This window comes from Enterococcus sp. DIV2384, from assembly GCF_050534975.1.
Classification (GTDB): Bacteria; Bacillota; Bacilli; order Lactobacillales; family Enterococcaceae; genus Enterococcus; species Enterococcus faecalis.
The window spans coordinates 2206446-2264116 of record NZ_CP172905.1 but is presented as its reverse complement, the minus strand read 5'-3'; the positions used below and the strand labels follow the sequence as shown (position 1 = coordinate 2264116).

Sequence of the window (57671 nt, the reverse complement as noted above, 5' to 3'; positions counted from 1 at the left end):
GTATATTTATAATGAGAAAGTACTCGTTGAATCTCAACAGTCAAAACAATTAGCTACTGTTGCTATTCCTAAAAAAACAGTCGATTCAGACGATTTACCAGAGGACCTAAAACCCATTTTAAATAAAGCAACAGCCAATGATTTAGAAAAAGAACAAAAAAATTTGGCTGATGCAGAAGCTGCCAAAAGCATTGCCAATGAAAAAATTCGAGCTCATGACTTAAAAATGAAATTAGTGCGAGTAGAATATACCTTCGATCGTAGCAAAATGATTTTTTACTTTACGGCAGATGGGCGAATTGATTTTCGTGAATTAGTCAAAGACTTAGCGGCTATTTTCCGGACGCGAATTGAGTTACGTCAAATTGGTGTCCGAGATGAAGCGAAAATATTAGGTGGCATTGGCCCTTGTGGCAGACAACTATGTTGCTCAACATTTCTAGGAGATTTTATGCCAGTTTCAATCAAAATGGCTAAAGATCAAGGGCTATCTTTAAATCCTGTTAAAATTTCGGGATTATGTGGCCGCTTAATGTGTTGTTTGAAATACGAAAACGACGAATATGAAGCCGCTAAAAAAGAATTACCAGATTATGGAAAAGAAGTAATAACACCAGATGGCAAAGGTAAAGTCGTCGGGTTGAATCTATTAAGTCGGATTGTCAAAGTTCGTCTGCATGGTCGTGAAATCGCAGCGGATTATGATTACGAAGAAATCAAAGAAGCTACTGCGAAAGTTGCTGCTGAAAAAGGTGATCAAAATGGATAAACGTTCGCTCTATGATGGATTAAATTCGTTGGAAACTGATTTAGACAGTTCAGTGACACAATTAAGAGAAATTAAAGCAGCACTCCATGAGTTGGTAGAAAAAAATACCACGTTGGAAATCGAAAACCAACGCTTACGGGAGCATCTCCAAGAACTGAATAAGTTAGCAGGAAATACAACTGAAACTGAAAAACAAGAGCTATCAAAATCACGTATGAATTTGGAAAAACTTTATGAAGAGGGCTTCCATGTCTGCAATATTTTATATGGTTCAAGACGTGAAAATGATGAAGAATGTGCCTTTTGTCTTGATGTTATTTATGGGGAACGTACGCGTTAAGTCTAGTGGACACTGCAAATAAAAAGGAAAGGTTTGGTTTGACAGTCAATCGATTGTCAAATCAAACCTTTATCTATTTATAGAACGAAAAAGGAAAATGAGGGATGCGCTATGCAAAAACAGAAAAGTTTTGATAAGCAAACAACAAAAGGAAAATTGTATCTTGTCCCAACACCGATCGGCAATTTAGAAGATATGAGTATTCGTTGTTTAAACATATTGAAAGAAGCAACGGTGATTGCTAGTGAGGACACAAGAAACACACAAAAATTGCTAAATCATTTTGAGATTACAACACCACAAATTAGTTTACACGAACATAATTACAAAGAGCGAATTCCTCAACTGATTACACGATTGCTGAGTGGTGAAACGATTGCCCAAGTTAGCGATGCAGGTATGCCTTCAATTAGTGATCCTGGTCATGAATTGGTTACAGCATGTCTTGAAGAAGAACTGGCAGTGATTGCCTTGCCAGGACCTACGGCAGGAATGACCGCCTTGATTGCCTCGGGTCTTTTACCACAGCCATTTACGTTTTATGGTTTTTTACCAAGAAAGAAAAAAGAACAGAAAGACGTGTTATCAGCATTAAAAGAAGAACGGCCGACACAGATTTTTTATGAGTCCCCCTATCGGATTGCTAAAACGGTCGCAACGTTTGCTGAAGTCTATGGTCAAGAACGCCCCGCTGTGATTTGTCGAGAATTAACGAAACTTCATGAAGAGTATTTGCGTGGTACCTTAGGAGAACTAACAGAATATTTAGCAGAAAATACGCTAAAAGGCGAGTGTTGTTTATTAGTTAGCGGATTTACTGGTGAGAAAGAGACAATAGCAGCAATGCCAGCTATTTCCCTCAAGGAACATGTGCAAGTTTTAATGGAGGAAGAGGGACGGAGTTCAAAAGAGGCAATCAAAGAAGTGGCTAAATTGAGAAATGTAAAAAAACAAGAAGTATATAAAGAATATCATTCCATTTAAAAAAGGAGAGAAACATGAGTAATTTATTGCGAGCAGAAGGCGTGTCTTATCAAGTAAATGGTCGTAGCATTCTTTCTGATATTGATTTGTCATTTGAAACAGGCAGCAATACAACAATTGTTGGTCCTTCAGGTAGCGGGAAAAGTACATTTTTAAAAATTTTATCTTCATTATTAAGTCCTACAGAAGGCGAAATTTTTTATCAAGAAGCGCCAATTACTACAATGCCAATCGAAACATACCGCCAAAAGGTTTCTTATTGTTTTCAGCAGCCAACTTTATTTGGTGAAACCGTGTATGATAATTTATTATTTCCATTTACCGTCAGACAAGAAGCGTTTAATCAGGAAAAAGTCGTGGCATTGCTCCAACAAGTGAAATTGCCCGCTGCTTATCTTGAAAAGAAAATAGCCGAACTCTCTGGTGGTGAGCGACAACGGGTTGCTTTGCTACGAAACATTATTTTTGTACCAGATGTTTTATTATTAGACGAAGTTACAACGGGATTAGATGAAGAAAGCAAACAAATTGTCAATCAATTGTTAAACCAATTAAACAAAGAGCAAGGAGTCACGCTGGTTCGTATCACGCATGATACCGAAGAAATTCAGCAAGCACAGCAAGTGATTCGTATTGTAGCAGGAAAGGTGGCGCCGACAGATGGATTTAGCAGTTAATAATTTATCCTTATTTTTTTCAGCCATGCTAGTAGTGGTCGCATTAATTATTAGTACTAAAGAAAAATTAGGTTTTACCAAAGATATTATTATTAGTGTGATTCGAGCAGTCATTCAATTAGTCGCAGTCGGCTATTTATTAAAATATGTTTTTCAAGTCAATAACCTGATTTTAACGCTCATCATGGTTTTGGTGATTGTTTCCAACGCAGCCTTTAATGCAAAAAAACGCAGCCAGCAATTACAAAAGGGCTTTTTGATTTCTTTCATTGCAATTGGTTGTAGTACAGGAATTACCATTGGTATTTTGATTTTTTCTGGTTCTATCAAATTTATTCCTTCTCAAATCATTCCTATCAGTGGGATGATTGCCAGCAATTCGATGGTGGCAATTGGTTTATGCTATCGCAATTTAGATACTCTTTTTCAAAACCAACGGCAAGCGGTAATGGAGAAACTAGCATTAGGTGCAACTATCAAACTCGCCTCTTTACCAATTATCCAACAAAGTGTGAAAACCGGGATGGCGCCGACGATTGATTCTGCCAAAACTGTCGGAATTGTTAGTTTACCTGGGATGATGTCAGGCTTGATTTTTGCGGGCGTTGATCCTGTCCATGCGATAAAATATCAGATTATGGTGACTTTTATGTTGTTATCAGCAACAAGTATTGGTTCAGTGATTGCAACTTATCTTGCCTATAAAGGCTACTATAATCAACAAAAACAATTGGTTGTTTAATTAAAAAGCTGGAAATCTGTGTTTATAACTTCACGGATTTTCAGCTTTTTCTGGTTGAAATAAAGAAGTTTCAATTTGAAAAAGAACGGACGTTCGTATATAATAGAAGGAGGAGGCGAATCAAAATGATGAGCGAATTACGTTTTCCCTTAAAAAAAGATACGTCGAGAAAAATTATACATATAGATATGGACGCGTTTTTTGCTTCAGTTGAAGAACGAGATCATCCAGAGTTAGTAGGACATCCGTTAGTTATTGCGCGCCATCCAAGTGATACTGGGGGCAAAGGAGTGGTGACTACAGCGAATTATATTGCTCGACAGTACGGTATTCACTCGGCTATGAGTGCTCAAAAGGCGTATGAACTATGTCCAAGTGCCATTTTTAAGCCAGGTAATTATCAGAAATATAGTGAAATTTCTCAAGAAATCCGTGAAATTTTTCGCCGCTATACAGATGTGATTGAACCGGTATCTATTGACGAAGCGTATTTAGATGTAACTGAAAATAAGGTCAACAGTAAGTCGGCTATTAAAATTGCGAAAATGATCCAATATGATATTTGGCATGAATTGCAGTTAACTTGCTCGGCAGGTGTTAGTTACAATAAGTTTTTAGCCAAGTTAGCATCAGATTTTCAGAAACCAAAGGGCCTGACGGTTGTCTTACCAGAAGAGGCCGAAGATTTTTTGAAAGCATTACCGATTGAAGATTTCCACGGAATCGGGAAAAAAACAGTGCCTAAAATGCATGAACTAGGGATTTTTACTGGAGCAGATTTATACAAGCAAGATGAGATGACGTTGATTCGGTTATTCGGTAAAATGGGTTATTCATTGTATCGTAAAGTCCGCGGTATCCATGATGCGCCAGTTCAAGTGACTAGAGATCGTAAGTCGGTAGGTAAGGAACATACTTACGGCACCCCTTTAACGACGGAAGAGCAGGTTACGGCTCAATTGAGACAATTAGCAGCAGGGGTTGAGCGTGCATTGCAACGAGTGCAAAAACATGGCAAAACAGTAGTCCTAAAAGTTCGTTATACTGACTATACGACGATTACGAAACGTGTGACATTACCTGAATATATTTCTAAAAAAGAAGAACTTTTCTATCAAGCGAATTTAATTTGGGAAGATATTTTAGGTTTAGAACAGGGAATCCGTTTATTAGGCATTACTTTAACGAATTTAGATCCACTAGCGTATGAAAACATTGTTTTACCTTTATGGGAAAAAAGTTAGCCCTTTAGACACATCCTCAAGAGATGGCTAAAGGGCTAACTTTTTTAAATTGATTTTTTGATTTGTTCATAAGACGTTTCGGCGTCATGACATTTTTCCCAAATAACAGCTTTGCCAGCAGCAAGTGATTTGGGTACATCAATAATCCGTTGATTACTACTGCCACGAAATTGTAAATTTAAATTACGTTTTGCCAGTTCAAAGCGCCCATCAACTAAAATGTCAATTGAATGGAGTAGTTCAAGCTTATCAGGCGTTTCTAAAAGTAGTTCTTCAAAGGTATACCCAGACCAAGACCAGATATCTTTGGCTGAGCCAAATGTTTCCCGCACACGTTTGACTACACTAAGACAAACATCTGTATTCAGAAAAGGTTCACCACCCAAAAGAGTCAAACCTTGGACATAGTCATGGGACAAATCTTCAATAATTTGATTCATTAAAGATTCTGTAAACGGCGTACCGTAATTGAAATTTTGGACAGCTTTGTTAAAACAACCTTCACAAGCAAAGAGACAGCCGCTCACATATAAACTATTGCGTACACCTTCGCCATCAACAAAGTTGAACGCTTTGTAATCGGCAATCTTTTTTTGGCTGTAGTCTTCGGTTTTCCATTCTTGTGGTTTCGGATTACGCATCAGCAAAACTTCTTTCTATAGAATAATCGAGTTTAATTTTTTAAATGTTTCACACGAGAGGAAATTTCTTTGTGACGACCATGTACCATTGGACGAGCTTGCGGGTTACCTAAATAACCACAAGTCCGTTTAACGACATCACAAGTCTTAGGATCATGATTGCCACATTCTGGACATTCAAAGCCACGTTCAGTTGGATGGAAGTCCCCTTCAAAACCACAGGCATAACAATGATCAATTGGCGTATTGGTTCCTAAATAGCCAACTTTGTCATAAGCGTAATCCCAGACAGCTTCAAGTGCTTTGGGATTTTGCTGTAACATGGGGTATTCACAGTAGTGGATAAAACCACCAGAACAGTATTTTGGATAATCCTTTTCAAAATCAAGTTTTTCAAAAGGCGTTGGATTTTTGCGTACATCATAATGGAAACTATTTGTGTAATATTCTTTATCTGTAATATTTTCGACGATGCCAAATTTTTCAGTATCTAAACGGCAAAAACGGTCAGTCAAGCTTTCGCTCGGTGTAGAGTAGACACTAAAATGATAGCCGTATTCGTTGCCCCAGTTGTCGGCATTTTTTTTCAGTTCTTTTAAAATATCCAGTGTAAAGTTTTTGGCCTCTTGATTGTCCTCCCAAGCACCGCCGTAAAAGGCAGAAGCCACTTCATACAAGCCAATATAGCCAAGCGAAACCGTGGCACGTTTGTTTTTAAACAGTTCATCTACGGCATCCTGTGTAGCTAAACGTTTTCCAAATGCACCATACATGTATAAAATCGGTGCATTCGCTGGTTTAGCTTCTTTAACACGTTCAACACGATAAACCAAAGCATCTTTAACGATCGCCAAACGTTCATTTAAAATTTGCCAGAACTTTTCTTGACTTCCTTGCGCTTCTAAAGCGATTCTTGGTAAGTTCAAGGTCACAACGCCTAAATTCATTCGGCCAACATTTACTTCTTCACCTTGTTCGTCTTTCCAGCCTTGTAAAAAGGAACGACAGCCCATTGGTACCTTAAAACTACCTGTTAGTTCAACGATTTTATCATAGTTTAAAACATCAGGATACATGCGTTTCGTTGCGCATTCCAGTGCCAGTTGTTTAATATCGTAGTTTGGATCAGTAGGTTGCGCATTGACGCCTCGTTTAATTGTGAAAATCAGTTTTGGGAAAATAGCTGTTCGTTTTTCAATCCCTAAACCATTAATTCGGATTTGTAAAATCGCCCGTTGAATTTCTCGCTCAAACCAGTTGGTACCTAAACCAAATCCCAGAGAAGTAAAAGGGGTTTGTCCATTGGAAGTAAATAAGGTATTAATTTCATACTCAAGACTTTGCATGGCATCAAAAATATCTTTTTTCGTTTTCTTCCGAGCGAATGCTTTTTGGCGTTCTTCTCCTTCAATCCATTCTTGCGCATCTGCTAAATGTTTTTCATAATTACGTTCCGCAAAAGGCGCTAATAATTCATCAATCCGATCGGCAGAGCAACCACCATATTGACTGGAAGCTACATTGGCAATAATTTGAGAAATTTGTGCAGTGGCCGTTTGAATTGATTTTGGTGATTCGACATCAGCGTTCCCAATTTTAAAGCCATTGTTTAGCATGCCTTTAAAATCAATTAAACAGCAGTTTGTCATGGGAGTATATGGATGATAATCTAAATCGTGGTAATGAATGTCGCCTTTTTGATGGGCATTAGCCACGTGTGAAGGCAACATCTTTAAACCAATTGATTTTCCAACAATCCCGGCGGTTAGGTCACGTTGCGTATTAAAAACGTCACTGTCTTTGTTGGCATTTTCGTTCACGACAGTCTGATCTTTATTAATTAATTTGCCGATAGATACATTAATATCAGTCGCTTTACTACGCTCAAAATCACGTTGGGTTCTGTAATGAATGTATTCTTCGGCTAAGGCATATTCGTTGTTGGATAGCAGAGTATGTTCCACAATATTTTGAATTTCATAAATTTTTACGTTATTGGTAAAACGTTCGGCAATTTCTCGATTGACATCGGCAACAATCGATTGGACTTTTTGATGTGTCAAAGGAGTGACTTGGTCATGTATTTTTTGTTCAGCTTTGATCAAAGCATCGTATATTTTTTGATCATCGAAAGTCACTAAACGACCATCCCGTTTGACGACTTTAATTGTTGAGAGATTAACATCCTCGGCTTTTTCATCAGTAATCTTCATCATTTTATCCAGCTCCTTATATCTCGTTAGTAACTATCCTAATACAAAGGTCGGCTAAATTCAATCGATATATTGCGTATTTTTAGTAAAATATCACTAGACAAACACTATATATTGTGCTTGCGCTGTTTTGAAAAAATATGAAAACAAATGAAGAAAAGGATTGAGCAAATTTTTTTGTGTGAAAAAAATTCTTTGTCCAAATTAAAAAACAGCAAAGAGTTTTTTGCCAAATTGCTAAAAGCAACACTAAAAAATAACAATTATTAAATAATAATTGTTTGCGGATTTATTCACGAAATGCCAATTATTCTTTGACTACCGAACGATATTGTAAGATAAAACGATGTTCATTCAGATTTTTTCTTGGTAAAATAAGAGTAATAACAAAACGTTGGAGCGAGAAAAATGAAAAAAATTGTAGAAGTAAACCATGTCAGCAAGACATATGGTCGTTTAAATAATAAAACAGAAGTATTAGATAATATTTCGTTTACCGTTGATGAAGGCGAATTTGTGGGGATTATGGGTCCCAGCGGTGCTGGGAAATCGACACTGTTGAATGTCTTATCCTCGATTATTTTGCCAACCGCAGGAATCGTGCGCATCGCCGGACAAGATATTTTAAAAATGCGAGATAATCAATTAAGTGATTTTCGAAGAAACGAAATGGGGTTTATTTTTCAATCGTTTAACCTAATTGATACGTTAAATGTGAAGGACAATATTCTGTTGCCTTTAGCTGTAGAAAAAGTTTCATTAGAAGAAATGGATAAACGTTTGTTACATGTGACTTCGATTTTGGGGATTCAGGAGCTTTTATCTGCTTATCCACCAGAGATATCTGTGGGACAAAAACAACGGGTAGCAGCTGCTCGTGCTTTGATTACGAACCCTAAAATTATTTTTGCAGATGAACCAACTGGCTCACTGGATTCAAAATCAGCAACAGAATTGTTGAAATATTTAGCTGAAATTAATCTACATGATGATGCCACAATTTTGATGGTGACACATGACCCGTACACGGCCAGTTTTTGCAATCGCATCTTGTTCATTAAAGACGGTGCGATTTTCTCAGAAGTTGTTCGTCAAGGATCACGTAAGGAATTTTTTAATCGTGTGATAGATATGCAAGCAACGATTGGTGGAGGCGGGCGCGCAAATGATTTTTAAACTATCATTAAAAAATTTAAAAGCTCATGTACCTAACTATCTGGTTTATTACATTAGTATGACTTTTGCAGCGGTCGTTTATTATTGTTTCCGTGCGATCGCTTACAACCAGCCTCTTGTCGCAGGTGCAGGCCGTGATATCGAAATTAAGCGATCTTTAGGACTCGGTAGTACCTTAGTCACCATTATTATTTTGGGCTTTATGTTGGCGGCAAATCGTTTTTTTATAGGAAAACGTAGCCAAGAAATTGGCTTGTATCGATTAATTGGCTTGAGAAAGAGCCAAGTTTCACTAATTTTTTTAGTAGAAAATTTAGTTTTAGGCTTTGTTTCACTAATTAATGGGATTATTTTAGGAGTGATTTTCACCAAGTTGTTTTCAATGATTTTAGCCAAAGTTATGTTTTTAGAAGTCCCCAGTTTCTTCTATATTTCTTGGCGTTCCGTTATTGAAACCGGTGTAGCTTTTGCATTTATGATTTTGATTGTCTGCTTAAGAAGTATTTGGATGATTTATCGTTATCCATTGTCGCAGCTTATGCACCAAGAAAAAATTGGTCAAATTAATTATAGTCGTTTAACGAAACGGCGGCAGTTTCTAGGTATTTTAGGACCTATTTGTTTACTGGCTGGTTATTTTATTGCGTTTGATTTTCGGAATTTAGCGACAGGTATTGTGTATAAACAATTAAATGATTCATTGGATATCTCGATTCCGATGATTATTACATTGACGCCTTTTATCATTTTGGGTCTATGTGTGGTGGGAACTTATTTATTTTTCCGTTATACCATGTATTTTATCATTCGCTTATTTAATCATAGAAAAAAATGGTATTACCAAGATTTACGCATGATTACTTTAGGCAATGCCAAACGCTACTTATTTAAAAGTAGCAAAACACTCACTGGTTTGACCTTGTTAATTGCGACAGCCTTGAGTGGGATTGGCGTGATGGTTTTTGTGTATACGATTAGTATGCACACTGTCAACAGTGATGGCCCCGTGGACTTTTTAGTTTCACAGGAAAGCTATCCTAAATTGAAGAAAGTTCTCGATGAAGCGAAGGACACCAAAATAAAAAATGAAGTGACACTTTCTTATAAAATTACTGGAATTGAACGCAGTTTGCGAATTGGTCAAGCGCAAGAGGAACAAGAAACGATTGAAGCAGTTAATGTTTTATCTTTCTCCAACTACCGCAACTATCAAAAAATTAATCCTTATTTAAACGATTTACATTTAAAAAATGACCAAAGTGTTATCTATATGGATAGCTTTACCAATATTTTAAGTGGTATGTCTCGTTATGAATCGAAACTGCAATTTGTTGAAGGGGAGAAGGCACAACTACAACAAGTGCTGCCTAACTATCTAGGCAATTTTTTATTACAATATTCCTTACCAACGATTGTCGTTTCCGATGCCCTTTATCAGAAAGTGACAAAAAATTCCATTCAGTATCAGATTAACGCCGTAAATGTTGACACGAAAAGCCGTGAAAAACTTTATGAAGCCGTAAATAAACAGATTGCCACAGAATGGCAAGCGCCAATTTTGTATAAGTATGAAAAAAATAACCAGCAGTTGAGTGGTTTTGCCAAACAAATGCCTAACGAAGAGGCAAAGAATACGCAAGATGATGTCACCGAAACTTGGCGGCTAAATATGAATGATCGCTACGCCTCTTTACGCTATGAACGAAAAATTAACGGCTTGACTTTATATGTCTCCATGTTTGTGGCAATTTTAGCGTTGTTTATTACGGGCAGTATTTTGATGTTACGACAACTCTTTTCAGCTGTAAGTGAGCGTCAAGATTACGTGACTTTAAAACGGATGGGTGTTTCTAGTAAAGCGATAACTAAGCAAATTTATCGACAGAATAGTTTGATTTTCTTTCCGCCGATGGTCATTGGGATTTTGCATACTACCTTTGCCATTTATTTGTTAAGCCAATTTATTAAGAGTCCAGGATATTTGTTAGTATATCTTTCTTGTGGAATCTTAATAATTGTTTATCTAATTTTTTATATTTTAACGTCTGCCATTTATGCGCGGATGATTCGACACATCCATTTTTAAAAAACTGTAAAAGCCGTTGTGAAGCGGTTTTTACAGTTTCTTTATGCGAAAAAATTATGAGAGTTCCGTTTATGAAAATCATGAAAATTTAAGAAGTGACGAAATTGTTAGTTTTTTTATTAAATTGTAAGAAATTTCAATGGACTTTGCTGAAATATAGCATAAAATAATGGATAGCGATTAACCTTAGGAGGTGAATGATAATGAAAACAACTTTTCAGAAAATTCTCAATAACGAAAGTCTTAAATTCATCGGTAAAACGTTATTTTATTCTTTCATTGTCATTGCATTAATTTATCTTTATCATTACAAGAATATCAATGGAGGAACCTTCATTTATAACGAGTTTTAAGGAGGCGGCTATACATGGAAAAAGTAATTAATATGATTCAAACGATTGATGAATGGGCACGTAAAGAACCCCAACGTCCTGTTTATTTAACCGAAGAAAAAGTCTCTACGTATGGAGAGTTAAAAGAAAAGTCAGACAATCTAGCCGCTTATTTAGCTGAGCTGAAAACGGACAAGTCAGCGATTGTCGTATACGGAGAATTAGATTTTGAAATGATTGTGAGTTTTCTAGGCGCATCGAAAGCTGGTTTTAGCTATATCCCCATTGATGCACATACACCAAAAGAACGCATTGAACTAATTCTAAACGTAGCCAAACCAACCGCAGTGATTGCTGTGCATGAATGGCCTGAGTTAGCCACCGAAGTGCCAGTAATTACGGCGGAAGAATTAACAGAAATGATGATGCATGCACCTCGACATGCGCCTGCGTTGACGCCTGTCACAGGAGCAAGTAATTACTATATCATTTTCACTTCAGGGACAACTGGCGTACCAAAGGGTGTGCAAATCAGCCATGATAATTTAGTTAGCTTTACGAATTGGTTGTTGCAAGATTTTGGTTTAGAAGAAGGGGCCCGCTTTTTAGCACAGGCACCTTATTCGTTTGATTTATCGGTGATGTCTATTTATCCCGCATTGGCGTTAGGCGGCTCATTAACTCCGTTACCCAATGAAATCATTAACGATTTTAAACAATTATTTACGCGTTTGCCACAATTAACAATCGACGTCTGGGTTTCAACACCGTCATTTATTGAATTGTGTCTAATGGAACCAAGCTTCGATGGTGAACATCTACCAGCACTGCGCACGTTTTTATTCTGTGGAGAAGAATTACCAAAACCAACGGCTGAGAAATTAGCCGCTCGTTTCCCAACTGCGCATATTTATAATACGTATGGGCCGACAGAAGCGACTGTAGCGATTAGTGCCATTGAAATCACTCAAGAAGTTTTAAAAAGTGTCCAACGTTTACCAATTGGGTATGTGAAAGAGGATACGCAAATTTATATTATGGAAGGCATGTCAAAATTACCTGCAGGTGAAATTGGTGAAATCGTCATTGCTGGACCAAGTGTTTCCAAAGGCTATCTAAATAATCCTGCGAAAACAGCTGAAGCTTTTTTCCAATTAGATGGCGTACCAGCTTATCGCACAGGCGATGCTGGAAAGTTAGTCGATAACCTATTGCAGTATGAGGGACGCTTAGATTTTCAAATTAAATTGCATGGCTACCGCATTGAGTTAGAAGAAGTAGATCATCACTTAACGAATGTTTCCTACGTGAAACAAGCAGTCGTTGTGCCGAAATATCAAGGAAATAAAGTCCAACAATTAATTGCCTATGTCGTTCCGCAAGCACATGAATTTTCAAGTGATTTTCAATTAACTAAGGCAATTAAACAAGAATTAGCCACGTTGACAATGGACTATATGATTCCGCAAAAATTTGTATATGTTGAACAATTACCTTTGACAAGTAATGGCAAAATTGATCGGAAAGGGTTGATGAATGAGGTGAATGCCACATGATGAATTTTCCTCATATGATTCCCTATAATGCACCGTATTACTTTGTTCTGCTAATTGCAGCCTTGTTGCCGATGATTTTAACTTTAGCCATTAAAGGGACACGTTGGCCTTGGTACCAAACACTCGTGACACTGGTCTTTCTATATATCAGTTTTGGTGGCGAATTTTGGCAACAAGGAGTCGCTCTGATTGTATATGTTATTTATCAAACATTACTAACGTGGGGCTATGCGGCTTATCGAAAAAATAAAAATGCAGGTTGGGTCTTTTATCTGGCTGTCTTTTTAGCTATATTACCGCTTGTTTGGGTGAAAGTTTCTCCCTTCATGACAGGCAAAACAACTTTACTTGGCTTTTTAGGGATTTCTTATTTAACCTTTAAAGCGGTCCAAGTGGTCATGGATTTACGGGATGGCGTAATGAAGGAATATCATCCGTTTCGTTACATTCAGTTTCTCTTGTTTTTCCCGACTATTTCTTCAGGACCCATCGATCGTTATCGGCGCTTTGAGAAAGATTTGAAAAACCCGCCGAGTGCGGAGAAATATTTAGACTTTTTAGAAAAAGGAATTTTCTATTTATTTCTAGGATTTTTATATAAGTTTATTATCAGTCATTATCTTGGTGGTGTCTTTTTACCACATGTGGAAAAAATGGCCTTGGCACAAGGTGGTTTATCCTGGTGGACAGTCGGCTATATGTATAATTACAGTTTGTATCTATTCTTTGATTTCGCAGGCTATAGTTTACTGGCCGTTGGCACAAGTTATTTAATGGGCTATGATACACCAATGAACTTTAACAAACCGTTCCTAAGTTGGAATATTAAAGAATTCTGGAATCGTTGGCACATGACCTTATCTTTTTGGTTCCGTGATTACATTTACATGCGCTTAATGTTTTTCTTAATGAAAAAGAAAGTCTTTAAAAGTCGGATTGTGACTTCTAATATTGGTTACTTTGCGTTGTTCTTAATCATGGGCATTTGGCATGGATTAACGTGGTTCTACATCGCTTATGGGCTCTACCATGCAACACTAATTTGTGTGACAGATGCTTGGCTACGTTTTAAGAAAAAACATAAAGACAAGATACCATCAAACAAATTTACACATGCATTTGCAGTCTTTTTAACTTTCCAAGCGGTTTGTGTCAGCTTCCTGATTTTCTCAGGATTTTTAGACAAACTATGGTTTAAATAAACAAAAATAAAAATATAAAGGGGCAATTTACAATGAACATTCAAGAAACAGTATTAAACATTTTAGAAGATATTACAGGAACAGACGAAGTTGTGAACAATCAAGACATTCAATTATTTGAAGAAGGATTATTGGACTCTTTAGCAACGGTTCAATTATTAGTAGAAATTGAAGGACAACTAGGAATCCAAGTTCCTGTATCAGACTTTGACCGTGAAGTATGGGGAACACCAAAACAAATCATTCAACAAGTGGAAGCTTTACAATAATGTCTAGAAATAAACGACTAATCAGAATCTTAGGTCCAGTGCTTTGTTCAGCGGTCTTGGTTGCAGTGTTCTTTTTTGCACCGTTCAGAATCAATTTAACTTCCGAAAAAACGTTGAAGGAAGCATCAACGTCAATGGCACCGAACGTTTTAAAAGGCAATGTGATTAAAAACAAAGCAGTGGCTTCTGGTAAATATGTTCCTTTTTTTGGCTCTTCTGAATTAAGTCGATTTAGTGCTTTCCACCCTAGTGTGCTCTCTGAAAAGTATCAACGGAACTACCGACCGTTTTTACTAGGAGAAGCGGGCACACAGTCATTAACCCAAGCGATGGTCATTCATTCGATGGGCGATGCGATTGCCAATAAAAAAGCGGTCTTTATTTTATCTCCGCAATGGTTTGTCAAAAAGGGTGTACCTAATGATAGTTTTGGTGCACACTATTCACAATTACAAACCTATCAATGGTTAGCTAATTTAACCGAATTAACCAGTGGTGATCAATATCTAGCACAACGTTTGACCAAATTTCCAGTTGTTCAAAAAGACAAAGTCTTAATGGAAACTTTGGCAAATCTGCAGGCAGGGCAACTTCCCCAACGCTCTCAACGAGATTATTTTATAATGAATCTCCGTTTCTTGAATCGTGAGGATGAATTGTTTAGCCAAATTGGCATGGTTAGCAGAGAACCAATTGTTGAAAAAGATATGAAACAATTACCCGCTACGTATAATTTTAATGAATTAGATCAGCTAGCTGGAAAAATTGCGGCAAAAGCCATTAATAATAATAAATTTGAAATTAGTAACGGTTTTTATCGCCAACGGATTAAACCAGTTTTACCGAAATTAGCTCATTCACAAAAGAAATGGGATTATCGTTTTTCTCCAGAATATGGTGATTTCCAAGCTGCGTTAGAACAGTTAGCAGAAAAAAATGTCGATGTTTTATTTGTAATCCCACCTGTTAACAAACGTTGGTCGGACTATACGGGCTTGTCACAAGATATGTTGCAACAAGTAGCACGCAAGCTGAAATATCAACTTCAAGAGCAAGGGTTTACTAACATTGCTGACTTCTCAACATGTAGTAATGAACGCTACTTTATGGCGGACACGATTCATTTAGGTTGGCGTGGTTGGCTCGCTGTTGATCGTCAAGTAGATGAATTTATGAAACAACCTGCGTCTAAAAAGTTAGCGTATAAAATTGATGATCGTTTTTATCAGACAGATTGGCAACAACAAAATCCATTGGTCTTACCTCAATTTTAAGAAGGCAAGATGGATCAAGTACCAATTATCTGAAGCGGACTAGAAACGCTTCGTAACAATGAAAATAGCCTGTACCTGCCGTTGAATAACGAGCGTGCAGGCTGTTTTTTCGTTTACTTTTAGTGGAGAACGTTGCTCAATTTATTTTTTGTAAGTATTTTTTTAGTTCGTGGTATAATGGATAAAATTGGTTTTTGAGGGGAGTTATTTTTATGGATGCAAAAGAAGAAAAAATGTTAATTGATTTAACAAGTGCTAAAGGGATTGCTGGGAATGAAGACGAAGTACGTTCGTTATTTAAAAAGTATGCAGCACCGTATGCGGATAAATTTTTATATGATGGTCTTGGCAGTATTATTGCAAAAAATGTTGGTGATAAAGAAGGACCAAAAGTCTACATTTCTGGGCATATGGATGAAGTCGGTTTCATGGTTACCCAAATCACAGAAAAAGGCTTTTTAAAATTTCAAACCGTTGGCGGTTGGTGGGGGCAAGTGATGTTGGCCCAACAAGTTCAGATTAAAACCACGACTGGTAAGGTTTACCATGGTGTCATTGGGTCTAAACCACCGCATGTGTTAACAGCGGAAGTTCGTAACAAACCCTATGAGATTGCAGATATGTTTATTGATATTGGTGCAAGTAGCGATCAACAAGTTGCAGAATGGGGGATTCATCCAGGAGATATGGTGACACCATATATTGACTATCGTCGCATGAATGATACAAAATTTTTATTGGCAAAAGCGTGGGATAACCGAATTGGTACGGCCGTTTCATTAAAAGTTTTAGAAAATTTAGCGACAGAAGGGCACCCCAATATTTTATTTGCAGGCAGTGATGTGCAAGAAGAAGTGGGGCTACGGGGTGCGCAAACAAGTACGCATCTTGTGAATCCAGACATAGCGTTTGCTTTAGACACAGGAACAGCTGGTGACACACCAGGAATGACACCTAAAGAAGCCGACTCTGTTTTAGGTGAAGGGCCACAAATTTTGATTTATGATGCATCGATGATTCCGCATAAAAAATTACGTGATTTTGTTATTCAAGTGGCGGAAGAAAATAACATTCCCTTCCAATATACAGTGATTACAGGGGGAGGTACGGATGCTGGCCGCATGCATTTAACGCGCAACGGGATTCCATCATTAGCCATCACGGTGCCTGTTAGATATCTGCATTCACATACCTCAGTTATTCATGAAGATGATTATTTCAACACAGTCAAATTAGTCACAGAAGTGGTGAAACGTCTAGATAAAGAAACAGTCGCTAAATTGACTAGTTATTAGTTTCAGAAAGGATGGAATGAATGAAAAGTTTAGTAACAAATTCGCAACATCGTGCCAATGCTCGCAGAGCTCTTGATGGGCAATGGGGGATCATGGCTTGGTTAACTTTCTTAGGAGTGGTTTTACAGAGCTTCTTAACATCGATTGTGCAAAATTTATTTTCTGGTGAAAATCAAGTTTTTCAAAGTAGTTTTGCCGCAGTATTACTGCAAATTTTTGTTTTATTCGCGTTAAGTTATGCGCTATATTACGCAGCCTTGAAGGTGTTGCGTGGTGAAAAGGTGCGGGTCAATATTTTAATGAGTGTTTTTCAAGGAAAATATTATGGTCCGCTATTTGTGGTCAACCTACTTCAAAAAGTACTTGAACGTGTAATTGGTTTGTTATTTTTGTTACCAATTTTATTTGGAGCAGGGACAACCTTGTATTTCAAATTGATGTTTAATACAGTTACACCAGAGGAAATTCAGACCTTTTTCTTAAATGATTTTTCCTTTTTCCTAGCGTTTGGTGTTGCCACTATCTTGATCTTTTTAATTGGTTTATTTGTGAGTGGCGTTTTTCAATTTGCTGTGTGGCTACGTTTTGATAATCCAGAACTGCCAATTATGATGGCGTTGAAACAGGCGTTATATTTAATGAAAAATCGTTTTTGGCAATATTTATGTTTACAATTTTCTTTTATTGGTTGGTATATTGTGGGCTTTTTAGCTATTGGTATCGGTCTATTATGGGTGATTCCTTATAACTATGTAGCGTTAGCTAGTTTTTATCAAACTGCCTTAGAAGAAAAAGGTTTAGCCGAAGAATAAAAAAGAAGCTTGAATCCTTCGTTATCTCGACAAAGGGTTCAGGTTTTTTCTTTGGTCTTTTTGTGAAAATTTAAGCGTTTTAACCTCGTTTTTCCGTTATTTTATGGTAACATGGAAGTATCGTATTGAAGGAGGTTGTCCACACATGAAATTGACTGTCTTAGGCTGTTTAGGCGCTTATCCATACAAAGGAGAAGGAACGAGTTCCTATTTGTTAGAATCTGAAGGCTTTCATTTGCTTATTGATGCAGGCAGTACGACATTAGTGCGTTTAGAAAACTATCTAGATCCATTGAAATTAGATGCTGTCATTCTGTCGCATTATCATCATGACCATATCGCAGATTTAGGCGTTTTACAATATTATCGTCAGCTTTATCCAACGCTGGAACCGACTCCTATTTTGCCAATATATGGCCATACACAAGATCAAATGCATTTCAAAGAACTAACGCTTCCTAACGTTTCCGAAGGGAAAGAGTATTTTGAAGCAGAAGAGTTGGCAGTAGGACCATTTTTAATTACTTTCATGGAAACGATTCATCCTGTCACTTGTTACGCGATGCGGATTGTTGAAAAAGCGACTGGCAAAGTCTTTGTCTTTACAGGAGACTCTGGTTACTTAGCAAGTTTCGAAGACTTTGCAAAAGACGCTGATTTATTCTTAGCGGATACGTACTTATTTGAAGGTAATGAACGACATCATGCACACTTTACGTCAAGAGAAGCGGGTGAAATTGCCAAAGCAGCACAAGTCAAACAATTGATGTTGACCCATTTACCACAGCATGGGTCATTGGAACAACTACGGGAAGAAGCGCAAAACTATGCTGGAACGGAAATTCCAGTGACATTAGCCCAACCAGATTTAACAGTTGAGATTTAAAAAAGTAACTATACCAAGGGAGAGAACCGATTGTGATTTTTGTACCGAATGAAAATAATGACCCACGAGTGAACTTAGCAATTGAAACATATTTGTTAACAGAAATGCCTTTAGATGAGCCCATTCTTTTATTTTACATTAACGAGCCGTCAATTATTATTGGCCGTAACCAAAATACAATTGAAGAAATTAACAAAGAATATGTAGATGAGCACGGCATTCATGTTGTTCGTCGCTTAAGTGGCGGCGGCGCCGTTTATCATGATCATGGTAATTTGAATTTTAGTTTTATTATGCCAGATGACGGCAACTCTTTCCGTGATTTTGCGAAAGTTACCCAACCAATTATTCAAGCATTACACGACTTAGGCGTTGAAGGTGCCGAATTAAAAGGGCGCAATGACCTAGTGATTAATGATATGAAGTTTTCAGGAAATGCGATGTACGCTACCAACGGCCGCATGTTTGCACATGGAACCTTAATGTTTGATAGTGATATTGATGAAGTTGTAAATACATTGAAAGTACGGAAAGATAAAATCGAATCTAAAGGTATCAAGTCTGTTCGTTCACGGGTAACAAACATTAAACCATTTTTATCTGAAGATAAACAAGAGATGACAACGGAAGAATTCCGCCAAGAAATTCTTTTGAAAATTTTCGGCGTAGATTCGATCGACCAAGTTAAAACGTATGAATTAACTGATCAAGACTGGGCGGCTATTAACAAAATTTCAGAGCAATACTATCGCAATTGGGATTGGAATTATGGTAAATCACCTGCATTTAACTTAGAACGTCGCCATCGTTTCCCAATTGGTTCAATTGAAATGAAAATGAATGTGGCAGATGGTGCCATTAAAGAAATTAAAATCTTTGGGGACTTCTTTGGGCTTGGTGAAATTAAAGATGTTGAAGATATTTTAACCGGCGTGAAATATGATAAAGCTTCTTTAGAAGAAGCCATTGATCAAATTGACGTTAAAAAATACTTTGGCAATATCGAAAAAGAAGATTTGCTTGGGTTAATTTATTAAAAAAAAAGACAGCCGTTTCTGAGCCGACCCCCAAAAGTTAGACCTAGAAATCTAACTTTTGGAGGTTTTTTTGTATGGCAAAATACAGTTTTGAATTTAAACTTAAACTTGTTCATGACTACTTATCTGGTCAAGGAGGTCTAAGGTTTCTCGCAAAGAAGTATGGGTTTAAAGATAGTTCTCAAATAAGCAAATGGATAAATGCCTATAAAGAACTTGGTGAAGAAGGCCTACTTCGCAGTCGAAAAAATAAGAATTACTCTGTTCAATTTAAGCTAGATGCGATAGAGTTATATTTAACAACAGAGTTGTCCTATCAAGAAGTAGCTAATCTTCTAAAAATGAACAATCCATCATTGATTGCGAATTGGCTTAGAACGTATCAGAAGTTTGGTATAGAGGGACTCTCTAAACAGAAAGGACGTCCACCTACCATGTCTAAAAAGAAACGAAATGAACCCCAACCACTACCAAGTGAACGATCTCAAGTAGAGAAACTAGAAAAAGAAAATAGAATGTTAAAAATTGAGAATGCCTATTTAAAAGAATTGAGGAGACTGCGTTTAGAGGACGAACAAAAAATGAACGAATCGCACGAATCATTCACAGTCTCCGAAGACACTTTCGATTAAAAGATATTTTGGAAACCCTAAGGTTTCCAAAATCTACTTACATGTACTGGCAAAAACGCCTCGACAGAACAGCTTCAACACAAATCATCGAAGAAGAAATTCAAGCGATTCGTAAAAAACATCAACATTATGGCTATAGAAGGATGACCCAAGAATTGAAACGACGTGGATTTCAAGTGAATAAAAAGAAAGTCCAGCGATTAATACAAAAGTTAAAGTTACAAGTCAAAGCTTTTACTAAGAAATCAAGAAAATATAATTCCTATAAAGGAACCGTTGGTAAAATCGCTAAAAATTTGATTCGTCGCCGATTTAAAACCTCTGTTCCTCATCAAAAAATTACAACTGATACAACTGAATTTAAGTACTTTGAAGCAGATAACGCAGGCATCTTTCGTCAGAAAAAACTATACTTAGATCCATTTATGGATATGTATAATAGTGAAATTCTAAGCTATAGCCTTTCTACTCAACCAAATGGTAAAACAGTTATGGAAGGTCTGAAAGAAGCAATTTCTCAAACAAATGATTGTCCCTATCGGCGCACCTTTCACTCTGATCAAGGCTGGGCTTATCAAATGAATGTCTATATACAAACATTAAAGGACAACAATATCTTTCAAAGTATGTCTCGAAAAGGAACCTGTTTAGATAATTCTCCTATGGAGAATTTCTTCAGTATCCTAAAACAAGAAGTGTACTATGGAAAAATCTATCAAAGTCAAAATGAATTGAGAGAAGCAATTGAGAACTACATTTATTATTACAATCATCACCGAATCAAGGAAAAACTTAACTGGAAAAGCCCAGTAGAATTTCGACAATTCAATCAAAAAACTGCATAAAAATAGAGTGGAAAAATCCACTCTATAAAAAGTCTAACTTTTTGGGGTCACTACATTCAAACGGTTGTCTTTTTTCTAGCTAAAAATAATTTTTAGCTTTTAGAAAGGTAGTGCTATGTGCAAAATCGTCGAAACGATTTTTATCAGGGAACTATCAAATAGCTCGCCTGCATATGTACTTGAACCAAGTCAAGTCCGGGAATTTGGTTATGTGCTTCACTATAAATCACTATCTGTAAAGAGTATACAAGATTTCCTTTCTTTTGTGATATCAAATTTTTACAGACAAAGTAGTAAAATTTGACGTTTCTTATTTTGGCAAGGTTATAGGCTTGTTTTGGGGCTTGAAATAGCAAGAATTGAGAGTGATTTAAGGGGAAATATTAACATATGTAGAAGTATTTTTATAAGAAATAACGAGAAAAAATCAATAGGTATGTTCTTGAGGGCTACTTTTTGACGTTTTCTGAATAAAACTTAATAAAAAATAGCGGAAACAAAGAAAAAATGTGCTTACAAAAAGTAATCCGCACTTAGCTAGGAAGTTAAGAATGTACATGTTATTCTCAAACAAATAATAAGAATCCTATTTCAATCCTTTACAGAGGAACAAGGACTTCGTATAATAAAGGGACGAAAAGGAGCGAAAGTGATGAGAAACGAAATGATGCATCGACCAGTCGTTAAACCAGAATTGGTTGAGTATATGCGTACAAAACAAAAGAAACTTCCCGGAGAATTAGGTGTAGTGGAGGCGGAAGCCAATGAAGCAGGGGTGCCGATTATTCCACACGAAACAGTAGTTTTTTTACAATTTTTGCTAGGACAACTAAAGCCCAAAAATATTTTAGAAATCGGGGCAGCAATTGGTTTTTCTTCAAGCTTGATGGCCCAATTTGTTGGTGAAGATGGTCACGTGACCACGATTGATCGTTTTGACGTAATGATAAAAAAAGCGAAGAAAACCTACCAACGCCTAGACTTAGAAGAAAAGGTCACTCTTTTAGAAGGACAAGCAGCTGAGATTCTACCAACGTTGGAAGGACCTTATGACTTTATTTTTATGGATAGTGCCAAATCAAAATACATTGAATTTTTACCTGAATGTTTACGGTTGCTACCAGTTGGCGGCGTTTTAATGGTGGATGATGTATTTCAAGCTGGGACAATCTTAGACCCTGCTGAGGAAGTACCGAAAAAAAATCGAGCGATTCATCGTAAATTAAACCAATTTTTAGATGTAGTCATGGCGCATCCTGATTTAACTTCTACTTTAGTTCCTCTTGGTGATGGAGTTATTTTAATTACCAAAGAGAAAGAAACGATTATTTTAGATAGTTAAAGAATGTCTTCACAAAAAGAAAGCGAATCATTAAAAAGCAAGTTCTTTTAATGATTCGCTTTCTTTTTTATGTTATTTAAAAAGTTATCTCGCTATTTCTAATTGAGAATGATAATCATGAAATTCTCAATGTGACAGTATTATGTGTTAATAAAACCTCTTTTGTTTATAATTATTCTATTGACGGAATAATTATAAACTGTTATCCTTAAAGAGTAAAAAAACAGAGGAGGAACGACAATGAATTTAATTAATCAAAAACTTTTTGACTTTGAATGTGATGCCTATCACGATGGTGAATTTACACGAGTATCAACAGAAGATATTTTAGGAAAATGGAGTATTTTCTTCTTTTATCCAGCTGATTTTTCTTTCGTGTGTCCTACGGAATTAGGGGATATGCAAGAGCATTATGCGCATTTACAGGAATTAAATTGTGAGGTTTACTCTGTTTCAGAAGATAGTCATTATGTGCATAAAGCATGGGCTGACGCTACAGAAACGATTGGAAAAATTAAATATCCAATGTTAGCCGATCCCAACGGTCAACTTGCTCGTTTCTTTGGCGTTTTAGATGAAGCTTCTGGAATGGCTTACCGTGCTTCATTTATTGTGAGTCCAGAAGGTGAGATTAAATCTTATGAAATCAACGACATGGGTATTGGTCGTAATGCTGAAGAACTTGTTCGTAAATTAGAAGCTTCTCAATTTGTAGCAGAACATGGTGATAAAGTTTGTCCAGCCAATTGGCAACCAGGAGAAGAAACAATTGCGCCAAGCTTAGATTTAGTTGGTAAAATTTAAATTCGCTTTGTAAATAGAGGTCAAAGAGTTGGATAAAACAGAGAAAATGTTTTGTTCAGCTCTTTTTCTGAAACACAGAAGAAAGAGGAGAAGCAAGTGACAGAAGAAATCTACGATTTGATTATTATTGGTGGCGGCTCAGCTGCTTTATCTGCAGGTATCTATGCAGGTCGCGCAATGATGGATACCTTAATTATTGAAAAAGACAAAATTGGTGGACAAGTAACGACGACTTCTGAAATTGTGAACTATCCAGCGATTCGTCACACAACAGGTCCAGAACTAATGGAAGAAATGCGCATTCAAGCACAAGACTTCGGTGTAGCTTTTACAAAAGACGAGATTATTGATGTTGATTTTAGTCAAACGATAAAAACTGTTCAATCGGCGAGTCAAACCTACCAAGCATATGCAGTATTGATTGCGACAGGGGCCTCTGCTCGTAAAATTGGTTTCCCTGGTGAAAGTGAATTTACAGGACGCGGCGTGGCCTATTGTTCTACTTGTGATGGGGAGTTTTTCCAAGGCCTAGATATTTTTGTGATTGGTGGCGGTTATGCAGCAGCGGAAGAGGCCGTTTATTTGACACGTTACGGTAAATCAGTAACGATGATTATCCGAGAACCTGATTTTACATGTGCAAAATTAACTGCGGAGGCGGCTAAAAATCACCCGAAAATTAAGATTGTTTATAACACAGAAGTGAAAGAAATTACGGGAGATGATTTTGTCCGAAAAGCTGTGTTTGTCAATAACCAGACGGGAGAAGAAACGGTTTATGAAGCGCCAAAAGACAGTACATTTGGTCTGTTTGTTTTTGCTGGAAATAAACCAAGTACAGAAATTTTTGAAGGAAAAATTGCCTTAGACCGTGGGTATGTGCCAACAACTGAAAATATGGAAACCAATATTCCCGGAGTTTATGCAGCAGGAGATTTACGAATAAAAGAATTACGTCAAATTGTGACGGCGGTTGCAGACGGTGCAATTGCCGCCACTCATGCGCAACGTTACGTGACAGAACAAAAAACACAGGCGGGCCAATCGATTGTAACGAAGCGAATGACTGAACGATTAGCTAATCAATCTGCCCCTGAAACAAGCAGTCAGCAACCAAAAGAAAAACAGCCAGCGAAAGTTACTGGTAAGCATCAGTGGTTCCCAGAAAGTATGCGCCAACAATTAAGCGGTATTTTCGCTAAACTAACCAAAAAAGTGACATTGCTTCAGTTTTTGGATGCAAGTGATGAAAAATCATTGGAACTTCAGTCATTCTTAACAGAATTTGCAAGTCTGGATCAGAAGATTACTTTAGAAACGATTTTGAAAGATACTGAGCCAGCCAAAGAATTGCTGTATGGGATTGAAAAAATGCCTAGCGTTGTGCTCTTAGATGCGGCAGGAAACTATACAGGAATTAAATTTAGTGGTATTCCTAGTGGCCATGAAGTAAACTCGTTGGTTTTGGCGGTTTATAATGTCGGCAGCGAGGGGCAGCCGTTAGAAGCAAGTCTGCAAAAGAACATACTTGCATTGCCAAAAAGAAAAATAGAAATCTTTGTTTCACTAACATGTCATTTCTGTCCCGATGTCGTGGCGGCTTGCCAACGTATTGCATCAATTAATCCTCATGTGGAAGCAGAAATGGTGGACATTAGTCTATTTCCAGAGTTGAAAAAAGAAAAGAAAATTATGAGCGTTCCAGCAATGCTAATTGATGGCGAACAAATGATTTTTGGTTCAAAAACAATGACCGAAATTATTGAAGCCTTGGCTTAAAAGAGGCGGAAAAAGTAATTAGCCTAAAGAACCTAAGTCATTCAAAAAAGTGAGAAATACGTCGAGATGACGTATTTCTCACTTTTTTCGCATAGTTAGTCAAGTATCTCTTTTGATTAGGCGATTGAGTTTCCTAAAAAGAATTAAAAAGACACAGCAGCAAATGAACAATAGGCTTCCTGTTAGTGGTAAAAAGATACCTTGCATGTAGCTATCGATATGCATTAAACCAGGTACCTCGCTGAAAAAATCATGGATAAACTGTTGAATGAGCTTATTGGCTAGAAAAGCAGCTAAAGGCAAAATAAAAATCAAATAATAGATGGGTTGTAAGGCATAGCTAATTAAAATTTGTAATTTTGTCGTACCTAAAAGAGCTAAGATCAGTAAGTCGTTTTTTTGCTCTAAAAAAGTTAGGAAGAAAGTTCGGCAAATATAACTAATCAGGAAGAAAAAGAGTGTTCCAGCGCTGATTCCAGCCAAACCTCTGAAAATTTTCAATGGAGGAATCACTGCATAATTATCAAGAAGAATCATTTGTGAAAGCCATCGAGAAAACAACAAAGTCAATAATAGAGCAGAAAAAGTCAGAAAACTAATAATAAAGATAAGAATCAACGTACTAAATTGTTTTTTTGAGCGCCACGCATTTTTGAGAGAGTCTGTGAATAAGTAAAGAATCGAATACATCATCGCGTCCTTTCTGAAAAATTTTTGTTTTAGGGGAAAAGTTATGTAAAAGAAAAGACGTTATCTCCTGCCAACTAGCCACTGAAAGAGATAACGCCTTCGCTGGAAACAAGAACTGGATTATTTCACCAATACTAATTTTTTTAAAGGTTCAACCCCAAATCGTTGTTCTTGCTGTAAAAGAATTTCGGCACAAGCACGGCTATCTTCTAAAGCATCATGATGATTATTTAAAGTGATATTGAGGTTTTCACAAACGGTATTTAATTTATGATTAGGAAATTCAGGAAACAGTTTGCGACTCGTTTTGACTGTACATAAAGAAAGGTAATTAGGTTGTTCTAAGCCATAGTAATCTAAACAGCCAGCCAAAACACTACAATCAAAACTTGCATTGTGAGCGACCATTAACCGATTTGGTTGAAAACAATGCTGAATTTGTTGCCATACTTCAGGGAATTTGGGCGCATTGACAACATCTGATTCATGAATGCCGTGAATTTGCGTATTTCGCCAGAAAAAAGGTGTTTCTGGTTTGATTAACGTGTAAAATTCATCCACAATCCGACTATTTTCTACTTTAACAATTGCAATGGAACAGGCACTATGTTTATCATAACTAGCTGTTTCAAAGTCAAAAGCGTAAAAGTTCATTAAAAAAAACTCCTTTCAACGCGTTGAGTAACACTTAAAAATCAAGTACAACTTCCACTGGACAATGATCACTACCAAGAATATCTGTATGGATTTTAGCACTGACTAAACGTTCATTCAAGGATTCTGACACAACGAAATAGTCAATCCGCCATCCTGCGTTATTTTTTCGTGCGTTAAAGCGATAACTCCACCATGAGTAGATGCCTTCAGCTTCTGGATAAAAATAACGGAATGTATCAGTGAAGCCACTGTCTAACAACTCAGTAAATTTTTGCCGTTCTTCAGGCGTGAACCCCGCATTTTTTTGATTGGTTTTCCAATTTTTTAAATCAATCTTTTGATGAGCTACGTTTAAATCACCGCAAAGAATTACGGGTTTTTCTTGATTTAATTCGTTTAAATAGGCACGAAACGCATCTTCCCATGTCATTCGATAAGCTAAACGCTTTAGTTCAGCTTGTGAGTTTGGTGTGTAGCAAGTGACCATGAAAAATTCTGGATATTCTAAAGTGATCACGCGGCCTTCTTGATCGTGAGCCTCGATACCTAAGCCATAGCGAACACTTAACGCTTCTTCTTTAGCGAAAATTGCTGTGCCAGAATATCCTTTTTTTTCGGCGTAATTCCAATACTGATGATAGCCAGGAAGTTCTAAATCAATTTGCCCAGCTTGTAATTTTGTTTCTTGTAAACAGAAAAAATCTGCATCTAATTCATTAAAAACATCCATAAAATTCTTTTTAACAACCGCTCGTAAGCCGTTGACATTCCAAGAAATACATTTCATTGTTGAAACTCCTTTCAAATAAGAAACGCTTTTGCTCGTTTCAGTGCAAACCAGAACCAAAGAAAAGGTCGCTTGGTGCTTTCTTCTATTCTAATACTTTTTAAAGAAGTTTTAAATACTTGAAAAGAAAAAGAGAAAATGACTGATTTTTGGAAAGAAGTAGTCTATGATAAAATAGTAAAAAGAGCAGAAATGAGGACAAACGAATGAAAATTGGAGTCATTGGTTTAGGAAATATTGCACAAAAAGCGTATTTGCCAACTTATAGTGAATGCCGCCACTTGGCAGAGTTTGTATTAGCAACTAGGAACCCAGAAACACGACAAAAAATCGCTGATCAGTATAGCTTTACAGAAACCGTTGGGACCATAGAAGAATTGATTGAAGCGAAGATTGATGCTTGTTTTGTCCATGTAGCCACAAAAGTGCATGGTGCAGTCGTTCGCCAATTATTACAGGCTGGTATTCACGTCTTTGTGGACAAACCTTTAAGTGAAGAGCTTGCTGAAGTCAAAGAATTACAAGCATTAGCAGCAGCAAAAAATCTGCGCCTGATGGTTGGCTTCAATCGTCGTTTTGCCCCTTATGCGGAAGTATTGAAAAATATTCCTGAAAAACAAACAATTTTTATTAAAAAGAACCGCATCAATACAACGAGAGAAACAAGTTTTATGATGTATGATTTATTTTTACATGTCGTTGATACCGCAGTTTATTTAGCGGAAGGACCGCTCCACGTGGTGCAGTCAAAATTAGTGGAAGAAAACGGTCATTTAAAACGAGCAATTTTACAATTAGAAACCGAACAGACAACGATTGTTTGTTCTATGGATTTACACTCTGGGGCCAATACAGAAACTTTTGAAGTCACCAGCCCCACAGGTACTTATCGCTTGGAAAATTTAACGCATTTGACCATCCAAACAGAAGAAGAATACCAAGTAAAAGAGATGGGGGATTGGACGCCAACATTGGAAAAAAGAGGTTTTTACCAAATGGTTACTGCTTTCATCCAGGCCATTCAAAAACCGCAAGAGCAAGAGTTGAAACAAGAAAAAGTCTATGAAAGTCATGCGTTATGTGAAGAAATGCTACGCCAACAACAACGGCATGTTCTTTAAAGAGGACTAGCAACTTTCTTTCTATCATGCTAGAATAAGACAGATATTTTGAAAAGAAAGGACTAACTTTCGTGAACACTAAAGCTATGTTAGAAACATTAAACGAAATTACTTTATTAGTAGATGAACCATTAAAAAACGTAACCTTTACCAAAACAGGCGGCCCAGCTGATGTGTTGGCCTTACCCAAAACAAAAAAAGAAGTCGAAGAGATTGTGGCGTATTGCCGAGAACAAGGGCTTTCATGGTTAGTATTAGGCAATGCTAGCAACTTGATTGTTCGTGATGGCGGTATTCGCGATGTCGTGATTATGCTAACAGAAATGAAAGAAATCAAAGTAGCCGGTACCACCATGGTTGTGGATGCTGGTGCCAAGCTGATTGATACAACCTACGAAGCCTTAGCAGCTGATTTAACTGGTTTTGAATTTGCTTGTGGCATTCCAGGAAGTGTCGGTGGTGCTGTTTATATGAATGCTGGAGCATACGGCGGGGAAATTAAAGATGTTTTCCAGTCTGCAGAAGTGCTGTTGGCAGATGGAACTATCCAAACAATGACGAAAGAAGACCTGAATTTCCGTTATCGTCATAGTGAAATTCAAGAATTACATTGTATTGTCTTGCAAGCAACGTTTGCTTTAGAAAAAGGAAACCATGCAGAAATTAAAGCCCAAATGGATGAATTAACGGAACTTCGTGAACTGAAGCAACCGCTAGAGTATCCCTCTTGTGGCAGTGTCTTTAAACGCCCTGTTGGTCATTTTACAGGAAAATTAATCCAAGACGCAGGCTTACAAGGCTTGAAATGGGGCGGTGCTCAAATTTCCGAAAAGCATGCGGGATTTATTGTTAACATCGATCATGCAACCGCAACAGATTATGTGGAATTAATTGCACATATCCAAGAAGTGATTAAAGAAAAATTTGATGTTGAATTACAAACGGAAGTTCGAATTATTGGTGAAGAAGTCTAAAGACTCTTTAATTTTTCGAATGAAAATTAAGTATACTTGTATTATGATCATAGGGAGATTATAATGAATTTTATTTATAAAAAATGGCTACCTTCAGCCATAAATGGGCTTTTTTTATTTTTTATTTCGATAACATTAATAGGTGCTTTCCGCTCAGATAACTTAAAAATCAGTACTCTTACAAACCATTTTTTTTTGATACTGTTAATAGCAATACTTGCGATAGTAGTACTTCTTTTTAGTAAACATGCTAAAAAGTGGATTGATAAATATCTGTTTGGTGTAAAAAAAATATTTGTGGAAAATATAGGATTAATTACAGGCATTTATTTTATTTTTGGCTTTTGTTTACAAGTGTTTATCTTAACTAATATTTCCGCTCCTATTGGTTGGGATGTATCAGCTATTTTTAATGGTGTAAGTGCTTTGCCTGAAAATAAAGAAGTTATCAGTAATTACCTATCAATAAATCCTAATAATTCTTTTTTCTTTTTTTTGATGTATGGAATTTCTAAGGTGATGAATCTGTTTAATCATACTTGGGGATCGTCTTGGTTTGTCTGGCAGTTGTGGAATATAATTTTTATGGATATAGGATTTGTTATCTTATTTAAAGCAGCTAAGTATTTGTTTAATAAAAAAGTTGCATATTTAACTTTCTACTTGGCTTCTTTTTCATTGATGTTTTCACCATGGATTTTAGTACCATATACTGATGTAATAATGATTCCTGTTATATCAGCTGTGCTACTTTTATATGCTAAACAAATCGAGATAAAAAATAGTGGCGTATGGAATTTAATATTTATAGGTATTCTTCTAGGTATTTGTTATCTTTTAAAGCCCTCCTCTATTGTATTCTTAATAGCATGGACTATTATTATGGGAATTAAATTACTCACTACCGGAAAGCTTTATAAAAAAAATGTTTTATCATTTTTTGTAGCGATGTTTTTCTTTATAATAACTGTGGGATGTTTTTCAATTTTTCAGAAGCAGCAAACAATCGTTAATTATGATGCTGAGATGCAAAAACCGTGGACGCACTTTGTAATGATGGGTTTGACTGGATCTGGAGGATATAGTGAGAAAGATACAAGAAAAGTGAATAGCCTTCCTACATTAGAAAAGAAAAAGAAATATACAACTGAAACTATAAAGAAACGGTTGGAAGATTATGGGATGGTAGGTTACACTAAATTTCTTCTAGTAAAACATTTTAATAATACTGATCGTGGCGATTTTGGTTGGGGACGAGATGGTACACCACAAAATCCTACAAAACCTTCGAAAAGTGAATTTCAAACGAAGCTTAGAGATACCTACTATCAACAAGGAAAACGTACAAATAATCTTCGGTTTGTCATGCAAATACTGTGGATTGTAGTTTTACTAGGAATGTTGTTATCTTTTTTTGTTAAGGACATTCAAGGAGGTACACTATTAATAATAAAATTAACGATTATAGGAGCATTTCTATATTTGCTTTTGTTTGAAGGTGGACGATCCAGATATTTAATTCAGTATTTACCATTCTTCTATCTTTTATCGGCAAATGGTTTGGCACGAATTAATGACATTGTTTCTTTAAACGGAATAAAAAAATCATTTACATCAACGGACTATAGAGGCTCTTTGCCAATAAGGACTGATGAGTTGTAAAAAATCAATTTTAGATTCATCAGTTCCCTAAATTATAGAGATATTTTAGTATAAAATAAAAAACAACGATACAGTTCCCATAAAAGGAGCTATATTGTTGTTTTTTACTTATATTACTAATAGTTTTCGTTCGGTAATTCGTAAATTTTACTCGTCTTCTAAATTTTCCAATTCTACAACTTTAAAGTTTTTCCGCTCTAAATGTTCTACAATGGCTGTACACGTTTCGGCAGTTGTGCCGGCTGGCAAAGTAATAAGTGTGCGACGAACAAATTCTTCACTATCAACATCCAATGTAATACAGCTGGCGATGCTGCTATATTTGGCAATGATTTTTGAAATGGCTGCTAAGTCGCCTTGTTGACCAACTGAAGCAATTGTTAAAACGTAGCTCCCTTGTTTTACATTCCAAGATTGCGCTAAAATATTTAATAAGGTGCTGTGTGTTAAAATACCATAAAAATAATTATTTTCATCTAAAACAGCAATGTAAGGTAGTTCTTTAATAGTAAAAAATACCTTGAAAAATGAAGTGTTGACATAAATAAATTTTGTGGCATTTTTTAACAAATAGGTAACAGGTAAACTCATATCGCCACCGTTTGCTTTATGGCGGTAAATATGCATTTTATAGATATTTCCTCGGAAAATTTTTCCAGATTCGTCTAAAATTGGGACACAACGGTAACCTGAGTCTTCTAAAATAGAAAGAGCTTCTTCTAGAGTACAAGATTCATTGACTGTTGTTAAATTATCTTTTTTAATAACTACAGATTTTAATAACATAAACAGGCCTCCTAAGGGTTCATTTTTAATAAATTTATCATATCATAACTTAGCAGAAAACAATAGCTGAGACCTCAGAATAAAAGCAATTTTGTTAAAATAAATAGAAAATAAAGAAAAATCAGATATTTTATAAAAGAAATCAAGCACGTATTCGCGATAATGGTAAAAAATTACGTAAGAATCGGCACGGCGCTTCTTTAAAAAGTAAATTAAACTTTGACAACTTTTTCGAATAATGGTACTGTTAAGAAGTAAATTTGTGAATAGAGGAGGTCGAAGAACATGGCAACAAAGAAAGCAGCTCTTGCTTGTTCCGTTTGTGGCTCTCGCAACTATTCTAAATCCGTTAGTGAAGGTAAACGTGGCGAACGCTTAGAAATCAATAAATTCTGTAAATATTGTAATCAATACACGTTACATAAAGAAACGAAATAGATTTAGAGGAGGGTATCAACATGAAATTTTTCCGCAGCGTTGCTGATGAGATGAAGCAAGTAACTTGGCCAACAAAAAAACAATTGCGTAAAGATACATTAGTTGTAATTGAAACATCTATTTTATTTGCAGCATTGTTCTTTATCATGGATACTGTTATCCAAACGGCATTTGGCTGGATTTTAAAATAATTAATTCTAGTATTTCCCGACGAGGGGTGCTATAATAGTATTCGAGAAAAAGCTTCGGGAAACTGAGCTTTTTTTATTTGCTCGAAAAAAATAAACTAAAACATTTAAAGGAGCCGAATCAGTAATGGAAACTTTTGAAAGAAATTGGTACGTATTGCACACCTATTCAGGCTATGAAAATAAAGTAAAAGCAAACATTGAATCACGTGCACAAAGCATGGGGATGGGCGATTATATTTTTCGTGTCGTTGTACCAGAAGAAACAGAAAAAGAAGTCAAAAATGGTAAAGAAAAAGAAATCGTTCATAAAACTTTCCCTGGTTATGTGTTAGTGGAAATGATTATGACCGATGATTCTTGGTATATTGTTCGTAACACGCCAGGCGTAACTGGTTTTGTAGGCTCACATGGTGCTGGTAGTAAACCCGCTCCTTTATTACAAGAAGAAATTAACCACATTTTACGTTCAATTGGCATGAGCACCCGTCAATCAGACTTAGAAGTAGCGCTAGGCGATACAGTGAAAATTATCGAAGGTGCCTTTTCTGGTCTTGAAGGTGTTGTGACAGAAATCGATGAAGAAAAACAAAAATTAAAAGTAAACATCGATATGTTTGGTCGTGAAACAAGTACAGAATTAGACTTTGAACAAGTCGATAACATTGATTAATAAACAAGCTGACAAACTATTGTTCAGCTGATTGATACAGATTGTAGGGTCTGGAAAAGCAGTCAACTGACTTCTTTTCCAAGCCCTTTTTTATTTCATCGCAGAAAGGAATGAAAAAAATGAAACATGCCCAAAAATATCGTTATTTTTCTTTGCTAATGGGTCTTGTTCTATTATTAAGTGCTTGCCAAATTGGAGCAAGCACGAAGAGTGACAACCAAGCCGCCACAAAAGAAGCAACTGTTGAGTTAAACCGCACAACAACACCAACGCTTTTTTTTCATGGTTACGCAGGAACTAAAAATTCGTTTGGCTCGTTACTGCATCGCTTGGAGAAACAAGGTGCCACAACTCAAGAATTAGTGCTACTCGTTAAACCTGATGGGACCGTGGTTAAAGAGCGAGGAGCTTTAAGTGGCAAAGCAACGAATCCCAGTGTTCAAGTTCTATTTGAAGATAATAAAAACAATGAATGGAATCAAACAGAATGGATAAAAAACACATTACTCTATTTACAAAAAAATTATCAAGTGAACAAAGCCAATATTGTCGGGCACTCTATGGGCGGTGTTAGTGGCTTACGTTATTTAGGAACCTATGGGCAAGACGCATCGTTACCTAAAATTGAAAAATTCGTCAGCATTGGAGCACCTTTCAATGATTTTATTGATACGAGTCAACAGCAAACCATCAAAACGGAACTAGAGAACGGTCCCACAGAAAAAAGTAGCCGCTATTTGGATTATCAAGAGATGATTAATGTTGTTCCAGAAAAACTGCCCATTTTATTAATTGGTGGTCAATTAAGTCCAACAGATTTAAGTGATGGAACGGTACCGTTATCTAGTGCCTTAGCAGTCAACGCCTTGCTAAGACAGCGAGGAACTCAAGTCACTAGCCAGATTATTAAAGGAGAAAATGCACAACATAGCCAATTACATGAAAATCCTGAAGTAGATCAATTGCTAATCGAATTTTTATGGCCGAGTAAAAAATAGCAAAAAGGCACATGTTCCATAAAAAATGGAACATGTGCCTTTTTCTATACTTTGGCTAGCGAAATAGCTTTTTTCAGCTATAATAAATAAAATTATTTATTTTTAGGAGATATTGGAATGGAATCCTCATGATTTAAATAAGCACAAATCAAGACTTCAAAGGTGATTAATGTTTGGCCAAAAAACATTTGTGGCTGAGCGACACTTGTTGAAAACGGGCTGTAAGAGTCAGTTGAAAAAACGAGATCTGCCAGTCGACCAAGAGTTGAATTTTTGGCGCCAACAAAAGAAATGATAGGATGTTTTTTCTCTTTTGCAAGCAGAGCTGTTTCTTTTAAGTATTTTTCTTCACCAGAGTGTGAAAGGATGATAAAAAGAAAATTCTGATTATTTTGACTATTTATCGAATGAGTATGGGCTGTTGTGATGCTGGGGATGCCATGAAAATTGAAAACTTCACTAATGTAAGCCGCCAAATATCGTGAAAAGTCATGACCTAAAATAACAAATAAATGACTCTTGTGTTTGGCAAGCAGTCGACAAAACTCGTTGGTTGTTTCAAATGAAGGTGCTGTTTCAAAAGGGATTGGCTGAGAAAAATGGGCTTCTTTTAATTTGTAAATAAGTTCATTATAACCTGATAAATTTAATTTTTTGGCTAAACGAATGATGGAACTAGGCGAAGAAAAGCAGTGTTTGGCAACTTCTCGAATACTCAAATCGGCCGCGTTCGTACTTTGTTGATCCAAATAATACAAAATCTGACTTTCTGTTTTCGTTAAATGATACGTTTCTTTTAAGTAATCTAAGTTCATGAACAAACCTCCTTTATCAGATTATAAATAATTTTGTGGGAAAAAGGTATCAAAAAATAAAAAAATGAGGTGTTTTTATGAAAAGGGCAACAAAGCAAAGGCTGTCTTTGGCAGCAATCATGGTTTTACTTCTCTCGGGCTGTGGAAGTGTTGGGAAAGAAACCAAAAAGCAAGAACAACAGGTATTACGGGTCGGGATTGATTCGGAATTATCAACGGCAGACGTGTCGTTGGCAATGGATAATACCGCAGCAGATGTAATGAGTCAAGTAGGAGAGGGACTTTTCTCCTTTGACGAAAAAGGAGAAGCGAAACCAGCATTGGCAACTGAAAAAGTACAGCCCTCCAATGATGGTTTAAGCTATACTTTTACGATTCGAAAAGATGCAAAATGGAGTAACGGCGAGCCAATCACAGCCAATGATTTTGAATATTCTTGGAAGCGCACAGTGGACCCAAAAACAGCTTCCCCGCAAGCGTATTATTTTGAAGGGCTAAAAAATTATCGTGCTATTGTTGACGGTGGCAAATCTAAAGAAGAGCTAGGGGTAACAGCCATTGATGACCATACCTTGGAAGTAGAGCTGAGCTATCCTATGAGTTATTTTCAACAGTTATTGGCGGTGCCAGCTTTTTATCCTTTAAATGAAGCATTTGTTGAAAAAACGGGCAAAAACTATGGTACATCAGCTGAGTCAACACTTTACAATGGCGCCTTCACATTAGAAGGTTGGGATGGCACGAATAATACTTGGTCCTATGTGAAGAACAAAAATTATTGGGATCAAGCGAATGTTTCGCTAGATAAGGTGGATGTCCAAGTCGTTAAAGAAGTCAATACTGGGAAAAATCTTTTCGAAGGGAAAGAATTAGATGTTGTAAAAATTTCTGGAGAAATTGTTGCACAAGAAGAAGGCAATGCAGCTTTGAAAATTCGTGAAATTCCTGGAACGTATTATATCCAATTAAATACGCAAAAAGATCTTTTGGCAAATAAGAATGCACGTCGAGCGATAGCATTATCATTGAATTCTGAACGTTTAGCTAAAAATGTTTTAAATGATGGCTCAAAAAAAGCACTTGGCTTCGTGCCAACAGGTTTCACTAATCAAGAAACGCAAAAAGATTTTGCAGAGGAATTAGGAGATTTAAATCCTAGTGAACCAGAAAAAGCGAAAGAGTTATGGCAAACGGCTAAAAAAGAATTAGGAATTGAAAAAGCGGAGCTAACGATTTTAAGTTCGGATACAGAAAATGCTAAAAAAATCAGTGAGTATGTTCAAGGAGCTTTAGCAGATAATTTAGAAAATTTAACAGTCAATGTTTCGCCAGTTCCTTTTAATAATCGTTTAGAAAAAAGTCGCAGCGGAGATTTCGACATTGTGGTTGGTGGCTGGACGCCAGTATATGCTGATCCAATCGATTTCTTAAACCTATTGCAATCAAAAAATTCCAATAATTTTGGTAAATGGTCTAATAAGACCTTCGATCAGTTGCTTCAAGAAGCAAACGTAACTTATGCAAATAAATATGAAGAACGTTGGAAAACATTACAAAAAGCGGATCAATTGGTTGCGGAAGAAGCACCCCTAGTTCCTCTTTATCAATTAACAGAAGCACGCTTAGTGGACGATTCTGTCCAAAATTTAGTCTATGGTCCATTAGGTTCAGGCTATTACAAATCAGTCTCTATCAGTGACAAGTAAAGGTTGGGAAAAAATGAAAAAAAGTCAAGCTGTTCAATTAATTCAGGAACTTTCAAATGCTAATGGTGTTTCAGGCTTTGAAACAGAAGTCGTTAGAATCCTTCAACACGCAACTGCAGATTTTACTATTCAACGGCTAGATGCCATTAAAAATTTATATCTTGAGAAGAAAAATAATCTAAGTGAAGGTCCAGTAGTGCTTTTTGATGCTCATAGTGACGAAGTGGGTTTTATGATTCAAGCAATTAAAGAAAACGGCTTGTTGCGTTTTCTTCCGTTAGGTGGTTGGGTCCCAAATACGATTTCTGCACAAAAAGTTCGGATTCGTAACCGGGAAGGTACCTATCTGCCAGGCGTAGTTACTAGTCGGCCCCCTCATTTTATGACACCAGAGGAACGTCAGCGGCCGTTAACCATTGCTGATTTGACGATCGACATTGGTGCTACCTCAAAAGAAGAAGTAATTGAAACGTACAAAATCGATCTTGGTGCACCGGTCATTCCAGATGTGACGTGTTGTTACAACGAACAGACAGATCTTTTTTTAGGAAAAGCTTTTGATTGTCGCATTGGCTGTGCTTGCTTAGTGGACGTCATGGAGGAGTTGAAAGAAGAGACACTTCCATTCAAGTTAGTTGCGACAGTAACTGCACAAGAAGAAGTTGGCGAAAGAGGAGCACTTATTGCCGCAAAACAAGTCAATCCTGATTTAGCTATTGTTTTCGAAGGCTGCCCGGCTGATGATACGGCAGAAACGCCAGAGATGATTCAATCAGCAATGGGAAAAGGACCGATGTTACGCTATTTTGATGTTTCTATGATTACGAATCCAGAATTTCAAGAGTATGCACTAGAGATTGCTAAAATACACAAAATTCCTGTTCAAGTTTCTGTTCGAAGTGGTGGTGGAACCAATGGCATGGCGATTACACAAGTTCAAGGAGCCCCGACGATTGTTGTAGGAATTCCTGTCCGTTACGCTCACACACCCCATTGCTATGTGGACTTTCAAGATTACCAAGCGGCGAAAGAATTAGTCATTCAATTAATCAAAAATTTAGATGCTGACAAAATTCAAGCACTGGTTCAGCCATTGTCAAAGGAGTGGAACAAATGAAGATTTATGTATCATGCGATATTGAAGGATTAGCAGGTATTGCGACATTTGATATGGAAAAAGAAGACACCGTTTTATTCCGAGAATTATATCACCAACATGTGGCTTGGTTGATTGAAGGGATTCAAAAGAGTGCCAAAAATGAACAAATTACAGAAATTACTATTGCCGATTCGCATAGCCGTGGATTGAATTTAGCTTATGCGCGCTTGGCAGAAATGGATGAACGAATTTCCTTAGTGAGCGGCTTTCCTCGCATGGATTATATGATGAGTGGCTTGGATAGTAGCTATGATGTGGTCTTTTTCTTAGGTTATCATGTCGGTATTGGTAAACAAAAAGGGAATATGGATCATGGGTATAGCGCTAGTGTTGCTTATGATTTAAAAATAAACGACTTAGCGATGAATGAAACGACAATTAATGCAGCTTACGCTAGCGAATTAGGTGTCCCTGTTGGTTTAATTATCGGTGAATCAGGCTTAGAGGAACAACTTTTTCAAGAAAAAATGATGCCCGAAGTTCCCTTTGTTTCCACCAAAGAATCTCTGGGACGTTATGCAATCAAAAATAGACCCATGCAACAAGTTCGGGAAGCTATCGTAGCAACTACAAGTCAGGTGTTAACTTCCTTTGCGTTGTCTGAATTATCCCGATATGCCTTGCAAACACCTGCAACTGTAAAATTGCAATGTGTGACGACAGCACAAGCAGATCGTATTGAAATGTTACCAATGATTAAACGCATTGATGGTAGAACCGTTTCATTTGTGGGTGAAACGATGAAAGATGTCATGAATGGAATTGTCGCTGTGGTTGGTTTAGGCGGAACAAGTTATTAAAGAAGAAGCTTACGGAAAAAACGAATGGACGTTTTTTTCTGTAAGCTTCTTGCTATAGTTATTTCTATTTTTGTTTCTCTAGAATTTCTTTGCTTAAACGTTGTGCAGTTGGTGTCACCGCAAGACCGCCTTCAGCGGTTTCCTTGAAAATTTGTGGCATTTGGCGACCCACTTGGTACATTGCGTGGATGACTTCATCTGGTGGAATGACACTTCGGATCCCCGCTAAAGCCATGTCAGCTGAGATGAAGGCTTGAGAAGAACCTAATGCATTTCGCTTCACGCAAGGAACTTCAACAAGTCCCGCAACAGGATCACAAATGAGGCCCATCATATTTTTTATCGTAATGGCCACAGCTTGAGCAGATTGATCAGGCGTACCGCCAGAAGCCGCAACTAAAGCGGCACTGGCCATTGCACTAGCAGAACCGACTTCAGCTTGACAACCACCTTCGGCACCACTGATTGAGGCATTGTTGGCAATCACTAAGCCAAAAGCCCCAGCTGTAAATAGAAAATCCAATTGTTGCTGATGCGTTAACTTTAAGCGATCAATAACTGCCAACAAGACGCCAGAAACTACTCCGGCACTGCCTGCGGTTGGTGTAGCACAAATCAAGCCCATTTTTGCATTAACTTCATTAACAGCAATCGCATTTCGCACGGCTTGTAAAATGGTCTCACCGCTTAAAAAGTTGCCTGAATGTATGTAATCATTTAAGCGGGTTGCATCGCCACCAGTTAGCCCTGTTACTGAGGTAACACCAGCGATTCCTTCAGCGACGGATTGTTTCATAACGGCTAGATTTTTTTCCATTGTTTCAATAATTCGTTCACGAGAATACCCGCCATGAGCCATTTCTGTTGCAATCATTAATTCGCTCACAGAAGGGTACTCTTTCGCTTGAGCTACCAAATCTTCAATTGAATAAAACATCGTATTACTCCTTTACGTTCATTTAGTCAAAATAGTTGACGCTATATATATGAGGGATTTCAGCTAATTGCATGACAATGTCACCGACTTCGGCTTGATCAACTTCAATAATCATAATCGCTTTTTCCCCTTTAGATTCTCGGGTAACGGTCATTGTACTAATATTGATATCGCTAGCTGAAAGGATGTTGGTCACCTTAGCAATCATGCCAGGAACATCTTGATGGACAACGATAAATGTTGGCGTGCCCATACTTAAAGACAATTTGAAGCCATTTAATTCAGAAATTTGAATGTTTCCACCACCAATTGAAATTCCTGTCACAGATAGTTTTCGGTCGCCAGAAGAAACCACAATTTTAACGGAATTAGGGTGGTCTGCTTTTTCACTTTTAGGAATAAAACAAACTTCCATTCCTTGTTCATAAGCAATTTCCAAAGAATTGGCTAATTGCTCATCATCTGGTTCCATACCTAAAAGGCCGCCAACTAAGGCGATATCTGTTCCGTGACCACGATAAGTTTTGGCAAAAGACTCATATAAATAAATGTCAACGCTATCAGGTTGCTGTCCAAAAATACTCCGAACCACTTTTCCAATTCTTGCCGCTCCAGCTGTATGAGAACTGCTTGGACCAATCATAACGGGTCCGATAATATCAAAAACACTATTAAAGCGTAACTCTTCCATTTCAGCACCTTCTTCATTAGAATATGTTTTCATTGGAAGTCTAACACAAAAAATGGCGGGGAACTAGGCAATCGCTTGTGTTTTAGCGAATAATTTAAATTTTTATCAGAATGAAAGCAAGGGGCCTTCGTTGACAAATCAGTGAAGAGATGCTAAATTCTAGATAATAAAAGACGAAAAGAGGGATTCGTGCGTTGAAAATTTAAGTTAATTTTTTAGAGAAACTGTATAACTTTGCCTGAATATAACGGGTGGAGTGTGCGGATTTTCGGAAATTAGCTTAAAGAATTCAGCCACGGGTCTTTTTGTATACCTTGGATTGATGCCGCTGATTTCCGTAAAGCTGCATCAATTTTGCTTTATGGAGGTATATTTATGTCGAAAATTGAACTAAAACAACTATCTTTTGCCTATGATAATCAAGAAGTATTGCTTTTTGATCAGGCAAATATCACGATGGATACCAATTGGAAATTAGGATTGATTGGCCGCAATGGCCGTGGGAAAACAACCTTATTAAGATTGTTACAAAAGCAGTTGGATTACCAAGGAGAGATTCTTCATCAAGTCGATTTCGTCTATTTTCCACAAACAGTTGCAGAAGAACAACAGCTCACTTATTATGTCTTACAAGAGGTGACTTCTTTTGAACAGTGGGAATTAGAACGAGAATTAACGCTTTTAAACGTTGATCCTGAAGTTTTATGGCGTCCCTTTTCTTCTTTATCAGGCGGCGAAAAGACGAAAGTTTTATTAGGTCTTCTTTTTATTGAAGAAAATGCCTTTCCTTTAATTGACGAGCCAACAAATCACTTAGATCTAGCTGGCAGACAACAAGTGGCTGAATATTTGAAGAAAAAGAAACACGGGTTTATTTTAGTCAGCCACGATCGGGCATTTGTTGATGAAGTGGTTGATCATATTTTGGCGATTGAAAAAAGTCAATTGACACTGTACCAAGGGGATTTTTCTATTTATGAAGAGCAAAAAAAATTAAGAGATGCTTTTGAACTAGCAGAAAATGAAAAAATCAAAAAAGAAGTCAATCGCTTGAAAGAAACCGCTCGTAAAAAAGCGGAATGGTCGATGAACCGTGAAGGTGATAAGTACGGCAATGCTAAAGAAAAAGGAAGCGGGGCGATTTTTGATACAGGAGCCATTGGTGCCCGGGCAGCGCGCGTAATGAAGCGCTCGAAACACATTCAACAACGTGCCGAAACACAATTAGCAGAAAAAGAAAAACTATTAAAAGATCTTGAGTATATTGATCCTTTGTCAATGGATTATCAGCCAACGCATCACAAAACATTATTGACGGTGGAAGAGCTTTGTCTAGGCTACGAGAAAAATTGGCTATTTGCGCCAATTTCTTTTTCAATAAACGCAGGAGAAATTGTTGGAATAACAGGAAAAAATGGCTCAGGAAAATCGAGCTTGATTCAGTATTTATTGGATAATTTTTCTGGGGATTCAGAAGGCGAAGCCACTTTGGCTCACCAATTAACCATTTCTTATGTGCGCCAAGATTATGAAGACAATCAAGGAACTTTATCCGAATTTGCAGAGAAAAATCAGTTAGATTACACCCAATTTTTAAATAACTTACGAAAACTTGGGATGGAGCGTGCCGTTTTCACTAATCGAATTGAACAAATGAGTATGGGGCAACGGAAAAAAGTCGAAGTAGCCAAATCATTGTCTCAATCAGCTGAACTTTATATTTGGGATGAACCCCTTAATTACTTGGATGTGTTTAATCATCAACAATTAGAAGCGCTAATCTTATCTGTGAAGCCTGCAATGCTAGTGATTGAGCATGATGCGCATTTCATGAAGAAAATAACGGATAAAAAAATTGTCTTGAAATCATAAAAACATCTTGAAAAAGTAAAGGGAATCCTGTATAGTAATAGGGTATGTTTTAAATGTACGTTGAGTGGGAGGGGAAATCTCAACCCCATTAACCACGCACGAGAACTTAAGGAGGTATTTTCGTGGCTAAAAAAGTAGAAAAAATCGTTAAATTACAAATTCCTGCGGGGAAAGCAACACCAGCTCCACCAGTAGGTCCAGCGTTAGGTCAAGCAGGTATCAACATCATGGGATTCACTAAAGAATTCAATGCTCGTACAGCTGACCAAGCAGGCTTGATTATTCCAGTAGTAATCTCTGTATATGAAGATCGTTCATTTACATTCATTACTAAAACACCACCTGCTGCAGTCTTATTGAAAAAAGCTGCAAAAATCGAAAAAGGTTCAGGTGAACCAAACAAAACTAAAGTTGCAACAGTTTCAAGCGATCAAGTGAAAGAAATCGCTGAACTTAAAATGGCAGACCTAAACGCCGCTGACGTTGAAGCAGCAATGCGCATGGTTGCAGGAACTGCACGAAGCATGGGTATCATCGTAGAATAATTTTTATTCCACACTTACTCAAAGAAGTAGCTTCTCAGTTCGTTTCATATTTAAAGATATGAAAGACGTGGGAGGTACAACCGTTATAACCACAATCAAGGAGGAAACAAAATGGCTAAAAAGAGCAAAAAAATGCAAGAAGCATTGAAAAAAGTTGATGCTACAAAAGCTTACTCAGTTGAAGAAGCAGTAGCTTTAGCAAAAGATACAAACATCGCGAAATTTGACGCAACAGTTGAAGTTGCTTACAAATTGAACGTTGACCCTAAAAAAGCAGACCAACAAATCCGTGGAGCAGTTGTGCTTCCAAACGGAACTGGTAAAACACAAACTGTTTTAGTATTCGCTAAAGGCGAAAAAGCTAAAGAAGCTGAAGCTGCTGGTGCAGATTTCGTAGGCGACGACGACATGGTTGCAAAAATCCAAGGTGGATGGTTCGACTTTGACGTAGTTGTTGCGACTCCTGACATGATGGCTACAGTTGGTAAATTAGGCCGTGTCTTAGGACCAAAAGGTTTAATGCCAAACCCTAAAACTGGTACTGTAACAATGGACGTTACAAAAGCTGTTGAAGAAGTTAAAGCTGGTAAAGTAACTTACCGCGTTGACAAAGCTGGTAACATCCACGTACCAATCGGTAAAGTTTCATTTGATAACGAAAAATTGGTTGAAAACTTCAACACAATTAACGACGTATTATTGAAAGCTAAACCATCAACTGCTAAAGGTCAATACATCAAAAACATTTCAGTAACAACAACATTTGGACCTGGAATCCACGTTGACCAAGCTTCTTTCTAATTTGAAAGAAAATAATTAAAAAATTCTTGACTCACTCACTTACCCTATGGTAAAGTGAGTGAGGTTAATAATTAACTGTACCGAAGACAGTAGGTGACGCAAGTCTTAATTTCCTACCGAGGACAATTGTTGAGTTATATACAATTCGGTCCCTCTATGTCTACGGTGGCATGGAGTTTTGTTGTTTTACACGACTTTTTGAAAAAAAGCCGATGTAAAGCAATACTTGGCGAACGAAGTGAGCGAAGTTTCATTTGATTCTTCTACTTTACATATCGTAAACCAAGTCCAACTCCACCATCAAAATCAGGAGGTGAAATAAATGAGTGAAGCAGCAATCGCTAAAAAAGAAACCCTAGTTCAAGCAGCCGCTGAGAAATTTGAATCAGCAGCATCAGTTGTAATCGTGGACTACCGTGGTTTAACAGTTGAAGAAGTCACTAACTTACGTAAACAATTACGTGATGCAGGCGTAGAAATGAAAGTCATCAAAAACTCAATCCTTTCTCGTGCAGCTAAAAAAGTTGGTTTAGACGGCTTAGACGAAGTCTTTACAGGCCCAACTGCTGTCGCATTCAGCAACGACGATGTAGTAGCACCAGCTAAAATCATCGACGAATTTGCTAAAGATGCAAAAGCATTAGAAATCAAAGGTGGCGTCATCGAAGGAAAAGTTTCTTCAGTGGAACAAATTACTGCGTTGGCAAAACTACCAAACCGCGAAGGTTTACTATCTATGCTATTATCTGTATTACAAGCGCCAGTCCGCAACGTGGCTTACGCTGTCAAAGCAGTGGCAGAGAAAAACGAAGAAGTTGCTTAATTGCAGTCTAATTCAAACAAATAAAAAACAAACAATTTTAATTTAAATGGAGGAAATTCAAAATGGCATTAAACATTGAAAACATCGTTGCTGAGTTAGAAACAGCAACTATCTTAGAACTAAGCGAATTAGTTAAAGCTATCGAAGAAAAATTTGACGTATCAGCAGCAGCTCCTGTAGCAGTAGCTGGACCAGCAGCAGGTGGAGCAGCAGAAGAACAAACTGAATTCACTGTTGAATTAACAGCAGCTGGCGATCAAAAAGTTAAAGTTATCAAAGCAGTTCGTGAAGCAACTGGCTTAGGCTTGAAAGAAGCTAAAGCTGTAGTTGATGGCGCTCCTGCACCAGTTAAAGAAGCTGTTTCTAAAGAAGAAGCAGAAGCTTTAAAAGCTGCTTTAGAAGAAGTTGGCGCTTCAGTAACAGTAAAATAATTCATTCAACTTTTGAATGTTCGAGAACCCTTGTGTTGCAAGGGTTCTTTTTTATTAAGCTTTTAAATGGTGGTAAAGTTAGTGAATTGATTGTCAAAATAATCTTTTCGTTTAATAAAGATAAGTATTCATAGCTAAAGAGAAAATCCAGAGGATCTTAACCTCTGGATTTGGTAATTTCTATAAGTTCTCGTTACCAATATTATTTGATAAAAAGCAAATTATTTAAATAATGATTGAATAGTAGGTCTATTTCTTTTTATTTTTTATAATGAATATACTAACTAAAGATAGTAAGATGATTCCAATGATAGTAAATAAAACTGATTTTTTTTCGCCAGTACTGGGAAATATCCCCTTTTTGTGCTCGGTTGAACTTGATGTAGTAGCTTTCTTCGAACTGCTCGTAGTTGTTTGTAATGTAGATTCTGTATTAGTAGTATCCGAAGAAACACTTTCAGCACTTTGATTAATTGACGTATAATCGTTTGCTTTTATTTTATCTGCCATTGATGCTAAACCATAATCACCACGGACATCAGATGGGTAATTTTGGTTAGCGTAGTCTACCTTGACTTGATTAATTAAATCGACGAGTGTTTGATCGCTTAAATTATTTACAACATCACTATTTAAATCATATACATAAATTAACGAAAGTCGAATTTGAGGTAAATAATTTTTTAAGTCATCAATCGTTAATGTTGAGTAATCTGTAGAGTAGGAGTCCTCTGGGATAGGTTTCTCACCATATAATTTAGTAATCATTCTCGCTGTTCCACTGATGTCTTGGTTTACAAAATGAAACGAAACTTTTTTTGCGTAGTCCAGTTCGTCATCAGATAAACGATTTATCAAGGTTTCTGTTAAACCATACATACCTACGTAATTAAGAAGTGTTTGACGAAGCGATGGAAGTTCCTCGTTTTCAGCTGTAAGTGCTGTTGAATCAGTTGAAGCATTAATTGTTGTTGCTGAAGTTTCTTGAGTTAAAGAAGTAAATGTTGACTTTTCCACAGAAGCTTCATTAGCCGAATCTTCTGCCCATACATTAGAAACTGATAGTGTGGTAATCGAAACAAAACAAAAGAGTCCTAAAAACATTTTTTTCATTTTAATCATTCCTTTCGTTACCTATTGTAACATTTTTGAAATATTTTTGTAACAATTAAATATTAAGAAAAGCTTAAGAATATATACTAGGTGATAAAAAATATAAATTTTAAACTATTAATCTATCAAAAATACGATCCGTAGAGACTATTACATTAGTGTCAAAATATTTCAAAGGTGTTGGCTAAAGAAGTACTGTATTCGCTTAATGGTAGTTTCGAGTAAATTAGTCATTATATAAAAGATTGACAAGTATGCTGCATAGCGAAAACTTCGTCAATCTTTTAAAAGGATAAAAATACAGATTTAAGAATAATGACAATTTATTTTAAGTCAAAAACTGTTGACGATATTGTCGAGGTGTCATCTCTTTTTTCTGGAAGAAAAATTTTGAAAAATAAGAAGGTGAAGAAAAACCTGCTTCAAAACTGATTTCCGTGATGGTTAAGGAACTTTTTCTTAACAGAGAACAGGCTTTTTGCAATTTTAAGTTTTGTACATAAATACTAGGATTTGTTTGTTCATAACGCTGAAATAGCTTAAATAAATAGCTACGATCAATGTTATACTCAGAAGCTAATTGACTAATTGAAAGATTGTTTGAAAAATTTTCGTGAATAGCCATTTTAATTTGGTTAAATAATTGTTGGCTTTGGTTTTCGTGCTGTGTAACGGAATGATGCTCTAGATAATTCAACAATTGAAAGCTTTCACTTAAACTGCCAAAATGATTATGTTTCTTCGCTTCTTGGTAAATATTTTTAAATAAACTTTCTAATTTCTTATCAACAGTTCCTTTTAAAATACAATTTTCGGTAGTCAGGCCTATTTTTTCTAAATACTGAGACGAAAGATCTCCAACAAAACCGACCCAATGATAGGTCCAAGGATTTTGCCGATTAGGATAATAAATATTGCGACAATTGGCTGGAATCATAAACAAATCGCCAGCGGTAATGTGTTGTTTTTCCATAAAGGGTGTTGAAAAATAACCTTCACCATCGCTACAATAATGCAAAACCCAATAATTAATGGGGGCAAACTCAGTTGGTTTTGTCGGGCGGCATTTTTCATAGCCAGCTTCATAAAGATGAAATTCTTGGCTAATAGGTTGATCATTAATCAGGATGCTGACATTATTTGTAAAAACATTTTGCATGCTATCACCTCTTTATAAGAGTATGTAAAGGCTTTCTAAAAGTCAACATCTTTACAAGAAATAGGCAACATTTTTTATTTTTAAAAAACTGTAAGCGTTTTACAATGTGTGAGTACTAATTAATTTGATAAAGAGAGGATGTAGTAAAATGGCAACACATTCACGGGAACGATTAGGTTCTGTCGCATTGATGCTCATGACTTTTTCAGCGGTTTTTGCCTTTCCCAGCATTGTTAACAACAGTATTCAGATTGGCCTAGCAACTATTCCAGGCTATTTATTCGGCTCTATTTTTTACTTTTTACCATTTATTCTAATGATTGCAGAATTTGCTTCTGCTAATTCTGAGAATGAGTCAGGTGTTCACAGTTGGTTGGAATCTGTGTTAGGACCTAAATGGGCATTTTTAGGCGCTTGGTCATATTTCTTTGTCAACTTGTTTTTCTTCTGTTCATTACTACCGAATACATTGATTTATGGTTCATACGCTTTTTTAGGTCAAAACGTTTTTCAAGGAAACCATAGTACTAAAATAATTGCAGTGATTTCTATTCTGTTATTTTGGTTAATGACATGGGTTTGTATTAAAGGGGTCTCGTGGATTTCGAAAGTGACTAGCTTAGCGGGTGGTGCACGTTTATTTATGGGCGTAGCTTTTGTGGTTTTAGCCTTTGTCGTCGTGTTTGGTTTTGGCAATGAACCAGCACAAGAGTTTACCACGACGTCAATTATGCCAACTTTTAATTGGACTTTTTTCATGACGATGGCGTGGATTTTACAAGCTGTTGGCGGTGGTGAAAGTATCGGTGTATATATTAAGGATGTTAAAGGCGGCAATAAAACGTTTGTCCGCACGATGATTGGTGCAACGATTGCGGTCGGTATCATGTATATTCTTGGTGCCGTTGCTGTAGGTTTGGTAGTGCCAACGGATGTCTTAAAAGGAAATTTTTCAAATGGTATTTTTGATATCTTTAAAATTTTAGGTACGTATTTCCATATTCCCGCAGCAATGATGGTGCGCTTAGTAGGAATTATCTTATTTGTCGGAAGTCTTGGTTCTTTGGCTCTGTGGACGGCAGCACCAGTTAAAGTATTTTTCTCAGAAATTCCTGATGGGGTCTTCGGTAAGTGGCTAGTGAAAACGAACGAAGAGGGAAATCCAACCAATGCTTTGTTAGTTCAAGGAATTATTGTGACGATTTTAGTTTCCATTCCAGCACTAGGAATTGGAAATATGGATAGCTTTTTAGAAACGTTAATTAATATGACAGCTTCTACGTCATTAGTGCCTGTCTTGTTCTTGTTAATCGCCTATATTGGGCTTCGTTGGAAAAAAGAAACAATGCCGAGAAGTTTCCGCTTTGGTAATCGAACCTTTGGCTTAATTGCGGGGATTTTCTTATTAGCCATTTTTATCTTTGTATTCTTTATGTCAACTGTGCCGGATCCAAAATTAATCATGGAAGAAATCAATGGCACGTTACCGAAAGGAACCGCTAGTCCACTGGGCATGTTGACGTATAACATCATTGGTTTAATTGTTTTTATGGGCTTTGCTTGGATTTGTTGGAAACGGTATGAAACAAAAGAAAAAAATGAAGTTGGTAAAGGAGAAATGGATTATGAAGACTTGGGAAAATTATAAAGTAGATAGTATTAATCGGTTGCTTGGACGAGCACACTTTTCGAGCTTTCCCTCGAAAGAAACAGCGTTACTAAATGAAAATAAATATACACAAGCATACAAAAATTTAAACGGACGCTGGCATTTTCTTTTTTTAGAAGCGCCAGAATACAGCCCAGAAAACTTTTTTGCGACGGACTTTGATACAAGCCAAATGGATCAAATCACTGTTCCTGGAAATTGGCAAGTCCAAGGATATGGCAAAATGCATTACTCTGATTTATGGTACAATTTTCCCATTAATCCGCCGTATGTACCAACAGAAAACCCAACAGGTATTTACAAACGGACATTTGCTATAGATGAAACATTTCACGATAAAAAAATCATTTTACGTTTTTGTGGCGTAGATTCAGCTTATCATGTTTGGGTGAACGGCCATGAAGTTGGCTACAGTAAAGGTGCACGAAATGAAGCAGAATTTGACATTACGCCTTACGCTAAAATTGGTGAAACAAATGATTTAACGGTGCGAGTCTATCAATGGTCAGATGGTACGTATTTAGAGGATCAAGATATGTGGTGGTTAAGTGGTATTTTTCGTGATGTTGAATTACTCGGTGTACCAGAAAATGGGCTGGAAGATTTCTTTATTATTTCCGATTTAGATGATTCGTATCAAAATGGCCACTTGGCAATTACGGGTAAATTTTGGCAAGGCAAAGGACAACAAGTTCAATTGGAGTTGATGGATCAGCAGGGAAAAACGGTTCTTAAAGAGACTGTCGCAGGAAATCAAGGTAAGGTTGAATTTTCAGCAAGTTTACCGTCTGTCACTGCTTGGTCAGCTGAAAAACCATACTTGTATCAACTATTTATCACTGTTTTTTCTGAAGGGGAAGTCGTCGAAGTTATTCCGCAAAAAGTTGGTTTCAGAAATATTCATGTATCTGGTGAGACTTTCTTAGTCAATGGTGTGGCCATTAAACTAAAAGGAATGAATCGTCATGATTATAATCCGAAAAATGGTCGAGTGGTTAGTCGTAAAGAAATTGAAAAAGATATTCGTTTAATGAAACAATTTAATATTAATGCCATTCGAACCAGCCATTATCCAGCATCTGCTTATTTCTATGATTTATGCGATGAATATGGAATGTATGTGATTGATGAAACTGATTTGGAATGTCACGGCTTTGAATTAACCGGAGAATATGATTGGATTAGCAACGATCCAGAATGGGAAACGGCTTATGTTTCTCGGATGGTACGGATGATTCAACGGGATAAAAACCATCCATCAATTCTCTTTTGGTCGTTAGGAAATGAATCTGCGTTTGGTCATAACTTTATTGAAATGGCCCGTATTGCCAAAGAAATGGATCCAACACGTTTAGTTCATTATGAAGGTGATTTTGAGGCAGAGGTCACGGATGTCTATTCTACAATGTATACGTGGTTGGAACACCCAACTAGAGAATTACTGATGAATACGATTATTGAAAATTCAAAAAAACCGCATATTTTATGTGAATATTGTCATGCGATGGGGAATGGCCCTGGGAATTTAAAAGAATACCAAGAGCTATTTTATGCTCATGATAAATTACAAGGTGGCTTTATTTGGGAATGGTTTGACCATGGCATTGAATCGGTAACAGATAACGGTGAAGTTTATTATCGTTATGGCGGCGATTTCGGCGATGATCCAAGTAACAAAGATTTTTGTATTGATGGGATGTTGATGCCTGACCGTACGCCATCTCCTAGCTTGTATGAATACAAAAAAGTCATTGAACCCATTACAACTAGCGCTATTGACGTTCTGTCAGGTGAATTCTCATTATTGAGTCGGTTTGACTTTGAAAACTTGGCTATCTTTAAGCTGGTTTATACAATTACTGAAGATCAAACAGTGATTCAATCAGGGACAGTAGCAGTGCCAGCAATTGCTGCTAGAGCAGAAGGAAGACTGCACTTACCTTATCATTTAGATTTTCCTAAAAAGGCAGGAGCCGCCTATTATTTAACTCTTTCATATCAATTGAAAGAAACGACCGCCTATGCATCTGCTGGTCATGAATTAGCTACCGCACAGTTTGAATTGCCAATTGCAACACCAGGGATTGAGATCACACCAGTTGGCTCGCTAATGGCAAAGGAAATTGGCCCTCATTTATACATTGAAGGACCAAACTTTTCAATTAATTTTGATAAAGTGAAGGGCGCCTTAACGAATGTGACACGAGATGGTAAAAAATTATTGCATAAAGGGCCGAAATTTACATTTTGGCGGGCACCAATCAGTAATGATATGGAAATTATTGATGAAATGAAGAAAAAATATTTCTTACATTTAGAGCATGAAATTGTCCGTTCTTTTGAGTGGAAAAAAGTTGATGATTTTATCCAAGTCATCGTAAAAACAATTAACGGAACGACTAACAGTGCTTGGCATTATCAATGTACCTATCAGTATTTAATTGCACCAAATGGCGAAATTTTCTTCGATTTAAAAGGTAGTCCTGCTGGTAAAATTGAAAATGCGCCAGATATGTTACCACGTTTGGGTGTGACTCTCCATTTAGACAAGTCTCTATCAGAAGTAAAATATTTCGGTAAAGGGCCGAGAGAAAACTATGTAGATTCACAAGAAGCTGGTTTACTTGGCGTTTATGATGCTACAGTGGCGGAAATGTTCACTAATTATGTTGTTCCACAAGCCAATGGTAACCACATGGCGACTAAATGGTCCGCATTCACGGATGATCGCGGCCAAGGGGTAGTAGCAACAGCGGCTGATTCATATAATTTTAGTGTTTCTTATTTTGAAGAACAAGCGCTAGATGTTGCTAAGCATACCAATGAATTACAAGAAAGTGAGTATGTTGTTTTAAATATTGATTACAAACAAAACGCCCTAGGTAGCTACTCTTGTGGCCAGTGGCAATTAGAAAAATACCGGACTACGTTTGAAGAATTCCAATTGGCATTCCGCTTAACACCTTTTAATAATAAAGAGATTCAAGCAGCGGATGTCGCACATGAACGAGTAAAACGACCAACAATTTCTTAAATAAAAGCTCAGAACAGTGCACGTCGGTCTCCTGTTCTGAGTTTTTTTAATGAAATTATCAGAAATTATTGCTTTTTTTCATGGAAACAAGCAAACTATTTTGTTATCTAATAAAAGTAGTCCATAATAGTATCATAGCGAATTATTCGCTAGATAAAGCATTTAGGAGGAATTATTTTATGCATACTTTATGGGTTTTAATCGTTGGTGCTGTTATCGGTGCTATCGCTGGCGCGCTTACAAGCAAAGGTCAATCAATGGGTTGGATTGCGAATATCGTTGCCGGTTTAGTTGGTTCATTTATCGGAGAAAAAATCTTAGGTAGCTGGGGTCCTCACGTAGCAGGTATGGCAATTGTGCCATCAATTATTGGGGCAGTAATTTTAGTTGCTGTGGTTTCATTCTTCTTCGGACGAAAAAATAGCTAATTAAGTAAATAATTGTTTAATTAGTTAAAGGCACCAAGTCTCACGAATTTCGTGAAACTTGGTGCCTTTTTTTATTTTCTCGTTAATTTTACGACAACTTCACAACGAGCGGTTTGTGGAAACATATCAACAGATTGTAAATAGTTTACTTGATATACTTTGGCTAATTGAACTAAATCACGTGCTAACGTGGATACATTACAAGAAATATACACCATTTTCTTAGGTGGTTGTTTCAAAAGGGCCGTTAATAATTTACGATCCAAACCAGTCCGTGGGGGATCAACTACAATGGCATCAGGTTTAAAGCCTTCTTTGAACCATTTAGGTAATAAGTCTTCAGCTGTTCCAACAGCATAATGTGTGTTCGTAACACCAAGTCGTTTTGCATTGAATCTAGCATCGTCAATTGCGGCGGGAATGGTATCCATACCACGAACTTGATGCGCTTGTTTCGCTAAACTTAAGCCAATGGTCCCGACGCCACAATAAGCATCAACAACAGTTTCGTTTGGTTGTAAATCTAAGGCCTTGATTCCTTCATTATATAAAACTTCCGTTTGTTCTGGATTCAATTGGAAAAATGCTCGCGGCGATAAATCAAAGACAACGTCGTTAATGTGTTCTTCAATGCTTTCTTTGCCCCATAAGTGAAGGGTATCATCACCCATTACTAGAGAGGTTTTTTTATTTTGGACATTTTGCATAATAGAAACAACTTCTGGTAATTGTTCATTAATTGCGCGAACCATTTTTTCTTTTTGTGGAAATTTCTGCGATTGTGTAATGAACACTACTTGGACTTCGCCAGTTTGGATGCCCACTCGAACCATTAATGTTCGAAAGATACCACTATTTTTACGTTCATCATAAATTGGTAATTGAAATTTATTCAATAAATCAACTAATGTATTCATCACCTTGGTTGTCGCAGGCTGTTGGACCAAACAGTTATCAATCGGTACTAATTGATGTGAATCAGCTTGATAGAGACCAGCTTCTACTTGGCCATCGATTTGGCGTAATTGGAATTGGGCTTTATTTCGATAATTCCAAGGATTCTCCATCCCAATTGTTTTTCGTAGTTCATAGTTTTGATAATTGGCTGGTTTAAATTTGTTAAGCGCCTGCTTTAATAAATCTTTTTTAAAGTCTAATTGTGCTTTGTAGGCTAAATGTTGTAGTTGGCAGCCGCCACATGTTTCATAGACAGGACAAGGAGGGACCACGCGATCTTTAGCAGCTTTTTTGACAGATTGAAGGATTCCTTCAGCAAATTTTGGTGTAACATTTGTGATCGTGGCAGTCACTTCTTCTTTCGGTAGCGCCCCAGGAACGAAAATAATTAATTTTTTATAATAGCCGATACCTTCGCCATTAATTCCTAATCGTTTAATTTTTAAAGAAATTTGTTGGCCTTTTTTTACTAGTTGTTGGGTCATATTCTTTCATCCTTTAGTCATCTCACATTTTTCACTTCCTCCCATTTTAGCACATTTTTATTTATTTGGCTTCCAAGGATTCTATGGTATAGTAGAATATATGTTCTGATTTAGAGGGGCAGGAGAATAAGATGACAACAATCACACGAATTAGTAAAGATAAAGGTGAATTTTATCTACTTTGGCTATCTTCAGGCGAAAAACTGCGTGTCTCGGAAGATATTTTAGTACGGCAGCGTCTGCTAAAAGGCCAAGAGTTATCAGATACTTTAATAGAAGAAATAAAAAAAGCCAGTTCTTATGATGTCGGGTTACAAATGGCGATGAATTACTTAAGCTATCAATTACGTTCAAAGAAAGAGATTTTTACTTATTTAAAAGAGAAAGAAATTGTACCTGAAGATCGAGTAAAAATCGTTCAACGTTTAGAAGAGCTGCGGTTGTTGGATGATGCAATTTTTAGTGAAAGTTACGTACGGACAGCTATGCGAACCAGTGATAAAGGACCACGAAATGTGGCACAACAATTAAAGCAAAAAGGTATTAGTGAAGAAGATATTCAGCATGGTTTGACCTTTTATACGTTAGATGAACAACTTAATGTTGCCACAGCAACTGCAGAAAAAGCCATGAAACGCTATCGAACTAAAAGTTTTAAAGATGCACTTCAGAAAACGCGTCTGCATCTGATGCAAAAGGGCTTTACAAATGAAATCATTGATCTAGCTTTGGAATCTTTAGCTTTTGAAAAGGACGAAGAACAAGAACAACAAGCGTTAAACAAGGAAGGCGAACGTTTATGGCGTGCTAATCAGCGATTTGATTTTTCTAAAAAAGTCCAAAAAGTCAAACAAAGCTTATTCCAAAAAGGGTTTGACTATGATTTGATTCAGCAATTTATTAGCGAAAAGGAAGTAGAACATGACGAATAAAGAGCCTTGGGAGGCGTGGAGTCCCGAAAAAGTTAGTTCATTCCAGGAAGATTTTTTAGCTTGGTATGAACGAGAAAAACGCAATTTACCTTGGCGAGCGAATACAGATGCATATCGTATTTGGATTTCTGAAATTATGCTACAACAAACTCGCGTAGATACAGTCATTGATTATTTTTATCGATTTATGGAATGGTTTCCGACGATTCAAGATTTAGCGGAAGCGCCAGATGATAAGTTGTTGAAAGCTTGGGAAGGGTTAGGTTACTATTCACGAGCGCGTAATTTAAAAGTGGCAGCACAACAGATTGTTTCAGAATTTGGTGGGAAAATGCCTGACACAATCGAAGATATTCGGAGTTTAAAAGGAATCGGCCCCTATACAGCTGGTGCGATTGGCAGTATTGCCTTTAATTTACCCGAACCAGCAATTGACGGTAACGTCATGCGGGTAGTGAGCCGTTTATTTGAAATTGATGCAGATATTGCAAAAGCGAGTAGTCGTAAAGTATTTGAAGCGGCGATGCTTAAAATCATCGATCGTGAGCGTCCAGGGGATTTTAATCAAGCCTTAATGGATCTAGGCTCAGCCGTCTGCACCCCAACTTCCCCTAAGTGTGAAAGCTGTCCGCTTCAGCAATATTGTGCGGCCTATCAGGCAGATAAAATGACCGCTTATCCAGTCAAATCAAAAAAAGTTAAGCCGAAAGATGTGTATTATGTCGGCACTATTATTGAAAATAAAAAGCAAGAATTTTTATTAGAACAACGACCTGAAACCGGTTTGTTAGCCAATATGTGGCTGTTTCCGATTGAAGAAATTAGCAAAAAACAATTTCAACAATTGCAAAAACTGGCGCAACCAGCAGAAACGGAAAAACAATTAACTTTAGAGTTAGAGCCTGTAACAGAGCATTTGGTCGGTGAAGAACCTGTCAACTTTTTTACGGACTATGAAACAGTTGTCTGGCAAAAACGTGCCTTAGGCGAAGTCGTTCATATTTTCAGTCATTTGAAATGGCATATCTTAGTCTTTTATGGCCGAAATACAGGCGAATTAGCCACACTAGAGTCGCAGCGATGGGTGGCAGCACAACAATTTTCGGACTATGTTTTTCCAAAACCACAGCAAAAAATGGTGGAATTGTTCAAAAAAGAACACAAAAATAAATAACAAAAAAGAGAGACTTTTAAACAAACAAGCCTCTCTTTTTTGTTTCCTCTAGGTTATACCCCTATATAAATTCTGCTATGTTTAGTTTTGAAGGGGACTGGTAAGATAGACTTGTCTCTTGTCTGCTTAGAGGAGTAGTAATGATGGTGGAGACTTTTCAAGAGAGAGGAAGTACAGCCAATGAGTAGGAAGCGAAAAATCAGCTTAATTAGTTTAGTCATCATTTTGTTTTTTGTCACAGTCGGCTCAGCATACTTTGCTGTAGCGGGTAGCTATTTAAAGAAAACAATTGATAAAGGCTATGTTCCCATAAAAAATGATTATACTGAAGCGCAAAATAAAGATAGTCAATCGTTTTTGGTCATGGGTCTAGACAATACAATTGAACGGAAATTAGGCACAACTAGGACTGATGCTATGATGGTGATTACCGTGAATAACAAGACGAAGAAAATAACCTATTTAAGTTTGCCACGGGATAGTTTTGTTCAAATTGATGCAAAAAATTACCAAGGGATGCAACGAATTGAAGCCGCCTATACCTACGATGGACCAACAGCTTCTGTTAACACAGTTGAGAAATTATTGAATATTCCAATCAATCATTACGTTGTGTTTAACTTTTTATCTTTTATTAAGTTAATTGATGCAGTTGGCGGCATAGATGTCAATGTCAAGCAGGCGTTTGATGGTGTCACCAAAGACGGGCCAGGATCCATTCATTTTGATGCAGGGAAACAGCATTTAGATGGTACGAAAGCTTTATCTTATGCCCGTGAAAGACATAGCGATAACGATATTATGCGTGGATTCCGACAACAAGAAATTATTCAAGCAGTTGAAGACAAGTTGAAATCTGGTCAATCAATCATGAAAATAATGGACATTATTGATTCGTTAAATGGAAACATTCAAACTGATGTGGATTCCAATGAATTGACTCATTTAGTCAAAGAAGGTTTGACTTGGACCAATTATGATAAACAACAGCTTTCTTTTGACTGGCGCACTTTTAGTAATGAAGGGCGCAGTATGGTTGAACTATATCCAGATAGTATTGAAAATGTCCGTCATCAATTACGTGTGTCTTTAAATTTAGAAAAGCCAGATGAACGAGATCAAGACGGCTATGTCTTCCATACGAACGGTGAATTTTTATATCAAAGTGATTATACCGTTCAAGATGAAGCAGCTGAGGAAAACGAAATGACTTCCATCAACGGCAATACGTATATTGGTGTTCCTGGCAATACACAGACTGGCCCGTTACCATCAGTTAAAACGGAAAATGGCTTTATAAAATAATTTATTTTCCAAGTATAGAAAATCCGAACATAACAGATTAAGTAATCCGCTTACTTATTATTCTTCTAAGGAAAAAACGAAGGATTTTAGCAAGGAAACAGCGTATCATTTGATATAAACCCAACATTCCCTTTATAATGAAAGTAACAAGCAAATTTTTGTTACTTAGAAGGGGAAGGGAGCAAGGAGTTATGTTTAGTTATACAGATACCATTTTGTCAATTATGCAAAGAATTGAAGTATACAACGAAATTTTCAAAGCCATCTCTAAAGAAGTTCAAGAATACGGTTGTAATCAGGCTGCACATCGGAGAGGCCGTGACACTTATATGTTTTGCCGAAATAATGTGAATCGTTTTTTTACAGAAGAAATGATGTTTCGTAAAAATTTAGAGCCGTATTATGATAAAGAAGCAACGAAAATCTTGCTAGAAGGATTAGATACGTATAAAGAAGGAGTATTTTTCTGGTTAGAGGCATTAAGTGAATCTTGCCAAGTGACAGATGAATTGAAATATCAATTAGGAATCCGCCAAAAAGAATCCTCTTATTTATTAATTAATCAAGCTTGTAAAGAAGCCTGTGAGGGCATTCAAAGCGCTCATAGTGTTCATAAGATGTAAAAAGTTAGGGATAGCTGTCAATGTGGCAGTTATCCCTAACTTTTTTATTTCAATATCATCTGATAAGCATAACGTTCGCCATCGTTAACATCTAAAATCACGTCACCTTGATAAACAAAGCCAGCTTTTTTAATCAGGTGCTGCATGGCGAAATTTTGTGGATGTGTATCGATTCGAATATCAGTAGCACCTTGCAAACGAGCGGCTGTAACCAGTGAGCGCAAAAGCACCAAAGCCAGTCCTTGACCTTGAAAGGAACTTTTTAGAGCAACACGATGAATTGCCGTATACGTAGTTTGAG

The 57671-nt window shown here is 36.9% G+C and carries 55 protein-coding genes, 1 pseudogene and 1 other annotated feature (2 of these 57 cut by a window edge); of the genes and pseudogenes, 43 read left to right on the top strand and 13 right to left on the bottom strand.

Features of this window, described 5'->3' with window-relative positions; all coding sequences use genetic code 11:
• The 6 genes from IGK54_RS10805 to dinB form a co-directional block, all read left to right on the top strand.
• Positions 1-769, top strand: partial view of a PSP1 domain-containing protein gene (locus tag IGK54_RS10805; RefSeq protein ID WP_002356371.1) — the 3' portion only. The gene continues 71 nt to the left of window position 1, outside the view; only the last 769 of its 840 coding nucleotides appear in the window; the start codon falls outside the window, past its left edge; it ends in the stop codon at positions 767-769.
• Complete coding sequence (locus IGK54_RS10800) at positions 762-1109, top strand: DNA replication initiation control protein YabA (protein WP_002356372.1); 348 nt, start codon at positions 762-764, stop codon at positions 1107-1109. Before IGK54_RS10805 ends, IGK54_RS10800 begins: the two co-directional genes overlap by 8 nt.
• A 111-nt stretch (positions 1110-1220) precedes the next feature.
• A complete protein-coding gene (rsmI, locus tag IGK54_RS10795; RefSeq protein WP_002356373.1) occupies positions 1221-2093 on the top strand; it encodes a 16S rRNA (cytidine(1402)-2'-O)-methyltransferase in 873 nt (290 codons plus the stop codon).
• 14 nt (positions 2094-2107) lie between these two features.
• On the top strand, positions 2108-2770 hold the full coding sequence (locus tag IGK54_RS10790) for an ABC transporter ATP-binding protein (RefSeq protein WP_002359439.1): 663 nt from the start codon (positions 2108-2110) through the stop codon (positions 2768-2770).
• Positions 2754-3512, top strand: coding sequence for an ABC transporter permease (locus IGK54_RS10785; protein WP_002356377.1), 759 nt, complete (start codon positions 2754-2756; stop codon positions 3510-3512). Before IGK54_RS10790 ends, IGK54_RS10785 begins: the two co-directional genes overlap by 17 nt.
• Before the next feature lie 128 nt (positions 3513-3640).
• A complete protein-coding gene (gene dinB / locus IGK54_RS10780) occupies positions 3641-4756 on the top strand; it encodes a DNA polymerase IV (RefSeq protein WP_023894966.1) in 1116 nt (371 codons plus the stop codon).
• A 44-nt stretch (positions 4757-4800) separates the two neighbouring features.
• Here the strand turns inward: dinB and nrdG are convergent, their stop codons facing one another.
• Positions 4801-5397, bottom strand: a complete 597-nt coding sequence (nrdG, locus tag IGK54_RS10775; RefSeq protein WP_002356379.1) for an anaerobic ribonucleoside-triphosphate reductase activating protein — start codon at positions 5395-5397, stop codon at positions 4801-4803.
• Between the two features lie 32 nt (positions 5398-5429).
• A complete protein-coding gene (nrdD, locus tag IGK54_RS10770; protein ID WP_002385686.1) occupies positions 5430-7613 on the bottom strand; it encodes an anaerobic ribonucleoside-triphosphate reductase in 2184 nt (727 codons plus the stop codon).
• A 405-nt stretch (positions 7614-8018) separates the two neighbouring features.
• Between nrdD and IGK54_RS10765 the strand changes: the two genes are divergently transcribed.
• From IGK54_RS10765 to IGK54_RS10695, 15 genes and pseudogenes are all read left to right on the top strand, one after another.
• Positions 8019-8786 (top strand): ABC transporter ATP-binding protein, encoded by a 768-nt coding sequence (locus IGK54_RS10765; RefSeq protein ID WP_002356382.1) that lies wholly within the window; start codon positions 8019-8021, stop codon positions 8784-8786.
• Positions 8776-10872 carry an ABC transporter permease gene (locus tag IGK54_RS10760; protein ID WP_002392853.1) on the top strand — a complete coding sequence of 699 codons (2097 nt, stop codon included), beginning with the start codon at positions 8776-8778 and terminating at the stop codon, positions 10870-10872. Before IGK54_RS10765 ends, IGK54_RS10760 begins: the two co-directional genes overlap by 11 nt.
• Positions 10873-11075: 203 nt before the next feature.
• On the top strand, positions 11076-11225 hold the full coding sequence (locus IGK54_RS10755) for a teichoic acid D-Ala incorporation-associated protein DltX (protein ID WP_002356384.1): 150 nt from the start codon (positions 11076-11078) through the stop codon (positions 11223-11225).
• Between the two features lie 14 nt (positions 11226-11239).
• Positions 11240-12760, top strand: a complete 1521-nt coding sequence (gene dltA, locus IGK54_RS10750; protein WP_002368807.1) for a D-alanine--poly(phosphoribitol) ligase subunit DltA — start codon at positions 11240-11242, stop codon at positions 12758-12760.
• Positions 12757-13962 (top strand): D-alanyl-lipoteichoic acid biosynthesis protein DltB, encoded by a 1206-nt coding sequence (gene dltB / locus IGK54_RS10745; RefSeq protein WP_002382500.1) that lies wholly within the window; start codon positions 12757-12759, stop codon positions 13960-13962. The genes dltA and dltB overlap by 4 nt, the downstream gene beginning before the upstream one ends.
• 32 nt (positions 13963-13994) lie before the next feature.
• Positions 13995-14231 (top strand): D-alanine--poly(phosphoribitol) ligase subunit DltC, encoded by a 237-nt coding sequence (dltC, locus tag IGK54_RS10740; RefSeq protein WP_002356389.1) that lies wholly within the window; start codon positions 13995-13997, stop codon positions 14229-14231.
• On the top strand, positions 14231-15505 hold the full coding sequence (gene dltD / locus IGK54_RS10735; protein ID WP_142957372.1) for a D-alanyl-lipoteichoic acid biosynthesis protein DltD: 1275 nt from the start codon (positions 14231-14233) through the stop codon (positions 15503-15505). Before dltC ends, dltD begins: the two co-directional genes overlap by 1 nt.
• Positions 15506-15717: 212 nt before the next feature.
• Positions 15718-16800 (top strand): M42 family metallopeptidase, encoded by a 1083-nt coding sequence (locus IGK54_RS10730; protein WP_002367214.1) that lies wholly within the window; start codon positions 15718-15720, stop codon positions 16798-16800.
• A 20-nt stretch (positions 16801-16820) separates the two neighbouring features.
• Positions 16821-17612, top strand: coding sequence for a DUF975 family protein (locus tag IGK54_RS10725; protein WP_002362504.1), 792 nt, complete (start codon positions 16821-16823; stop codon positions 17610-17612).
• 145 nt (positions 17613-17757) lie between these two features.
• Positions 17758-18498 (top strand): MBL fold metallo-hydrolase, encoded by a 741-nt coding sequence (locus IGK54_RS10720; protein ID WP_002356393.1) that lies wholly within the window; start codon positions 17758-17760, stop codon positions 18496-18498.
• Positions 18499-18530: 32 nt separating this feature from the next.
• The gene (locus IGK54_RS10715) at positions 18531-19535 is read left to right on the top strand and encodes a lipoate--protein ligase (protein ID WP_142957374.1); all 1005 of its coding nucleotides are present in this window, start codon (positions 18531-18533) and stop codon (positions 19533-19535) included.
• A 74-nt stretch (positions 19536-19609) separates the two neighbouring features.
• Positions 19610-21012 (top strand): annotated as a pseudogene (locus IGK54_RS10710) (IS3 family transposase).
• 652 nt (positions 21013-21664) lie between these two features.
• Positions 21665-22354, top strand: a complete 690-nt coding sequence (locus IGK54_RS10705) for an O-methyltransferase (RefSeq protein ID WP_010712765.1) — start codon at positions 21665-21667, stop codon at positions 22352-22354.
• Between the two features lie 240 nt (positions 22355-22594).
• Positions 22595-23158, top strand: a complete 564-nt coding sequence (ahpC, locus tag IGK54_RS10700; RefSeq protein ID WP_002356396.1) for an alkyl hydroperoxide reductase subunit C — start codon at positions 22595-22597, stop codon at positions 23156-23158.
• Positions 23159-23254: 96 nt separating this feature from the next.
• Complete coding sequence (locus IGK54_RS10695; protein WP_002362507.1) at positions 23255-24937, top strand: FAD-dependent oxidoreductase; 1683 nt, start codon at positions 23255-23257, stop codon at positions 24935-24937.
• Between the two features lie 99 nt (positions 24938-25036).
• Here the strand turns inward: IGK54_RS10695 and IGK54_RS10690 are convergent, their stop codons facing one another.
• The 3 genes from IGK54_RS10690 to IGK54_RS10680 all read right to left on the bottom strand — a co-directional run bounded on the left by IGK54_RS10690 (position 25037) and on the right by IGK54_RS10680 (position 27071).
• Positions 25037-25627, bottom strand: coding sequence for a hypothetical protein (locus tag IGK54_RS10690; RefSeq protein ID WP_142957402.1), 591 nt, complete (start codon positions 25625-25627; stop codon positions 25037-25039).
• Between the two features lie 120 nt (positions 25628-25747).
• Positions 25748-26281 carry a 3'-5' exonuclease gene (locus IGK54_RS10685; protein ID WP_010823130.1) on the bottom strand — a complete coding sequence of 178 codons (534 nt, stop codon included), beginning with the start codon at positions 26279-26281 and terminating at the stop codon, positions 25748-25750.
• Between the two features lie 34 nt (positions 26282-26315).
• Positions 26316-27071 (bottom strand): exodeoxyribonuclease III, encoded by a 756-nt coding sequence (locus IGK54_RS10680; RefSeq protein ID WP_002367205.1) that lies wholly within the window; start codon positions 27069-27071, stop codon positions 26316-26318.
• A 206-nt stretch (positions 27072-27277) separates the two neighbouring features.
• Here IGK54_RS10680 and IGK54_RS10675 point away from each other — a divergent pair, with 206 nt between their 5' ends.
• The 3 genes from IGK54_RS10675 to IGK54_RS10665 all read left to right on the top strand — a co-directional run bounded on the left by IGK54_RS10675 (position 27278) and on the right by IGK54_RS10665 (position 30828).
• Positions 27278-28192, top strand: a complete 915-nt coding sequence (locus tag IGK54_RS10675) for a Gfo/Idh/MocA family protein (RefSeq protein WP_142957376.1) — start codon at positions 27278-27280, stop codon at positions 28190-28192.
• 86 nt (positions 28193-28278) lie between these two features.
• Positions 28279-29166, top strand: a complete 888-nt coding sequence (gene murB / locus IGK54_RS10670) for a UDP-N-acetylmuramate dehydrogenase (protein ID WP_153854350.1) — start codon at positions 28279-28281, stop codon at positions 29164-29166.
• 63 nt (positions 29167-29229) lie between these two features.
• Positions 29230-30828 (top strand): glycosyltransferase family 39 protein, encoded by a 1599-nt coding sequence (locus IGK54_RS10665; RefSeq protein ID WP_142957378.1) that lies wholly within the window; start codon positions 29230-29232, stop codon positions 30826-30828.
• A 147-nt stretch (positions 30829-30975) separates the two neighbouring features.
• On the opposite strand, the gene cbpA is transcribed toward IGK54_RS10665, so the two are convergent.
• Complete coding sequence (gene cbpA, locus IGK54_RS10660; RefSeq protein ID WP_002365057.1) at positions 30976-31614, bottom strand: cyclic di-AMP binding protein CbpA; 639 nt, start codon at positions 31612-31614, stop codon at positions 30976-30978.
• A gap of 285 nt (positions 31615-31899) precedes the next feature.
• On the opposite strand from cbpA, the gene rpmG reads away from it, so the two are divergent.
• From rpmG to IGK54_RS10640, 4 genes are all read left to right on the top strand, one after another.
• Positions 31900-32052, top strand: coding sequence for a 50S ribosomal protein L33 (rpmG, locus tag IGK54_RS10655; RefSeq protein WP_002356408.1), 153 nt, complete (start codon positions 31900-31902; stop codon positions 32050-32052).
• Between the two features lie 20 nt (positions 32053-32072).
• Entirely contained in the window at positions 32073-32243 is a 171-nt protein-coding gene (gene secE, locus IGK54_RS10650; protein ID WP_002356409.1) for a preprotein translocase subunit SecE, read from the top strand.
• A 124-nt stretch (positions 32244-32367) separates the two neighbouring features.
• Positions 32368-32913 (top strand): transcription termination/antitermination protein NusG, encoded by a 546-nt coding sequence (nusG, locus tag IGK54_RS10645; protein WP_002384070.1) that lies wholly within the window; start codon positions 32368-32370, stop codon positions 32911-32913.
• A gap of 110 nt (positions 32914-33023) precedes the next feature.
• Positions 33024-33911, top strand: a complete 888-nt coding sequence (locus IGK54_RS10640; protein WP_016616067.1) for an alpha/beta hydrolase — start codon at positions 33024-33026, stop codon at positions 33909-33911.
• Between the two features lie 92 nt (positions 33912-34003).
• On the opposite strand, the gene IGK54_RS10635 is transcribed toward IGK54_RS10640, so the two are convergent.
• Complete coding sequence (locus tag IGK54_RS10635) at positions 34004-34726, bottom strand: MurR/RpiR family transcriptional regulator (RefSeq protein WP_142957380.1); 723 nt, start codon at positions 34724-34726, stop codon at positions 34004-34006.
• A gap of 77 nt (positions 34727-34803) precedes the next feature.
• On the opposite strand from IGK54_RS10635, the gene IGK54_RS10630 reads away from it, so the two are divergent.
• From IGK54_RS10630 to IGK54_RS10620, 3 genes are read left to right on the top strand one after another with little or no spacing between them, the layout of a single operon-like run.
• Entirely contained in the window at positions 34804-36432 is a 1629-nt protein-coding gene (locus IGK54_RS10630) for a peptide ABC transporter substrate-binding protein (protein WP_142957382.1), read from the top strand.
• Between the two features lie 13 nt (positions 36433-36445).
• The gene (locus IGK54_RS10625) at positions 36446-37549 is read left to right on the top strand and encodes a M42 family metallopeptidase (RefSeq protein WP_002356417.1); all 1104 of its coding nucleotides are present in this window, start codon (positions 36446-36448) and stop codon (positions 37547-37549) included.
• Positions 37546-38391 (top strand): M55 family metallopeptidase, encoded by an 846-nt coding sequence (locus IGK54_RS10620; protein ID WP_142957386.1) that lies wholly within the window; start codon positions 37546-37548, stop codon positions 38389-38391. The genes IGK54_RS10625 and IGK54_RS10620 overlap by 4 nt, the downstream gene beginning before the upstream one ends.
• A 64-nt stretch (positions 38392-38455) precedes the next feature.
• On the opposite strand, the gene sdaAA is transcribed toward IGK54_RS10620, so the two are convergent.
• On the bottom strand, positions 38456-39328 hold the full coding sequence (gene sdaAA, locus IGK54_RS10615; RefSeq protein WP_002367199.1) for an L-serine ammonia-lyase, iron-sulfur-dependent, subunit alpha: 873 nt from the start codon (positions 39326-39328) through the stop codon (positions 38456-38458).
• A gap of 22 nt (positions 39329-39350) precedes the next feature.
• Positions 39351-40019 (bottom strand): L-serine ammonia-lyase, iron-sulfur-dependent subunit beta, encoded by a 669-nt coding sequence (sdaAB, locus tag IGK54_RS10610; protein WP_002414070.1) that lies wholly within the window; start codon positions 40017-40019, stop codon positions 39351-39353.
• 375 nt (positions 40020-40394) lie between these two features.
• On the opposite strand from sdaAB, the gene lsa(A) reads away from it, so the two are divergent.
• The 5 genes from lsa(A) (at position 40395) to rplL (ending at position 44491) form a co-directional block, all read left to right on the top strand.
• Positions 40395-41891 (top strand): ABC-F type ribosomal protection protein Lsa(A), encoded by a 1497-nt coding sequence (lsa(A), locus tag IGK54_RS10605; RefSeq protein WP_142957388.1) that lies wholly within the window; start codon positions 40395-40397, stop codon positions 41889-41891.
• A gap of 122 nt (positions 41892-42013) precedes the next feature.
• Positions 42014-42436, top strand: a complete 423-nt coding sequence (rplK, locus tag IGK54_RS10600; RefSeq protein ID WP_002356424.1) for a 50S ribosomal protein L11 — start codon at positions 42014-42016, stop codon at positions 42434-42436.
• Between the two features lie 111 nt (positions 42437-42547).
• Complete coding sequence (gene rplA / locus IGK54_RS10595) at positions 42548-43237, top strand: 50S ribosomal protein L1 (protein WP_002356425.1); 690 nt, start codon at positions 42548-42550, stop codon at positions 43235-43237.
• A gap of 62 nt (positions 43238-43299) precedes the next feature.
• Positions 43300-43429, top strand: a sequence feature (ribosomal protein L10 leader region).
• A gap of 130 nt (positions 43430-43559) precedes the next feature.
• On the top strand, positions 43560-44060 hold the full coding sequence (gene rplJ, locus IGK54_RS10590) for a 50S ribosomal protein L10 (RefSeq protein ID WP_002356426.1): 501 nt from the start codon (positions 43560-43562) through the stop codon (positions 44058-44060).
• A 62-nt stretch (positions 44061-44122) separates the two neighbouring features.
• On the top strand, positions 44123-44491 hold the full coding sequence (gene rplL / locus IGK54_RS10585) for a 50S ribosomal protein L7/L12 (RefSeq protein WP_002356427.1): 369 nt from the start codon (positions 44123-44125) through the stop codon (positions 44489-44491).
• Between the two features lie 249 nt (positions 44492-44740).
• On the opposite strand, the gene IGK54_RS10580 is transcribed toward rplL, so the two are convergent.
• Positions 44741-45613 carry an LPXTG cell wall anchor domain-containing protein gene (locus tag IGK54_RS10580; protein ID WP_161970836.1) on the bottom strand — a complete coding sequence of 291 codons (873 nt, stop codon included), beginning with the start codon at positions 45611-45613 and terminating at the stop codon, positions 44741-44743.
• 319 nt (positions 45614-45932) lie between these two features.
• A complete protein-coding gene (locus IGK54_RS10575) occupies positions 45933-46763 on the bottom strand; it encodes an AraC family transcriptional regulator (RefSeq protein ID WP_002356429.1) in 831 nt (276 codons plus the stop codon).
• Between the two features lie 148 nt (positions 46764-46911).
• On the opposite strand from IGK54_RS10575, the gene IGK54_RS10570 reads away from it, so the two are divergent.
• The 3 genes from IGK54_RS10570 (at position 46912) to IGK54_RS10560 (ending at position 51894) form a co-directional block, all read left to right on the top strand.
• Positions 46912-48411: an amino acid permease gene (locus IGK54_RS10570; RefSeq protein ID WP_430602972.1), complete on the top strand. Its 1500-nt coding sequence runs from the start codon at positions 46912-46914 to the stop codon at positions 48409-48411.
• Positions 48344-51466, top strand: a complete 3123-nt coding sequence (gene ebgA / locus IGK54_RS10565; RefSeq protein WP_241408210.1) for a beta-galactosidase subunit alpha — start codon at positions 48344-48346, stop codon at positions 51464-51466. The genes IGK54_RS10570 and ebgA overlap by 68 nt, the downstream gene beginning before the upstream one ends.
• A gap of 179 nt (positions 51467-51645) precedes the next feature.
• The gene (locus IGK54_RS10560) at positions 51646-51894 is read left to right on the top strand and encodes a GlsB/YeaQ/YmgE family stress response membrane protein (RefSeq protein ID WP_002356434.1); all 249 of its coding nucleotides are present in this window, start codon (positions 51646-51648) and stop codon (positions 51892-51894) included.
• A gap of 71 nt (positions 51895-51965) precedes the next feature.
• Here the strand turns inward: IGK54_RS10560 and rlmD are convergent, their stop codons facing one another.
• Positions 51966-53336: a 23S rRNA (uracil(1939)-C(5))-methyltransferase RlmD gene (gene rlmD, locus IGK54_RS10555; RefSeq protein ID WP_010825479.1), complete on the bottom strand. Its 1371-nt coding sequence runs from the start codon at positions 53334-53336 to the stop codon at positions 51966-51968.
• Positions 53337-53467: 131 nt separating this feature from the next.
• Between rlmD and recX the strand changes: the two genes are divergently transcribed.
• The 4 genes from recX to IGK54_RS10535 all read left to right on the top strand — a co-directional run bounded on the left by recX (position 53468) and on the right by IGK54_RS10535 (position 57370).
• Positions 53468-54268 carry a recombination regulator RecX gene (gene recX, locus IGK54_RS10550; protein ID WP_002356439.1) on the top strand — a complete coding sequence of 267 codons (801 nt, stop codon included), beginning with the start codon at positions 53468-53470 and terminating at the stop codon, positions 54266-54268.
• Positions 54258-55442 (top strand): A/G-specific adenine glycosylase, encoded by a 1185-nt coding sequence (gene mutY, locus IGK54_RS10545; protein ID WP_010825478.1) that lies wholly within the window; start codon positions 54258-54260, stop codon positions 55440-55442. The genes recX and mutY overlap by 11 nt, the downstream gene beginning before the upstream one ends.
• Positions 55443-55622: 180 nt before the next feature.
• Positions 55623-56747 (top strand): LCP family protein, encoded by a 1125-nt coding sequence (locus IGK54_RS10540; RefSeq protein ID WP_002368824.1) that lies wholly within the window; start codon positions 55623-55625, stop codon positions 56745-56747.
• Positions 56748-56884: 137 nt separating this feature from the next.
• Entirely contained in the window at positions 56885-57370 is a 486-nt protein-coding gene (locus tag IGK54_RS10535) for a hypothetical protein (protein WP_002356444.1), read from the top strand.
• 44 nt (positions 57371-57414) lie between these two features.
• Here the strand turns inward: IGK54_RS10535 and IGK54_RS10530 are convergent, their stop codons facing one another.
• Positions 57415-57671: the final stretch of a GNAT family N-acetyltransferase gene (locus IGK54_RS10530; RefSeq protein ID WP_002394127.1), read on the bottom strand. Its footprint extends 268 nt past the window's final position; 257 of the gene's 525 nt are visible here — the last part of the coding sequence; the start codon falls outside the window, past its right edge; the stop codon is at positions 57415-57417.

Excerpts from the sequence above, each read along its gene's own strand:
- IGK54_RS10800 (WP_002356372.1), top strand. The coding sequence starts at position 762 with ATGGATAAACGTTCGCTCTATGATGGATTAAATTCGTTGGAAACTGAT.
- rsmI (WP_002356373.1), top strand. The coding sequence starts at position 1,221 with ATGCAAAAACAGAAAAGTTTTGATAAGCAAACAACAAAAGGAAAATTG.
- IGK54_RS10790 (WP_002359439.1), top strand. The coding sequence starts at position 2,108 with ATGAGTAATTTATTGCGAGCAGAAGGCGTGTCTTATCAAGTAAATGGT.
- IGK54_RS10785 (WP_002356377.1), top strand. The coding sequence starts at position 2,754 with ATGGATTTAGCAGTTAATAATTTATCCTTATTTTTTTCAGCCATGCTA.
- dinB (WP_023894966.1), top strand. The coding sequence starts at position 3,641 with ATGAGCGAATTACGTTTTCCCTTAAAAAAAGATACGTCGAGAAAAATT.
- nrdG (WP_002356379.1), bottom strand. The coding sequence starts at position 5,397 with ATGCGTAATCCGAAACCACAAGAATGGAAAACCGAAGACTACAGCCAA.
- nrdD (WP_002385686.1), bottom strand. The coding sequence starts at position 7,613 with ATGATGAAGATTACTGATGAAAAAGCCGAGGATGTTAATCTCTCAACA.
- IGK54_RS10765 (WP_002356382.1), top strand. The coding sequence starts at position 8,019 with ATGAAAAAAATTGTAGAAGTAAACCATGTCAGCAAGACATATGGTCGT.
- IGK54_RS10760 (WP_002392853.1), top strand. The coding sequence starts at position 8,776 with ATGATTTTTAAACTATCATTAAAAAATTTAAAAGCTCATGTACCTAAC.
- IGK54_RS10755 (WP_002356384.1), top strand. The coding sequence starts at position 11,076 with ATGAAAACAACTTTTCAGAAAATTCTCAATAACGAAAGTCTTAAATTC.
- dltA (WP_002368807.1), top strand. The coding sequence starts at position 11,240 with ATGGAAAAAGTAATTAATATGATTCAAACGATTGATGAATGGGCACGT.
- dltB (WP_002382500.1), top strand. The coding sequence starts at position 12,757 with ATGATGAATTTTCCTCATATGATTCCCTATAATGCACCGTATTACTTT.
- dltC (WP_002356389.1), top strand. The coding sequence starts at position 13,995 with ATGAACATTCAAGAAACAGTATTAAACATTTTAGAAGATATTACAGGA.
- dltD (WP_142957372.1), top strand. The coding sequence starts at position 14,231 with ATGTCTAGAAATAAACGACTAATCAGAATCTTAGGTCCAGTGCTTTGT.
- IGK54_RS10730 (WP_002367214.1), top strand. The coding sequence starts at position 15,718 with ATGGATGCAAAAGAAGAAAAAATGTTAATTGATTTAACAAGTGCTAAA.
- IGK54_RS10725 (WP_002362504.1), top strand. The coding sequence starts at position 16,821 with ATGAAAAGTTTAGTAACAAATTCGCAACATCGTGCCAATGCTCGCAGA.
- IGK54_RS10720 (WP_002356393.1), top strand. The coding sequence starts at position 17,758 with ATGAAATTGACTGTCTTAGGCTGTTTAGGCGCTTATCCATACAAAGGA.
- IGK54_RS10705 (WP_010712765.1), top strand. The coding sequence starts at position 21,665 with ATGAGAAACGAAATGATGCATCGACCAGTCGTTAAACCAGAATTGGTT.
- ahpC (WP_002356396.1), top strand. The coding sequence starts at position 22,595 with ATGAATTTAATTAATCAAAAACTTTTTGACTTTGAATGTGATGCCTAT.
- IGK54_RS10690 (WP_142957402.1), bottom strand. The coding sequence starts at position 25,627 with ATGTATTCGATTCTTTACTTATTCACAGACTCTCTCAAAAATGCGTGG.
- IGK54_RS10685 (WP_010823130.1), bottom strand. The coding sequence starts at position 26,281 with ATGAACTTTTACGCTTTTGACTTTGAAACAGCTAGTTATGATAAACAT.
- IGK54_RS10680 (WP_002367205.1), bottom strand. The coding sequence starts at position 27,071 with ATGAAATGTATTTCTTGGAATGTCAACGGCTTACGAGCGGTTGTTAAA.
- IGK54_RS10675 (WP_142957376.1), top strand. The coding sequence starts at position 27,278 with ATGAAAATTGGAGTCATTGGTTTAGGAAATATTGCACAAAAAGCGTAT.
- murB (WP_153854350.1), top strand. The coding sequence starts at position 28,279 with ATGTTAGAAACATTAAACGAAATTACTTTATTAGTAGATGAACCATTA.
- IGK54_RS10665 (WP_142957378.1), top strand. The coding sequence starts at position 29,230 with ATGAATTTTATTTATAAAAAATGGCTACCTTCAGCCATAAATGGGCTT.
- cbpA (WP_002365057.1), bottom strand. The coding sequence starts at position 31,614 with ATGTTATTAAAATCTGTAGTTATTAAAAAAGATAATTTAACAACAGTC.
- rpmG (WP_002356408.1), top strand. The coding sequence starts at position 31,900 with ATGGCAACAAAGAAAGCAGCTCTTGCTTGTTCCGTTTGTGGCTCTCGC.
- secE (WP_002356409.1), top strand. The coding sequence starts at position 32,073 with ATGAAATTTTTCCGCAGCGTTGCTGATGAGATGAAGCAAGTAACTTGG.
- nusG (WP_002384070.1), top strand. The coding sequence starts at position 32,368 with ATGGAAACTTTTGAAAGAAATTGGTACGTATTGCACACCTATTCAGGC.
- IGK54_RS10640 (WP_016616067.1), top strand. The coding sequence starts at position 33,024 with ATGAAAAAAATGAAACATGCCCAAAAATATCGTTATTTTTCTTTGCTA.
- IGK54_RS10635 (WP_142957380.1), bottom strand. The coding sequence starts at position 34,726 with ATGAACTTAGATTACTTAAAAGAAACGTATCATTTAACGAAAACAGAA.
- IGK54_RS10630 (WP_142957382.1), top strand. The coding sequence starts at position 34,804 with ATGAAAAGGGCAACAAAGCAAAGGCTGTCTTTGGCAGCAATCATGGTT.
- IGK54_RS10625 (WP_002356417.1), top strand. The coding sequence starts at position 36,446 with ATGAAAAAAAGTCAAGCTGTTCAATTAATTCAGGAACTTTCAAATGCT.
- IGK54_RS10620 (WP_142957386.1), top strand. The coding sequence starts at position 37,546 with ATGAAGATTTATGTATCATGCGATATTGAAGGATTAGCAGGTATTGCG.
- sdaAA (WP_002367199.1), bottom strand. The coding sequence starts at position 39,328 with ATGTTTTATTCAATTGAAGATTTGGTAGCTCAAGCGAAAGAGTACCCT.
- sdaAB (WP_002414070.1), bottom strand. The coding sequence starts at position 40,019 with ATGGAAGAGTTACGCTTTAATAGTGTTTTTGATATTATCGGACCCGTT.
- rplA (WP_002356425.1), top strand. The coding sequence starts at position 42,548 with ATGGCTAAAAAGAGCAAAAAAATGCAAGAAGCATTGAAAAAAGTTGAT.
- rplJ (WP_002356426.1), top strand. The coding sequence starts at position 43,560 with ATGAGTGAAGCAGCAATCGCTAAAAAAGAAACCCTAGTTCAAGCAGCC.
- rplL (WP_002356427.1), top strand. The coding sequence starts at position 44,123 with ATGGCATTAAACATTGAAAACATCGTTGCTGAGTTAGAAACAGCAACT.
- IGK54_RS10580 (WP_161970836.1), bottom strand. The coding sequence starts at position 45,613 with ATGATTAAAATGAAAAAAATGTTTTTAGGACTCTTTTGTTTTGTTTCG.
- IGK54_RS10575 (WP_002356429.1), bottom strand. The coding sequence starts at position 46,763 with ATGCAAAATGTTTTTACAAATAATGTCAGCATCCTGATTAATGATCAA.
- IGK54_RS10570 (WP_430602972.1), top strand. The coding sequence starts at position 46,912 with ATGGCAACACATTCACGGGAACGATTAGGTTCTGTCGCATTGATGCTC.
- ebgA (WP_241408210.1), top strand. The coding sequence starts at position 48,344 with ATGAAACAAAAGAAAAAAATGAAGTTGGTAAAGGAGAAATGGATTATG.
- IGK54_RS10560 (WP_002356434.1), top strand. The coding sequence starts at position 51,646 with ATGCATACTTTATGGGTTTTAATCGTTGGTGCTGTTATCGGTGCTATC.
- rlmD (WP_010825479.1), bottom strand. The coding sequence starts at position 53,336 with ATGACCCAACAACTAGTAAAAAAAGGCCAACAAATTTCTTTAAAAATT.
- recX (WP_002356439.1), top strand. The coding sequence starts at position 53,468 with ATGACAACAATCACACGAATTAGTAAAGATAAAGGTGAATTTTATCTA.
- mutY (WP_010825478.1), top strand. The coding sequence starts at position 54,258 with ATGACGAATAAAGAGCCTTGGGAGGCGTGGAGTCCCGAAAAAGTTAGT.
- IGK54_RS10540 (WP_002368824.1), top strand. The coding sequence starts at position 55,623 with ATGAGTAGGAAGCGAAAAATCAGCTTAATTAGTTTAGTCATCATTTTG.
- IGK54_RS10535 (WP_002356444.1), top strand. The coding sequence starts at position 56,885 with ATGAAAGTAACAAGCAAATTTTTGTTACTTAGAAGGGGAAGGGAGCAA.